Source organism: Arthrobacter sp. D2-10 (genome assembly GCF_054161285.1).
Genome location: NZ_CP096431.1, coordinates 2,120,884 through 2,178,554, shown reverse-complemented (window position 1 = coordinate 2,178,554; position 57,671 = coordinate 2,120,884). Strand labels below are relative to the sequence as shown.

Genomic DNA, 57,671 nt, shown 5'->3' with positions numbered 1-57,671 from the left:
ACGGCTGGCCGGGCGCGAGCCGTTGCCATTCTTCCTCGCTGACGGCGGACTGGATCGCGATGCCCGGCGCTCCGGCGCTGAAGGCATGCCGGGTACCGGGCCGCTGCGCGACCGCGGCCCTGGAGTGGCGCGGCTCGACCGTCACCAGGGTTACGCAGTCATGGCGGTCCCAGACTGCGACGAACGCGGTCATGCCGAGCTCGTTCGCCAGCACGGTCAGTTCCGGCAGGGCGGCAGTCTGAAGGTCACGGGACACGCCGCGTGCGAGTGCTGCCAAGCCGGGGCCGGACGACACTTTTCCGGCCTCATCGCGGACAACCAGCGAATGGTCTTCCAGGGTTCGAACTATTCGGTAGGCAATTGATCGGTGTACCCCCAGCTCAGAGGACAGTTCCGCGATGGACAGCGGCTTGGGTGAATCGGCGAGAATCTCGAGGGAGCGGAGCCCTCGTGAAAGGGTCTGCGAATGTTGGGTCGTTGTGTCCGGGCTCACACATCGTTATTATTCTATATCGGAATAGAATGTTCAACTATCGAACAAGCCTTCGTTCCGACAGTACGGGCTCAGCGCGAAGGTGCATCGCCCTCGTGTTAGAGAGTATGATCTGAGACACATTACCGAACGTTCTGTCGGTAATCATTTTCCGTCCACTTGGAGTAACAATGACGTCTTCAACGGCCGCTGCCCGGCAGCGAATGTCTCGGGAGGACCGCAAGGTCGTCGCAGGCACCATGGTTGGCACCACCATCGAATGGTATGACTTCTTCATCTTTGCGCAGGCTGCGGGTCTGGTCTTCGCACAGCTGTATTTCGCACCCCTCAACGAGGACAGCCCGGGACTCGCGCAGCTGGTTTCCTGGGCCACAATCGGCATCAGCTTCTTCTTCCGGCCACTCGGGGCAGTGGTCGCCGGCCACCTCGGTGACCGCATCGGACGCAAGGCGATGCTCGTCTTCACCCTCGTCATGATGGGTTCCGCCACCGCACTCATAGGGCTGCTGCCCACATACGCCCAGATCGGCGTCGCTGCGCCGATCCTGCTGATGCTGCTGCGTATCCTCCAGGGCTTCTCCGCCGGAGGGGAGTGGGGCGGCGCCGCACTCATGGCGGTGGAGCACGCACCGGTCAACAAGCGTGGATTCTGGGGAGCGTACCCGCAAATCGGTGTACCCGTCGGCATGATCCTCGCAACGCTGGTGCTGTTCATGCTGCGTTCGTCCATGTCGGAAGAGGACTTCCTGACCTGGGGATGGCGCGTTCCATTCCTGCTTTCGGTGGTCCTGATCGTCGTCGGCTACTTCATCCGCAAGGCTGTTGCCGAAAGCCCGGTGTTCAGGGAGATGACCGAGCGCAAGTTGGAATCTTCGGTACCGCTGAAGCTGCTCTTCAAGCACAACACCAAGCAGGTCGTGCTGACGGCGGCAATCTTCATTGCGAACAACGCGGCCGGCTACCTCCTCATCGCTTTCTTCTCCGCATACGCACAGCGCACCCTGGGCATGCCCGGTGGGCCGGTGCTGTTCGCGACCCTTCTGGCGTCCTTCGGCTGGCTGATCTTCACCATGTACGGCGGCATTCTGTCCGACCGGATCGGGCGGGTTCGAACCTTCCAGATCGGCTACGCGCTGGTGTTCCTGTGGATGATTCCGCTGTTCATGATGATCGATACCCGCAACATCCTCGCCTACGGTGTGGCGCTGTTCGTATTAACCATCGGTCTTGGCCTGTCCTACGGACCCATGTCCGCGATGTATGCCGAGATGTTCCCGGCCAATGTCCGCTACTCAGGCATTGGAATCGGTTATGCCCTCGGCGCCATCCTGGGCGGTGCTTTCGCCCCGCTGATTGCAGAAGCGCTCCTGACAGGCACCGGATCGTCGATCTCCATCGGCATCTACATCATGGTGTTGTGCGTCATTTCCTTCGTGGGCGTGACCATGGTGAAGGAGACACGCGGCGTGCCGCTGCGTGTGGCCGAGAACCACACAGAGGCGAAGTAGCGACGTCTCGAAAACCGGTGCGGTGGGTAGGGCCATGGGTAGTTCTCCCCATGGCCCCCGCCCGGAGTCCCGCATACACTGATTGCCAAGACGGGCCTTGTACGAGGGGCCTGCCGCCGGACTGACGGGTTCGGTACGAAGAATGGCCGGCTCGCCAAGGGTTCCCCCAGCCCTGGAGAGCCGGCCTTTCCCATGTGCAGAGCCCACTATCCGGTAGCTTCGGCTAGCTCGGGTGTTCCGCAGCCCGCGCCTGAAGACCAAGAATGAGCGCGTCGAGGCCCATCCCAAAAGCGACATCGGCCTGCCGCCGGTCCGCGTTGTCCTTCAGCGCTGACACCGCAGCGGTGAACCGCGGGTAGTGCCCTGCCAGCTGCCCCGACTCGAAGATGGTCTCCGGCGCTGTCGCATCGAACGCGGACCCGAAAATAAAGGATTCCAGCGCGATGATCGCTGGAACAATCAGCGGTTCCGGCCACGCGGCTCGCTCGAACCCACGCGTGACGGCCTCATAGACGGCCAAGGTCTGCGGAGCGCCGCTCACCGGAAGGACAGCGATGACGGGAATCAGGGGCGTGTGGCGGGTAAAGACGTCGCGGTAGGACCACGCGAACCGGCGGATGGCCTGTTCCCATGGTTCTGTTTCGAACCCTGACACGTCCACCTGCGTCATGACGTGGTCCTGCAGCAGAATGAGAACGTCGCCCTTGGACTCCACGTGGTTATATAACGACGACGGCGCTACCTTCAGGGCGCGGGCGAGGGAGGACATGGTGAGGCCCTCATACCCGCGGGTTTCGATAAGCGTAAGAGCCGCCCGGGTGATCGCTTCCTGCGAGAGGATCCTGTTCAGTGGCCTGCCGGCGGACCGACGGGCCGGGCCGGTTACGCTGACCATCACTTGTTCCTGATTCCTTCCCGACGGGGAGCAAACGTCTTGCCTCCCTCCACGGTAATGGAAGACCGGAGCGGCGGGGGCATGGAAAACGAACAGTAGTCGTCGCAGCCCCTTCCGGAGTCTCCGCTGTTACCGTAGTGCCATGCCGGAGATGCCTGAGGTCCAGGGGCTCGCACAGTTCCTGGCCAGCAAACTGACGCCTGTGAAGGGTGCCCCTGCTCGCGTGCGTGACGTTCAGCTCGGATCCTTCGCCGTGCTCAAGACGGCTGAGGTGCCACTGGCGACCGTCTCATCGATGACGTTCACCGACGTGGACAGGCGGGGGAAGTTCCTCATCCTGAGTCTGGAGGGCGTTCACCTCGTGATGCACCTGGCCCGTGCCGGGTGGCTGAGGTGGTCTGACTCCATTCCGGACACCGCCCTGCGTCCGGGCAAGGGTCCCATCGCACTCCGGCTACGATGCGCTGAACCTGAAGGTTACGGTTTCGACCTCACAGAGGCGGGAACGAAGAAGTCAGCGGCCGCGTACCTCGTCCGCGACGTGGCTGAGGTCCCGGGACTCAGCAGGCTTGGTCCTGAAGCGCTCGATGTCGGGCTGGAAACGTTCCTGGAGATGCTGCACGGCCACCGCAGCCAGATCAAAGGGCTCTTGCGGGACCAGTCCTTCATTGCCGGCATAGGCAATGCCTATAGCGATGAAATACTTCATGCCGCCCGGCTCTCACCTTTTGCCCTGGCAACCAACCTCGGCGAGGAACAATTGGCCACATTGCACACGGCAATGCACTCGGTTCTGGGGACAGCAATCACAGCGGCAGCCGGCAAGCCCGCCAAGGAGCTCAAGGATGCCAAGCGGCGCGAGATGAAGGTTCACGGACGAACAGGGCAGGAATGCCCTGTGTGCGGCGACACTGTCCGCGAAGTCTCGTTCGCCGATTCGGCTCTTCAGTACTGTCCCACCTGCCAGACAGGCGGCAAGCCGCTCGCCGACCGACGAACTTCGAAGTTTCTCAAGTGACCGCTCAGAGTGCGCCCCACCTGGACTTATGGGGCAACGAAAGCGACGGCGAGATCGACGCGGTCCTTTTGCAGCTCCAGCGGTGCCCCTAGGATCGAAAGGGTAAGAATCCGGTTCGAACCGAGGAGGTCATCATGACAAGTGATTCAGGCGATCGCGACCAGGACGCGCAGGGCAAGGATTCCAGCAGCACGGAACCGGAGGGAACCATCCCCAACACCGAGGACGGAGTTGGGATCACGACCACTGAGGAACCTAGCAGTTTTGAACCCGAGGAAGATCCCGAGAAGGATTCCGAAAGGGGCGACGGCACGGTCGGCTAGCGGCCCAAACGGTGCCATGACGTCTCAATGAGTTACGGACCTGCAGCACCAAGGTGCTGCGGGTCCGTAACTCATTAACAGCATCGGTAGCTCACTATGAGCAGCTGTTGGGACTCCGGTTACCCGAGTGAGGGAGCCCGTGACGGGGGTTCGGGGATGTGAACATTCCCGGTTGTGACTCCGCCAGTGATTACATCAGGAGTGTCCATCTGCATGCCGTTGCCCGCCGGCAGGTTGAGCGTCAGGGATCCTTCGTCGTCCTTGTCGGACCCCAGCGCACGCAGCGCGACGGCCACCTCATGGGCGTCAGGACGATCCTGCGCATTTCGTGCAGTCATGCGTGTCAGAAGATTGACCCAGTCGGGGCCGAGGGAATCGGGAACCTCGGGGTCGCGCAGTAGGCGGGCGACGGCCGCCTCTACTATGGGGCCGGGGAACGCCTTCTCTCCGGTCAGACATTCCAGGAGGACGAGACCGAGCGAGTAGATGTCGCTACGCGGTTCCACGGTCGTGCCCTCGGCTTGCTCCGGACTGAGGTAGTTGGCCGTGCCGATCGTGGCGCCGTGAGCCGTGGAATGAGTTGCTTCCACCATGCGGGCAATACCGAAGTCCGTGAGCTTCGGGTAGAGGCGCGTTTCGTGCTCTCCCGAGTGGTACATGAGAATGTTTGCAGGTTTTACATCGCGGTGGATCACACCCTGGGCGTGGATGTACGCGAGCGCGTCAGCAAGGTCTGCCCCCAGCTGAGCAACGTGTTCAGAAGGCAGCGGGCCCGCCTTCAGCAACTTACGCAGATCAAGGCCGTCAACCAGTTCCATTACGAGAAAGCTGGTGGTCTTGCCTGTGCCGTCCTCCTGGAGGCCGGCGTCATGAAGGGTGACCAGTCCGGGGTGGTTCAGGGTGGACAGAAGCATCGTTTCCGTGTGCTGCCGCCGGTAATCGTCGTCATCTGAAGTAGTGGGGTTGAAGACCTTGATTGCCACGTCCCGGCCGAGGTTCCGGTCCAGTGCCCGAAACACCGATGCTGCGCCGCCGGTACCAATCAACTCGATGGGCTGGTACCGCTCGGCCAGGAGTTCATCCACGTGAGACCTCCGGGGAAGAAAGAAAGAATGAGGGTGAAGAGCAGGTGATAAGCATGCTGATCACCTCGATTATTCTACCCTGTTCCGGGCAGTGCGAAAGACCGCGCACTATGCCAGAGATCAAAAGTTTGGCAATTGTTACGCTTTGAGGAAGTCGATGGCGGCGCTCTTGAAAGCCCTGGCCGTGACAGCGTTGGTGTGAGTGCGGCCGGGCAGCCACAGGATCTCCGCTTGACCGCTCAGCTCCGCCAACTCAGGCAGCGTGCTTGCGCGCTCGTCCTGGTCTCCGGCTACCAGGAGTAGGGGCATGTGCGGAACGGCGTCAGCCGGCACGAAGGGCTCGCGCTTGATGGCTTCCACCATGGTGAGTAATGCGAAGACGTCGTTTGTGGGAACAAGGCGCGCCATCCGCAACAGGCCGTCGGTGGACTCGTCCTGGATCGGAGTTCCATCCGTCAGGAAGCGCTGCGCAGCCGCGAGGTCGAAGGCAGCCAGCGGGTCCCCGCTTCCCGGTCCGCCGAGCACCATCCGGTGCACCAGTTCCGGCTGCGTTGCGCCGAATTCCCAGGCGAGGCGTGAACCGAGCGAGTATCCGATGATGTCCACGCCGCTTCCCGGCCGGTTGCTATCAAGCGGCTGAACGTGCGCATCAAGCAGAATTTGCAGCAGATCTGCCCGAATGCGGCTGGGGGAGTACGAGTCCATGTCCTCCGGCGCGGTGCTCGACCCGTGCCCGGGCAGATCCACGGTGATGACCCTGCGGCCCGCGTCGGTCAGCGCGCGGACCCATCCCGAATCTTCCCAGTTGAGCCTGGCGGAGGAGGCAAATCCGTGGAGGAGCAGGACCGGCCTTGACGCGGGTGTGGAGGGCGCCTCGTGAACAACGACGCTCAGTCCCGGATTCGTTCCCTCGACCAGATGATCGCTGTGACGTCCCATGTGCCCTCCTGGTTTTCCTTGCTGCCGCCCTGCCAAAACTTTAGCGTCCTGCGAACGGACCGTTCCGGAAAAGAAAAATGCGGCAGAGAACTGTGCTCCATTGAACAGATCTCCGCCGCCCGGCCAGCAGTGGCCAACCCGTGTGACTTTAGTCACCGCTCCTGTCCGGATGCAAATCGGGGCGCACGGCTCGCACGTAACGTTCAGGTTTTCCCTGTAAGGGCGACCACCGGTCATGCCGATTCGTCTCATGCCGGACGGCGGTTTAGAATGACTTATAGTCAATGTGACTATAAGTAGCTGCAAAACCACCTGACTGTACGCAGCGGGCGCGTTGCAGCATGTACTGCGCGTACCGCACCGACCGGAGTCCAGCTGAAAGGAGGTGCAGGGTGACCATCGCCTCGGCGAACGTATCCGAACGGAGCCAACAGCCGCCGTCGTTGGCTATTTCTACTGTGATCTTCGGGCTACGCCCCAGCGAGGCTTCCGGCCGCCCGACCCTGTGGCTGCCGCTCGTGCGGCGCATCCGTCAGCCGTACCTTGGCCAGTGGGCGCTCCCGGGCGGACCGCTGGCGCACTCTGAATCGCTCCAGGACGCAGCCTCGCGCAATCTTCTCGAGACCACAGGCCTGGCCCCGAAGTACCTCGAGCAGCTGTACGCATTCGGAGGTCTGCACCGGTCGGTCGGGCAGAGGCTCGTTTCCATCGTCTACTGGGCGCTGGTCCAGCCGGACGAGGCGGCACTGACCCGCGAGTCGGAAAATGTGAGGTGGTTCCGCGCCGACAAGCTGGAGCGGCTTGCCTTCGATCACAACGAGATCGTCGACTATGCGCTGTGGCGGCTGCGCAACAAGATGGAGTACGGCTCCATCGCCTATCACCTTCTGGGCGAGCGCTTCACTCTTGCCCAGGTCCGTGAGGTGTACGAGGCAGTCCTGGACAGGGAACTGGACCCGGCGAATTTTCGACGCCAGCTGCGTGCCACCCCGCAGATCGAGCCCACGGAGGAGTACCTCACGGGCACCCGCCATCGTCCACCGCGGCTCTACCGCTATGCGGGTCCCGTGCCGAACGGCGGACCCGGGCAGCCACAGCCCGCCGACGCACCGTAACTCAATACCAACCCACCGAGTATCACCGGCTCGCTCGAGCCCGTTTCCACCAGGGAGAGTCCCATGACAAGCATCAACACCGCCATCCAGCTTCTGACGCGCGAGGACGCTGAGCGGTCAGCAGCAACCCAGGGCAGCACCTGCAGTCCGGACCTCGCCCGTGGACCATGGGAGTTCGACATGCCGGCTACACCCGACCAGGGCCCCGATTATGGACCGGGAGCCTCCATGCTGGACACCGCTCCGGCGGCGACACCCCGTCAGGGTGCCCTGCCCGAGGAGTACAGGCTTGCCGACGACGCCGAGCTTGAAGCACGTATTCTCGCTGCCAAAGAAACGTTGGGGAATCGCCTGGTCATTCTGGGCCACTTCTACCAGCGCGATGAGGTGGTCAAACACGCCGACTTCGTGGGTGACTCGTTTCAGCTGGCCAACGCCGCGTTGACGCGTCCCGACGCTGAAGCGATCGTGTTCTGCGGTGTTCACTTCATGGCCGAGACAGCTGACATCCTCTCCAAGCCCGAGCAGAGCGTGATCCTGCCCAACCTCGCGGCCGGCTGCTCAATGGCCGACATGGCGGATGCAGACTCGGTGGCGGACTGCTGGGAACAGCTGGAGGAACTTTTCGGAACAGAGCCCGACGACGCCGGCCGCCAGCCCGTCATCCCCGTCACCTACATGAATTCTTCGGCGGCGCTGAAGGCCTTCTGCGGGCGCAACGGCGGCATAGTCTGCACCTCCTCGAACGCGGCGACGGTGCTCCAGTGGGCCTTCGAACGGGGCCAGAGAGTCCTCTTCTTCCCTGACCAGCACCTGGGCCGCAATACGGCGAAGGCTATGGGCGTGTCGCTGAATGAGATGCCCATGTGGAACCCCCGCAAAGTGCTCGGCGGCAACTCGGAACAGGAGCTCGTAAATTCACGCGTGATCCTCTGGCACGGGTTCTGCTCGGTCCACAAGCGGTTCACGGTCAACCAGATCGAGAAGGCGCGGGCGGAGTACCCGGGCGTCAGGGTCATCGTGCACCCGGAGTGCCCGATGCCCGTCGTCGATGCGGCGGATGAGGCCGGCTCCACCGACTACATCCGCAAGGCCATCGCCGCAGCAGCACCGGGCGGCACCTTCGCGGTGGGCACGGAAATCAACATGGTGAATCGGCTCGCGGCTGAGTTCCCGCAACACACCATTTTCTGCCTGGACCCGGTCATCTGCCCGTGCTCAACGATGTACCGGATCCACCCGGGGTATCTAGCCTGGGTGCTTGAGGGCCTTGTGGCCGGGGAAGTGCGGAACCAGATCGTTGTCGAAGCGGACGTTGCGGCCCACGCCCGCGTAGCGCTGGAACGGATGCTGGCGGCCAAGCCATGACCCACGTCCTGGTGGTCGGCAGCGGAATAGCCGGCCTGTATACGGCGCTGGAGTTGCGTCGGCAATCGGACGTGCACGTCACAGTTCTGGCGAAAGGCACCCTTGCAGAGAGCAACACCTGGTACGCGCAGGGCGGGATCGCGGCGGTACTCTCCACCTCCACTCACGGACTTTCCGCAGCTGCGGTCACCGATGTGGACAGCGTCGACCAGCACGCCGCCGACACCCTCGCTGCAGGCGCCGGGCTCTGTGACGAAGCTGCCGTACGCCTGCTGTGTTCAGAGGCGGCGCCGGCGATCGGCAGGCTGGCCGATCTTGGCGCCTCGTTCGACCGTGCTCCCGATGGGAATCTGGCAGTCGGCCGGGAAGCTGCCCACGCCGCTTCCCGCATCCTTCATATCGGCGGAGACGCCACCGGTGCCGGCATCGCGGCCCCGCTGATCCGCGCCGCCCGGCAGGATCCCGGCATCACGTTGCGCGAACACGCCTTCGCCGCAGACCTGGTTACCACGGGCGGTCGGGTGACAGGCGTCGTCGTACTTCACGATGGTGGACTGGAAACGGTGTCAGCTGACGCCGTCGTACTCGCCACCGGCGGTGCAGGAGGACTGTTCCAGCACAGCACCAATCCGTCAGTAGCCACGGGCGACGGCGTTGCTGCTGCCTGGCGCGCGGGTGCCGCGCTCGCCGATCTCGAGTTCTTCCAGTTTCACCCGACCTCCCTGAACGTTGCCGGACATCCGCTGATCTCGGAGGCCGTCCGGGGAGAAGGCGCGGTGCTCAGGGACAGCTCCGGGCGGCGGTTCATGACCGACTATCACCCGGCCGGTGAGCTTGCGCCCCGGGACGTCGTTTCGCGAAGCATCGGGCTGCACCTGGCTCGAACCGGAGGGGTGGAGGTGTATCTCGACGCAACGGGCCTCGGAGCCGATTTTCTTGCCCGCCGATTCCCCACCTTGACCGCGGTGACGCGGCAGGCGGGCTTTGACTGGGCGCGCGGGTGGCTGCCCGTGGTTCCCGCCGCGCATTACTGGATGGGCGGAGTGCTCAGTGACTCCCGTGGGCGAACATCGCTACCCGGTCTGTATGCGGTGGGGGAGGTCGCGAGAACAGGGGTGCACGGTGCAAACCGGCTCGCATCCAACTCGCTGCTGGAGGGACTGGTCTTCGGCGCCCGCGCAGCGGAGGCGATCGCCACCGGACCGGTGACGTGGCCTGCCGTCAAGGCACCTGCTTTGGACCTGGCGCCCGGGCCGCTTCAGGCAGACCGGAACGATGTACGGCGCATCATGTCCGAGCACGTCTCCGTTCTGCGGGACGAGGCCGGCCTCCGCGTTGCCTCCAAGCAGCTGGCGGAATGGCGATCGACGGGCTCGTCGCTTGCGCAGCGGGAAACCGCCAACCTCCTGCTCTGTTCCCGGCTCATCGCGTCGGCAGCGCTCTCACGGGAGGAATCGCGTGGAGCGCACTATCGGTCCGATTTTCCCGGCACATCTGCCGAACCGGGCAATCCCATCATTCTGAGGAGACCCTCGTGAAGTACGCCCCGCCTAAGCCGTCAACGGCCGACGTCGACCGCATTGTTTCCGCTGCGCTCGCTGAAGATGCTCCGTGGGGAGACGTGACCTCGCAGACGCTTATTCCGTCAGACGCGCGTGCCGAGGCCGCCGTTGTGGCGCGCGAGTCCGGCGTGTTCTGCGGAGAACAGGTCGTTGAGGCAGCCATGCGACTCACCGATCCGCAGATTGAGGTGAGGTTTGAGGTCCGGGACGGCGACGTGTTCGACGTCGGCGCTGTGCTGGCCGTCGTGTCCGGGCCGGCTCGCTCGGTACTCACTGCAGAGCGCGTGGCGCTTAACCTCGCCCAGCGGCTGAGCGGCATTGCTACGCTCACGGCACGGTTCGTCGCTGAGGTCGCCGGAACCGGTGCCCGCGTCGTGGATACGCGGAAAACGACGCCGGGACTGCGCGTCCTTGAGCGGCATGCAGTGCGCTGCGGCGGTGCATCAAATCACCGGTTCAGCCTCTCCGACGCGGTCATGGCGAAGGACAATCACCTCGCCGTCCTGACGCAGGGGGGTACCGTCGACCTGACCGACGCTTTGCGCGAAGCCCGACGCAGGCTGCCGCACACGGTCCACTTCGAGGTCGAAGTCGACCGGCTCGACCAGATCGAACCGGTGCTTGCAGCGGGCGTCGACACCATCATGCTAGACAACTTCAGCCTCGATGACCTGGCAGCCGGAGTGAAGCAGATAGCAGGGCGCGCGCTGGTGGAGGCCAGCGGCAATGTGCGGTTGGAGACCGTTGGAGCCATCGCGCGCACCGGCGTCGACATCATCTCGTCCGGAGCGCTGACACACAGTGTGCGGGCGCTTGATCTCGGCCTGGACATCCACATTGACGGGACTGCTGATTCAGGCCGCCGTGGTGGGCGGAGTTCGTCGGAGGGCGTGCGGTGATCTACCTCGACGCTGCAGCGACCACCCCGGTGCGCCGGGAGGTTCTCGAAGCAATGTGGCCCCTGCTCACCAGCGAGTACGGAAACCCGTCCAGCCACCACACGGTAGGAGAGTCGGCTGCGCGGGCACTCGGGTACGCGCGCACTCTGGTGGCCACGGAGCTGAACTGCAAGCCGGCCGACGTCGTCTTCACCTCGGGCGGCACTGAGGCGGACAACCTGGCGATCAAGGGGATTGCCCTGGCACGTCCCAAAGGGCGGCACATCCTTGCGTCGGCGATTGAGCATCCCGCGGTACTCGAAACGCTGGACTACCTGAAGCGGTTGCATGGTTTCCGCGTCACGCTCCTCCCGGTGACGTCCGAGGGTCTGGTCAGAGAAGAGGCACTCCGTGAGGCGCTCGATCCGGAGACCACGCTGTGCACCATCATGTACGCGAACAACGAGGTAGGCACCGTTCAACCTCTTGCCTCCCTGGCAGCAATGTGCCATGAACAGGGAGTGCCCTTCCACACCGATGCGGTGCAGGCGGCCGGTTGGCTGCCGCTGGATACAACCGAACTGGGCGTGGATGCCATGAGCATCTCCGGCCACAAGCTCGGCGCGCCGAAAGGGTGCGGTGTCCTGTATGTCCGCTCGCGACTGCCGCTTGAGCCGCTGGTCCATGGCGGTGGGCAGGAACGGGGACGGCGGTCGGGGACCGAAAATGTTGCCGGCGCAGTGGCCATTGCTACCGCCTTGCGGCTGGCGCATCAGGCGCGGACCGAGCACTCTGCTGCTTCCGTGGCCCGCCGGGACCACCTGGCCCGAACTGTGCTCGAAGGCGTGGATGGGGCGGTGCTGACCGGGCACCCGACACAGCGGTTGCCGAACATCGCCTCGTTCTGCTTCCCCGGTGCCAGCGGTGAGGCGATCCTGCTTGAGCTGGAGCGGGCCGGCGTTGTGTCTTCCAGCGGGTCGGCGTGCGCGGCCGGCGCCAGCGAACCCTCGGCTGTCCTGCTTGCGATGGGCCTGGAGGCTGAGGTCGCCCAGACAGCGCTACGGCTTTCCTGGACCGCTGCGACGAGTGACGCCGAGATCGCGCTGGCTGCTCGTGCTGTTGTCTCGTCCGTCAGAACCGTTCAGGGAATCGGAAGCCGGGCGTAGACGCGACAGCAAACCGGAGACAGCTGCCGGGTCCTCCAGGTGTGCGAAGTGTCCGGCGTCGGCCAGCACCACCGCGTGGGCGTGCGGCAGAAGGGCGGCGAGTGCGTGCAATTCGGCCGGACGGGTGAAGATGTCCTTGCTTCCCCGCGCGAGAACGGTCGGCGTTGCGATCGATCGCCAGATGCCGGCGTCGTACTTCCGCAAGGCGCCCGACGCCGCGATGAATGATGCCGGCCGTGCGTCGATTGCGAGGTCTTCGAACACCTGGCGCCGCAGGCTGAAAGGGCGGGCGAACAGCGGGCTGAGGATCAGACGCAGCAGGCCGAGACGCTCGACGTGTCGAAGCAGCACGGACGATTGACGCCCGAACGCCCGCAGCAGCACCATCAGCACGTACATTCCGACAAGCGGCGCCATTGCGGGATGGCGGAAGGGTTGACTCAGGGCGGTCTGTGCGGTCAACGCGGTGGGGGAGAGGGCGAGGACGGCGTGCGTTTCAGCGGGGCACGACGCCGCGATGTCCAGTGCCAGCACGGCTCCCATGGAATGGCCGAAGAGGTACCAGGACCGGTAGCCGAGGGACGTCAATACTTCGACCACCGCGCGGCTCTGTTGGTGCACGGCGAATGTTCCGGAAACTTCGGAATCTCCCCAACCCGGCAAGTCGAGAAAGACCAGGTCGAACCTCGAGTGAGGTTGGTTCATTTGAGCCCGGAAAGTTCGCCACGAGCCGGAAGCACCGTGCAGGAAAACCCACGGCGGTGCCTTCTGACCCGGTGTGGCGGGTGACATAGCCGGCAGCACACGCACCACCGCCGTGCCGAGGGAGGTGCTGATCGAACGCTTCACACTAGGAATTCTCAGCCGCGCCCCATGCGGATGTCTCCTCGTGATCTTCCTCACTGCATAGAGTGGGAGGCAGGAGAGTATCGGAGAGGATTCGGCATGGCAAGATTCGGCATGGCAACATCCGGCATGGCAAGATCCGGCATGGCAAGACTCGCGATGGCACGAAGTGCGGGGTTTCGTCTTCTGAGCGGCGCGGTGCTCCTGACCGTGGCCGCCGCGTCGATCACCGGCTGTGACGACCTTGTCATCGGCGATCGCCCGCCCGCCAGTCCTTCCGTCGGTGCAACTACTGAAGGTGGGGCTTCCGCGACCCCCAGTGAAACCCCGGTTCCATTGCCCATGCTCCCGGAACGCCCAGCGCCGGGTGATGGCTGGACCGTCTTCACGGATGAGCAGCGGCTGGTCAGCTTTGAGCTGCTGGAAGGCTGGACTGTCGAGACGATCGAAGACCCCGGGGAAGGGTTCGATGAGGGTGGGTTGCACTTTGAGGTGTCGAACGCCGAAGGACAGAGGCTGGCTCAATTGCACACACGCATCACGCCGGTGTCCGAGGAATGCGCCCCTGATGCCGCAAGCCCGTATGTTGTGTTGAGCAGTGAACCCGTTGACATCCCCTCGACCGCCGAAGCAGAGGGGTCCATCGCGCCGCGTTTCGTGGTGCGGCTCGCGCAGGGTTTCAGGTTTTTCAGTTCATATGGGCTGACCGATGTGGTCGGTGGGGCGGACGGTGCAGCGTGCGTGCTCAAGAACACTGTGCAGGGGCCCGAGCACATCGGGCTTTATTCCTTCGGGGACGCAACCGAGTTGCGTGCCTTGGACCCCACCCAGGTCGGCTCACGGACAGAATCATTCGCGACTATCGCCGAAGCGCAGAAACGGTTCGGCCAGAAGGGCTTTGACCAGATTCGCCGGATGATCATGTCGCTACAGGTCGCGAGCTAAACCCGGGCGGGGCTCAATCGGTCCCGGGAGTCTGCTACTTGGAGACGGCTTTGCTGACCTCCGCCGGCGACTCATACTCCTTGTCAGCGATGCCCCTCAGCGCTTCGAGCACGGTGTCGTCCGCGCCGGAGCTCTCCGCGTTGCTGACCAGGTCATCCTTCTTCGCAGGATAGCTGACGCCGCCGAGGGCTTTCTGGATGTCGATCGGGCTCGGAGAATCGGCCATGGTCTTCCCTTTCGCTAGCTCTGCTCGGTATTCCGGATGGCTTCGCTGCTCCCGACTGAGACCGGCACAATGGTCGGCGGTCGCTTGGAATCCAGAACCAACAGTATGGTTACCATTCCGTTCTGTTCAAGGGTTCGATGGCAGATGCCGTCCGGGGTGTCACCCCACCGCCGGAAGCCCGGCGAAGCTCACTCCCGTGAGCTCTTCGCTGACTGACCACAGTCGCGCGGAGACCTCCTCATCGAGTACAGAGGGTGCCGGCGCAACCAGGACAGGCTGTCCACGGGTTTCCCCCGGTCCATCCGGACCGTAATAGTCCCCGCCGTGCACTTGCGGGCCGGTGGCGGCCAGCAGAATGGGTTTCGCGCCCTCAACATCCGACTGGCCCATGACCCGGAAGAAGCCACCCATCAGGTCCAGGACGGCCGCCCCGCGCATCCCGGCGGTCAGGTTCGTCGTCGAAAGCCCGGGATGGGCGGCGACGGCGATGACTGGCCACCCGGCTGCCCGCAGACGGCAGTCCAGTTCCATGGTGAACAGCAGATTGGCGAGCTTGCTCTGGCTGTAGGCCTTCCACGGCCGGTACCTGGAGCGCGCATTCAGGTCGTCGAAGTGAATCCGTCCGCGACGATGAGCAAGCGAAGATACCGTGACCACCCTGGCAGCGTCCGACCGGCGGAGGGCATCCAGGAGCAGGCCGGTCAGGGCGAAATGCCCGAGATGATTGATGCCGAATTGCTGTTCGAAGCCGTCCGCCGTCCGTTTCAACGGCGTCGCCATGACTCCGGCATTGTTCACCAGAAGATCCAGCGGTCCGGTCCAGTCACGGCTGAACGACCGCACAGATTGAAGATTCCCGAGGTCGAGCGGCCTCACTGTGAGGGATGCGCTCCCTGTCGCCTCGCGGGCGATCCGAAGAGCAGCCGCACCCCGCTCCGCGCTGCGGCACGCCAGAACCACCGCTGCACCACGCCGGGCCAGGCCGATTGCGGTCTGCAGCCCCAGCCCGCTGTTGGCCCCGGTAACGACGGCGGTCAGCCCGTCCAGGCGATGTTCTCCGGAACTTTCCGCGGAAGAGCGATTCACAACGTGTACCTTTCTCGTCGTACCGTGTTACAGCCAGTGTTACAGACCGGCACCATTCATCGCTCATCAACAGCCGCGAGGAGCTACCAGGAATGAACCGATTGGTTACGGCCAAGCTGACCGCCCGGACGCGGGCCTCGACCTCCATGGCCTTCTCTGTGGCGGTTGCCCGCAATTCCGGTTATTCCGCAGTCGATGAAGTCCTGGAAGTCACTGCCGACGGCGAACCGGTGGCACTCACCCCCGTCGCTGACGTCCACGGCGGAATCCTCCACACGCTGACGCTCGAGCAACCCGCGAACCTTGAACTGAACTATCGCGCCGAGGTGTCCGGCGTTGCTGACGAGCCCGAGAAGGACGACGCCGACCTCGTCCGTTACGTGCGCCCCAGCCGTTACTGCGAGTCGGACCGGTTGCTGCCGACCTCGTACGCTTTGTTCGGGTCTCTGCAGGGCAGCGAACTGCTGTCCGCAGTGCGGGAATGGGTGAGCGGAAATCTCAGCTATGTTTCCGGCTCCTCGCGCCATACCGACGGCGCGACTGACACGCTGCTGGCGCGGCGCGGAGTCTGCCGCGACTACGCTCATCTGGCGATCGCACTGCTGAGGGCCAAAGATGTTCCCGCCCGGCTTGTGTCGGTTTACGCGCCCGGCCTGACGCCGATGGACTTCCACGCTGTCGTGGAGGCGTGGGTGGACGGCGCCTGGCATGTCATCGATGCAACCGGCCTCGCGCCGAGGACCAACCTGCTGCGCATCGCAACGGGCCGGGACGCCTCGGACACGGCCTTCCTGTCGACGGTCGGCGGGAGCCTCACACTGGACACCCTCAAGGTCACCGCCACGGTGGACACCCTGCACGACGACGACGGCGCTTCCCTCGTCCGTCTCCGCTAGCGCATCTCCGCACGGAGGCCGGAAGAGGCGGTCACCTCGACCCGTGCGCGCCGTCGTCGTTCTCGAGGCCGGCCCTGATTTTCGCCGTCAGGGCCAGCAGCTGCTCCATCTCCGCCTCGTCCAGCAACGGACCGAGCAGGCCGTGAATGGTGCGCACGTGTGCCGCACCGATCTCCCGCTGCAGTCGCCGGCCTTCATCGGTAAGTGCAAGCAGCACGCCCCGCTGATCGTCGGGTGCCTGCTTGCGCTGAATGAGGCCCTTCGATTCCAGCCGTTCCGCCATCCGGCTGAGGCTCGGCTGGCTGATCAGGAGGTGGCTGTTGAGCTCGTTGAGGCGGGTCCAGCCGGTGGGGCAGCGGCTGAGGTTGAACAGCACGTCGTATTCGCCGATCGCGAGGTTCGAAAAAGACGGGTCCCTCCGCAGCCGCCGCATCACCGCGACCTGTGCCCGGAAGAGGGACTCCCAGGCGTCAGCGGTGAGGCGCAGCGGTGTGGCCGGTGTCTCAGGCATTGGCAGGCACCGCAGCCTTCCGGTTCTCGAACGTCGGGGGAGCGGGAACGTTGGCAGGCGTGCGCTCGGCGAATTCCTTGCGCAGCGTGGGCAGGACGTCTGATCCGAACAGGTCAAGCTGCTCCAGCACCGTCTTGAGCGGCAGCCCGGCATGGTCGACGAGGAACAGCTGGCGCTGGTAATCGCCGAAGAACTCGCGGAAGGTCAGAGTCTTGTCGATCAGCTCCTGCGGGCTGCCCACGGTCAGCGGCGTCTGGGACGTGAAGTCCTCGAGGGAGGGCCCGTGGCCGTACACCGGCGCGTTGTCGAAGTAGGGCCGGAACTCGTTGACGGCGTCCTGCGACTTGGGCCGGATGAAGAACTGCCCGCCCAGTCCGACGATCGCCTGCTCGGGCGTGCCGTGGCCGTAGTGCGCGTACCGCTCACGGTAGAGCGAAATGAGCTGCTGGTAGTGCTCCTTGGGCCAGAAGATGTTGTTCGCGAAATAGCCGTCACCGTAGTAGGCGGCGATCTCGGCGACCTGCGGCGTGCGGATGGAACCGTGCCAGACAAAGGGGGCAACGCCGTCGAGCGGGCGGGGAGTGGAGGTGAAGTTATGCAGGGGGGTGCGGTGCTTGCCCTCCCACGTCACGACGTCCTCGTCCCAGAGCCGGCGCAGCAGATGGTAGTTCTCGACCGTGAGGTCAACGCTGTCCTGCGGGTTCTTGCCGAACCAGGGGTAGACCGGCGCGGTGTTTCCACGTCCCAGAATGAGGTCCACCCGGCCGTCAGCAAGATGCTGGAGCATGGCGTAGTCCTCGGCGATCTTGACCGGGTCATTGGTGGTGATCAGCGTGGTGGACGTCGAGAGGATGATCCGCGAGGTCTGCGCCGCGACGTAACCGAGCATGGTGGTGGGGGAGCTGGGTACGAACGGCCGGTTGTGGTGTTCACCGGTTGCAAAGACATCGAGGCCGACGTCCTCGGCATGCTTGGCGATGGTCACCATTGCCTTGATGCGTTCGTGCTCAGTGGGAACAGTGTTGGTGGTGGGGTCAACCGTTACATCGCCGACGCTGAAGATACCGAGTTGCATGGGATTCCTCCTCCTAGAAGTACATGCATTTGCATCTACTGTACTGCCTAACCACGCCCTTTACGCATTTGTTCCCGCTGAACACCGGGGCCGGGCGGGCGTGCATTCCCCGTTGGGCGTCGGCGCCGCAGCTTGGTCAGCACAACCCCGAGAACGACAAGCGCTCCGCCAAGCGGTTGGTTCCAGCTGAAGGTTTCCCCCAGCACCAGAACACCGGCGATCACTCCAACGACAGGAGTGAGGTAGGTGACCGAGGACGCGCTCGTCGCGCCCCAACCGGTGACGATCTCGGTGTTCCAGATGTAGGCGAGCCCCGTACTCAGCGCACCGAGAGCAAGGATGGACAGTACTACGGGTAGCTCCAGAACTACCGGCTGCAGCGCGGTGAAGGGAGCCAGAACAAGCGCGACGACGGCCCCCAGCCCTACCTGGACAAACGCCACTGACGCCGCCGGCAGGCCAAGCGGGCTGATGAAGCGGCGGATCCAGACGAATCCGATGCCATAACACGCCGTGGCACCAAGGCACATCAGCTGCCCGGCCAGTTCCCCGCCGCCGCTCGTTGGCGCGCCGACCGGCAGGCCGACCACCACCAGGACTCCCAGGAATCCGAGCGCCAGTCCGCCCGCTGCACGGCGTGTCAGCCGCTCGCCGGGCAAGGCGAGGATCGCAACCAGTGCGGTGAGCAGCGGCGTCGTTGCGTTGTAAATGCTGGCCAGCCCGGACGAGATCATGGTCTCCGCAGCCGCAAACAGGGTGAAGGGGACTACACAGAGAAACGCCCCGAGGACGAAAAGGTGCCCCCAGACCTTGAGTCCGCGCGGAAGGGGTACTTTGCCGGCCCAGACCACCAGGCCCAGGGTCAGCGCACCGATCAGCAGCCGACCCAGAACCACCTGACTGGGTGAAAGCCCCTCCAACGCCACCTTGATGAACAGGAAGCTGCATCCCCAGGCCAGAGCGAGGAAGGCGAAGCGCAGCACAAGGCCAAGAGTGGACGGTGGATTCATGCACCGACTCTAGCGCTGCAGGGAGAGTTCCGACTCGCGGGTTTCAGCCATCATGGTCGGGGTTTCGCGCCGGCCCTCCACCAGCCGGTACAGCACCGGAACCAGAACCAGGGTCAGCAGGGTCGAGGAGACCAGGCCACCGATGACGACGACGGCGAGCGGCTGCGAGATAAACCCGCCTTCCCCTGTCAGGCCGAGTGCCATCGGGGTCAGGGCGAACACCGTTGCCAGCGCAGTCATCAGGATCGGACGCAACCGTTGCCGGGCTCCACGGGTGATTGCGTCCGCAACGCCGAGCCCGGGCGAACCATCATGCGGGCGTCGATACTGGTTGATAAGGTCGATCAGGACGATTGCGTTTGTCACCACGATGCCCACCAGCATCAGCATGCCGATCAGCGAAGGCAGTCCCAGCGGGATCCCGGTGACCACCAGCAGCGCAATCGCTCCGGTGGCCGCGAACGGAACCGAAACGAGCAGGATCAGCGGCTGGATGAGGCTCTTGAAGGTGGCGACCATGATCACGTAAACGATTGCCACCGCCGCCCAGAGTGCGAGGAAAAGCTGCCCGAACGACTCCGCCTGCTGCTCGGACGCACCGCCCAGTGTGGCCGTCGCACCGGCGGGAAGCGTCACCCCGTCCAGCCGCTCGGTCACCGCAGCGGTGAGCGCACCCAGGTTGTCTTCCGAGGGCGTGATGGAAATCTGTGCCGTACGTTCACCGTTGGAACTGGTGATCGTGAGGGGAACCTGCACTTCCTCGACCGTCGCCACGTCCGTCAGCGGTACCGGTCCGGCAGGAGTCGGAACCGAGAGATTGCGCAGTTGGTCGATGCCGGTGATCTCGGTCCCTTCCCCGATGAGGATGGGATAGTCGGTGGCCTCCAGACGGACCGAGCCACCGGGGATGGCGCTGATGTTGCCTCCCAGCAACGCGCCGATCTGCCCTTCGGTGAGACCGGCGCGTACTGCCGCGGCGCGGTCCACACTCACCTGGATCTGTGGCTGTGCGGATGCCAGGTTGGACGTAATGTCCCGCGCTCCCGGTACCCCCTCCAGAGCGCCGACGACGGCGTCACTGGCCTCGGCCAGAATGTCCGGCTCCGGCGCGGTGATGTCGATGTCCACGGTGCTGGAGGTGCCGAAGCCGCCCTGTTGGCTGGACAGGGAAATGTTTCCCGCGTCTTCGAGTTCATTGAGCGCGGCGCGGACGTCATTCTGGAGTTGTTGCTGGTCCGCGTCTTCCTCGGTGGTCACCGTGAACTGAGCGGTGGAAGCTCCGGCTGAGAATCGTGCGCCGAGCGCTCCCGGAGCGTTGCCCACGGTTACCTGAACGTCGCGGATCTCCTCGAACCGGGACAGGACCTCCTCCACGCGCCCGGCCTCCGCTACGGTGTTCTCCACACTGGATCCCGGTTGCTGGCGCTGGGAAATGCTGAAGCTGTTCTGGCCGGAGTTGCCGAGCAGGTTCGTCTGCATGAAGGGCACCAGTGCCACGGTTCCGGCAAGCACAAGGACACCCGCTACGACGGTCCACACCGGGTGGCGTTGCGTGACACGCAGGACCGGAAGGTATCCGCGCTGCAGCCAGGACCGTTGCTCCTTCTCCTCGGCCAGGTGCCGTTGCCTTGCGGCGGCCGTCTTGGGGTCCATTCCATCAGAGGAGCGGGTGGCGCGCGGCAGGAACCAGTAGGCCAGCACCGGGACGATGGTCAACGACACCGCCAGTGAGGCCAACAGTGCGATGGTGACGGTCAGCGCGAATGGACGGAAAAGCTCGCCAGCGAGGTCGCCGACAAAGGCGATGGGCGCGAAGACCGCCACCGTGGTCAGGGTAGAGGCGGTGATCGCCCCGGCCACCTCGCGGATGGCGGTGAGAATAGCCGTTCGCTTGTCCTCCCCATAGCTCAGGTGCCGCTTGATGTTTTCGATGACGACGATCGAATCGTCAACCACACGGCCGATGGCGATGGTCAGCGCACCCAGCGTCAGGATGTTGAGTGAGTAGCCCGTGGCCGCCAGTCCGATGAACGTGATCAGCAGTGACAACGGGATGGACACCGCCGTGACCAGCGTGGAGCGAGCCGAGAGCAAAAACACCAGAATAACGACGACGGCGAAGCCAAGTCCCAGCAGTCCTTCCGTGGTGAGGTCGGCGATGGACCGCTCAATGAACGGAGCCTGGTCGAAGATGACCGTGATACTCGCTCCGTCGCCCAGTTCAGCTTCAAGCTCGGGAATCAGGGCAGTCACGGCGTTGGAGAGCGTGACGGTGTCGGCGGAAGGGACCTTAGTAACGGTCAGTGCTAGTGTCTCAACGCCGTTGGTCCGGGTGATGGAGGTGGCGTCGTCGTCGGCTATGGCCACTTCCGCAACCTCACCGATGGTTGCGGCCTCCGCCGGTGCAACGCCGTCCACCCGCTCCGAAGTCAGGATGGGAAGGTTCCGGATGTCGTCGAGGGACTCGACCGGACTTCCGGCCTGGATGGTGAGGGAGCGTTCGCCCTCTTCAAGCGTGCCGATGGGGAACAGCTCGCCGTTGTTCTCCAGTGCGTCCACGATGTCACCGACGGCGACTCCGCGCTCGGCAAGATCGCCGTCCCGCGGCAGGATGGAGATGTGCTGTTCCGCGCCGCCGGTGATCTCAGCGCTGCGGACGCCTTCAACCTTCTGCAGCCGCGGCACGGTCAGCCGTGCAAGTTCCTCGCCCAACGTGCTGAGCGGCTGATCCGAGGACACTGCCATGAACACCACGGGCAGGTCATTGATGCTGCCGGCCAGGGACTGGGGCTCGACCTCCTCGGGGAGGACAGGACGGACCGTGGAAATGGCTCGGTCCACCTGGGCGCGTGCCCGGTCAAGGTCGGTGCCGTAGGCGAACATCAGGCTGACCGTTGAAACGCCGTTGCGGGACGTCGCCGATGACGACTCCAGCCCCTCCACACCGCTCAGCGCGCTTTCCAGGGGCTCGCTCACCTGCTTGTCCAGGTACTCAGGGCTGGCGCCGGGCAGGGAGGACACCACGGTGACCTGGGGGAACTCCAGTGAGGGAATGAGCTCCTGCTTGAGGGAGCCCATGGTGATCACCCCGAACACCGCCGCGAAGACGGTGATCAGGGCGATCAGTGCGCGATTCCCCAGGGAAAGCTGCGCCAAACGGAACATTGGTTCTGCCTTCTGCGGGCAACCAGTCCTGGCGGCGCCGCTGTCTACTTGAGTCCCAGGACCTCGTCGGTCATTGACAGGATGTCATCAGCCAGAGACTCATTCTCGTTGAGTTTCGTGCCGTAGCCAGGGATCATTTCCTTCAATTTGGGCTCCCAGGCAGCAAGCTGACCGGGGAAGCATCGGCGGATCAGCTCGATCATGATCGGTGCCGCCGTTGATGCGCCAGGGGAAGCACCCAGGAGGGCGCCGACAGTACCGTCTGCCGAGGTGATGACCTCGGTGCCGAACTGCAGGACGCCGCCCTTGCCGGGCGCCTTCTTGATGACCTGTACACGCTGCCCGGCGGTAATCAGTTCCCACCGGTTACCGTCAGCAGAAGGGACGAACTCGTTGAGGTACTCGTTCTTCGCTTCACGCTTTTTGAGGACCTCGCTGATGAGGTACTTGGTCAGCGGGATATTGTCCTTGCCGACAGCGAGCATCGGCACGAGGTTGGACGGGCGGATGGACGAAGGCAGGTCCAGCAGCGATCCGCGCTTCAGGAACTTGGTGGAGAAGCCTGCATAGGGGCCGAACAACAGGGAACGCTCACCGTTGACATACCGGGTGTCCAGGTGCGGGACCGACATGGGCGGAGCTCCGACCGATGCCTGCCCGTACACCTTCGCGTTGTGCTGGTTGACGGTGTCCGGATTGGTGCAGCGAAGGAACTGTCCCGAAACGGGGAATCCTGCGAAGCCGCGTCCCTCCGGAATACCGCTCTTCTGCAGCAGGTGCAGCGCGCCACCGCCGGCTCCGATGAACACGAAGCGCGTGTTGACGGTGGAGGACTGGCCGGTCGCGCGGTTGCGCACCGTCACGTCCCAGCGGTTCTGAGAGGTCTTGGAGAGGTTGGTGACGTCGTGTCCGTAGCGGAGGTCGACGTCGTTCTCGCCAAGGTAACTCGTGAGACTGCGGGTAAGCGCGCCGAAATCGACATCGGTTCCGCCGGCGACCCGGGAAGCAGCAACCTGCTGCGACGGGCTGCGATCCTTCACGAGCAGCGGCGCCCACTCGGCGATGGCGGAGTGGTCCGTGGCGAACTCGATGGACTTGAAGAGCGGCTGTGCGCGGAGGGCTTCATACCGGCGGCGGAGGTACTCCACATTGCCTTCGCCCCACACAAAGCTCATGTGCGGAACGGCGTTGATGAAGCTGCCGGGGTCACCCAGGTGGCCGTTCGAGACCATGTGCGCCCAGAACTGCCGGGAGATCTGGAACTGCTCGTTGATGGCGATGGCCTTGGCCGGATCCACTGAGCCGTCCCTCGCCGCGGGGGAGTAATTCAGTTCGCAGAGAGCTGCATGGCCGGTTCCGGCGTTGTTCCAGGGGTCGGAGCTTTCCAGCCCTGCACGGTCCAGCCTCTCAAAGAGGCTGATGCTCCAGTCGGGCTGCAGCTGCTTGAGGAACGCACCAAGGGTTGCGCTCATGATTCCGCCGCCAATAAGAACGACGTCAGTGTGGTTCGCGGGCTTTCCCGCCTGGCTGTCAGCAGTCACGATGGGTCTCCAATAGCAAGGGCGCTAGCCCTAGAAGCGTAGCCTCTGGGAGAGGGGTTCCCTAAATTGGAAAGGCCTCCCGGGGCGTGATCCTTGTCCCAGTTCACGCGCCCTGACATTCACGCTGCTTAGTCCCGCGCTTCGGGCGTCGGCTGCTCGACTTCGGCGAGGTCGATCATGTTGAACACCTCGTGCATCACGGGGCTCACCGGATAACTGAGCACTTTGGGGGAGACCACCGCGGCCGAGATAGGAAAGGCCAGAGGGACGGCCGGGATATCGACGGCGATGCTCTCGTTGATGTCCCGGTACGCGGCCGTCCGGTCCTCTCCGTTCGGCAGCGTGACAGCGCGGGCGATCTTGCTGAACAGCTGGCTGTCGCGGAACGCGAACTCCTCGCTGTAATCGCTGAAGAGCTCGCCGACGAATGTGTCCGGATCCTGATAGCTTCCGCTCCACCCGAGCAGGTGGAAGGCGCGGGCGTCGTCATTCTGGACAGTCTCGATATAGCCTTCGGACCACTCGGTGGGCACGGGCTGGATATTGAAGCCGGCTTCGGTGAGCTGCCGGCTCAACTCGGCATAGACCTTCTCCGGGGAGGAAAGGTAGGGGCGCGAGACGTTGCGGGGGTAGTGGAAGGGGAGGGGTTCGCCGTCGTAGCCTGCCTCCGCGAGCAGTTCCTTCGCTCGTTCCGGGTTGTAGTCGTATTCGGTCAGCTCATCGTTGGTGACGCCGAGTTTGGGCGGAGTGAACTGGTTCGCGGGACTTGTGCCGTTGAGGAAGCGGCCCTCGATCAGGGCCTGCTTGTCCACAGCATGGGCGACTGCCTGCCTGAACAGTACGTCGTCGACGCCGGGGAAATCCTGGTTCATACCGAGGTAGAGGACCGAGTAGGGGTCGCGCTGAAGAATCTGCTGTCCCTGACGGGCGAGTTCCGCTGCGTTATCGACCGTGACGAGGTCGTATCCGTCGATCTCCCCCCGGAGCAGGGCCCGCAGCCTCGCGTCGGTGTGGGGGAGGGTGCGGAAAGTCACCGTCTGTATCTCGCCCGGGGTGCCCCAGTACTCCTCGAAAGCGCTGAGGGTCACCTCGCCCTCCGACCACGCCTCGAAGGTGAACGGTCCCGTGCCCACGGGGCTGAGGGCAAATTGGGAGAGCCGCCTGCCGTCCTGTTCCACGGTCAGCTGGTTGGCATTGAGCTCCTCGAGGGCCTTGGGCGAGGCTATTCCGAACGCCGGCAGCGCGAGGGCCGGAATGAAGGATGTCAGCCGCCCGGTCAGCTGGATGAGCACCCGGTGTTCCCCGAGCGGCCGGCAGGAGTCATAGAGTGACTCCTCGGGAGCGTCGGAGAAGGCCTTGAACACGGACTTGAAAGCGATCGATGCGTCGAGTTCCCGCGTTTCCGGCGGCATCGTGTACCAGCGCTCGAAGTTCGCGCAGACAGCCTCCGCGTTGAATGGCTCGCCGTCGTGAAAGACGACGTCCTCCCGCAGCTCAAACGCATAGGCGCGGCCTTCGTCGCGTTCCTCCCACGATGTGGCCAGCAGGGGTGCCGGTTCCGACGTGAGGGGATCAATTCCGACCAAACCCTCCAGCATCTGGCGCGTGATGCGGTAGGACTCGGTGTCGGCGACGAGTGCCGGGTCAAGGCCCGCAGGGTTCGCAGCGGTACCGAAAGTGAACGTGCCGGTGGTGGTGTCTTCCACGGGGACCGGGGCTGCCGACGTGGCCGCCGCCGTCGTCGTCGGTGTGGGCGCCGGGGTGGCAGCGGTGCACGCAGTCAGGCCGAGCACCGTTGCCGCAGCAAGCGGACGCAGCAGGGACGCCGGCACATTACGACGGCGGTGCATGGGGCTCGCTGGCATGGTCTCCTCGGGCGCGCGTGCAGTAGGCAGCTACTGCGGACGGAGTTTCCAGTGTAGGTCACAGGGCTGGCCGCAGCCTGAGAACCAAGTGGCCGGCGGCCAAGGAAAAGGCGGGTATCCGCACCGGAATGCAGATACCCGCCTTCGGTCCCTGAACCTGATTAGAGGAGTCGGATCAGGGAGTCATGAGGGGATTGCTCCCCACCTGTGCACAGCGCTGGCTACTCAGCCGGCGGCATCAGGATGGCATCGATGAGATAGACAGTGGCATTGGCGGTCTGAACGCCACCGCAGATGACCGCTGCGCCCTCTTCGCCGACGGTGATTGCATCGCCTTCACCCTCAACCATCAGCTCGGCGCCGTTGACTGTGGTGTGGGTGCCTGCGACCTCATCGGGAGCGAGCTGGCCCTCGACAACGTGGTAGGTCAGGATGCCCTGCAGCAGATCCGCGTCCGTCTGCAACGACTCGACCGTTGCCGCATCAAGTGCCTCGAAGGCCTCGTCAATCGGTGCAAACACTGTGAACTCGCCGCCGTTCAGAGTGTCAACCAGGTCAACATCAGGATTGAGCTCGCCCGATACAGCAGCCGTCAGCTGGGTCAGCAGGGGGTTGTTGGAAGCTGCGGTGGCGACCGGGTCCTGAGCCATTCCTGCAACCGAACCGTCGCCCTCGGGCACCTGCTCGGCGTATCCTTCACAGCCAGGTCCAACGAGGTTGGCTGCGGGGTCCATCGCCTCGTCGGAGGCCTCGCTTGTCATCTCCTCCGTTGCCTCGGCAGTTGACTCGGTTGTTGTCGACTCCGTCGTTTCCGTATCGCTGCTGGCGGTTCCTTCGCCGCCGCCGCATGCTGCCAGGCCGAACATGGCCACAGCCGCGACACCGAGTACGGAGAGGTTCCTGCTCTTCAGAAGTCCCATTACATTTCTCCTTCATTCATACCGACCCGTTCGGCAAACCCGACGGTCCGAAATACCGGACGAACATCGTGTCGATGTCTCACGTCTAGTTCGGGTGAGGGATGAGAGTGGATGGGTGGTCGATACAGAAACTTCCGGACAGCCTCTGGGCCGGTCGTTAAATGGATCAGCCCTCCACCAGTAGTGGAGGGCTGATCGCCCCGGGGTGAGCCGGACGAGCATTTCGCTGTGCGCAAGGGGGGACTCGAACCCCCACGTCCGAAGACACTGGAACCTAAATCCAGCGCGTCTGCCAATTTCGCCACTCGCGCGGGCTGCCGGCCGGCCGAAGCCGTCCAACGCACGATCCATTGTACTCAGGTCGAACGTCGTTCAGTCCTTCGGTTACGGCCGTAGCCGAAGTCAGCTGATTCCGAGGTCACGCCGCAGTTTGGCGACATGACCGGTGGCCCTTACGTTGTACTGGGCCAGCGCGACCTGACCGGATCCGTCGACGACGACCGTTGACCGGATGAGGCCCTCGTAGGTCTTGCCGTAATTCTTCTTCTCGCCCCAGGCTCCCCAGGCTTCCGCCACGGCATGGTCGGGATCTGACAGTAGGGGAAAGGTGAGCTCCTCTTTCTCGCTGAAGGAGCGCAGTTTGGTTTCCCCGTCCGGTGAAATGCCGATCACCCTGTAACCTGCGGAAGCGAGCGATGCGAGACTGTCGCGGAAATCGCAGGCCTGCGTCGTGCACCCGGGTGTAGCCGCTGCAGGGTAGAAATAGACAACGACGTTCTCGCCGGCGAAGTCGCCTAGCGATACGGTGGAACCGTCCGCCGATGTGAGCGTGAAGTCGGGAGCGCGGTCCCCGGTCTGAAGTCGTTCTGCCATGTGAGTCTCTCTCTTCGGTCTCAATTGTGCATCAGCCGTGTGGCTCTCCGGATTTGCGGCCAAGCCCCCGCTATCATATGTGGGTGGATTTGAAGGTCCCCCAAGAGAACCGCACAGGGCGGCGTGGGGCGGAAGGAAGTTTTCAGCTGATGCCGGATCTCGAGCAATGGCCTACAGGTCGACTACTGACGACGGCCGCTCGGTTGGTGGAGCATGCATGGAATGAGCGTCTGGTTTCCATCGGCGTCACGCACGCCGGTGTGATAGCCCTCGGCGTATTGGAGTCGCAGGGTGCCATGACTCAGGCCAACCTCGCCCAAATGGTGCGTGTGCAGGCCCAGACCATGGGCAAAACATTGTCACGTCTGGAATCACGCGGACACATCGCGCGGGTTCGCAGCGAGGTTGATCGTCGCAGCCACGCGGTCTCGATCACACCAGCCGGCCGCCGTGCCCTGGCCGAAGCGCAGGACGTCGAGCGCACGCTTATCGCCGGCGAAGGACTTGTGTCGAACGAACTCCGATCCCATCTTCAGGGAGTCATCCGGGATCTCGGCGCACCGCGCTGGAGCTGGGAGACTGCTGCACCCGGTGCAGGTGTACCAGAGGTGGTCGTAACAGGATCCACCACCGGTTCCGGCGTCTGATTCGTCGCGCCGACGGGGGACGTGACAGTCCGCACCCCGTGCACGCTCATCTCCTGGAGGCGGCCGGTTGATCCGGCTGCCTCTTTCATTTCCGGCGGTGGGGCACTCTTTCATTTCCGGCGGTGGGGCAGGGCGGTGGGGAACATCGCCGGACAACAAAAAATCCTCCCGTCGGACCATGTCCGACGAGAGGATTCTTTCCCTGTGCACCCCCCGGGACTCGAACCCGGAACCCATTGATTAAGAGTCAATTGCTCTGCCAGTTGAGCTAGAGGTGCCTGCGAAATTCGGTTCAACCGCCCTCCGCAACAGCACTAAACTCTACCAGCACTTTGGCGAAATGTTTAAATCGCGGCACTGAATGTGAGCTACTGCATCTCGACCTGCAGAATCCGGGATCCGTTGCCCTCATTAGTGGCGATCAGCAAGCCGCCGTCTGGACCGGCGATGGTGTCCCGCAGCCGTCCATAGGCGCTGTCAAAGAAGCTGACCGGTTCCTCGGCGAAACCGTCGGGCAACGGAACCTTCCATAGCCGTTCGCCCCGCAGCCCCCCGACGTAGGCAATGTCCCCGACAATGGCCAGACCGCTGGGGGAGGACGTCGCTGTGGACGGCCAGACCACCTGGGCGTCAATGAAGTTGTTGTTGCCGGGCGCTCCTGTGACGGTCGGCCACCCATAGTTGCCGCCGGGCACGATGAGATTCAGTTCGTCATCGCGATCGGGTCCGAACTCGCTCGCCCACAGCCGATCCTCGGAGTCCCAGGCGAGCCCCTGCACGTTGCGGTGACCGAGCGAGTACACGGCAGTGCCGAAGGGGTTGCCGGGCGCGGGCTCCCCCTGGGCGGTCACCCGGAGAATTTTCCCACCCAGGCTTGCCTGGTCCTGTGCGTTTCCGGCCTCGGCGGCGTCGCCTGTGCCGATATACAGGTAACCGTCGGGCCCGAACTTGATTCGACCCCCGTTATGGATGTTCGCCTTGGGGATCCCGGTCAGCACCTCCTCAAGGCCACTGAGACCACCCTTCTCCTCATAGGCCATGCTCACTACTCGGTTATCGGCTGCGCTGGTGTAGTAAAGGAACACCCGCTGCTCTTCGGCAAAGCCGGGAGCGACAGCGATTCCCAACAAGCCGCCCTCGCCACCTGCAGTGATGGCGTCCTCAACGACCCCGACTACCTCGACCCTGCCGTCCCGGATGCGTTTCACTTCCGCGCTGTCCCGCTCTGTGACGAGCAGGCCCCCGTCCGGCAGGAGCGCCATTCCCCACGGAAGTGCGAGCCCGCTCGCGACGTTGCCCGTGACCGTCGGTTCGACCGGTGGCGGATCCGGTTCGGGGACGGGCGCTTGTGAAGCGGACGAGGGAGGCCCGGACTGCTGCACGATCGGAGCGGGCTCGGCTCCGCCGTCGCATGCAGTTAATCCGGTGAGAAGAACGGCTACTACGGCCATACCTGTGCAGTGTCGGCAGGACAAGACCGGGCGGCGCATTGGTCAGTACTTCCGGTGCGGGTTGGGAACGACCGTCTCCCCGGAGGTCATGCTCCACTCATCCGCGCGACCGGCGGTATGAGCAGGCACCGGTGATGGAGCATCCGCAGACGTGAGCGCGCCTGAGGTGGATCGGGCCGCGGGATCGGTTCCGGAGCGGCTCAGATGCCGGAGAACCGTTAGTGCCACAGCGAGAAGAAGCAGGGCCCAGAGTGCCGGGTCCAGCCGGTCGTCCCGCTTGTCCTGCCGCGCGGCCCGCATGACTAGAACGTTACGACCACCGAAAACCGCTGTCCATACCGGCGCGTTTAGGCTGATCCCATGACACCTCCTGCCATTCGTACTGTTTCCGTGCCCGACCGCGATCTTCTGGACGCACTGCAGCCGGCGCCCGGCGGTCTGGACCTTGTCGTGTGGGACTTCAAGGATGCGCCGGTGGGTGCGGATCTGGAAGACATCGACGTCGCGATACTGCCCTATATGCAGCGGGGGGATCTTAGTGACCAGCTGCAGTCCGCTCCGGCGCTCAAGTTGGTCCAGACGCAGTCCACCGGGTACGAGGGCGTGGCGGAGATGGCCGGGGACGGCGTCGCGGTGTGCAGCGCCGCTGGAGTCCACGCAGCGGCTACGGCGGAGATGGCCGTTGGACTGGCCATCGCATCGCTTCGCGGCATCGATGTGGCGGTGCGCAACCAGCGGGAGGGCCAGTGGAAGCCGGCTCGTTATCCGGGGCTGGCTGACCGCAGCGTCCTGCTGCTCGGAGTCGGCGGGATCGGAGAGGAGATCGCCAAGCGCCTCGACCCGTTCGAGGTCGAGCTCACAAGGGTGGGCAGCACTGCACGTTCTGATGAACGGGGACAGGTCCACGGCAGCGACGAACTTCTTGAACTGGCCGCCCGTCACGACGTGCTGATCGTTATCACACCGCTGTCTGACTCGACGCGCGGCCTGGTGGGGCGCGAGGTCCTGGCCGCGTTGCCGGACGGCGCACTCGTAGTGAATGTGGCACGGGGCCCCGTGGTGGATTCGGAGGCCCTGACGGCAGAAGTCGTCAGCGGAAGGCTCCGCGCCGCGGTCGACGTATTCGATCCCGAGCCGATTCCCGCAGGGCACCCGCTGTGGAGCGCCGAGAACGCGATCATCACCCCCCATAACGGCGGAAATACGGGCGCATTCTGGCCGCGGATCGTTCGGCTGCTGCGGCGGCAGCTCGAAGCACTGGCTGCGGGGCAGGAGCCCGCGAACCTCGTGGTTCGAGGCCCTTGGGGCTGAAGCCGCGGTCCCGGTTCGGGAGACGTCTGAGCGCTACGCCATCCCGATGAATGCCTGCATGAACAGTTCGAAATCAGCGCAGTCGTCTGCCTGCTCAAGCCGGAACTGCCTGTCGGAAGAGGTCCTGAGGGCCGCTTCCGCGGTAACGCCGAAACGGAACGTTCTTCCGGTGTTCGTACCTACCTCGTAATCCCCGTCCGTCAACCGGATCGCATGGGACAGGTTGGTCATGTTCAGTTCCACCGGAACGCCTCCGCCCGTGAGGGTCTGGCCGTTGACGGGCGCCACCATGAGCTCGGCGGGTTGCCAGCGGTAACCGATGACGTAGTATCTGGGCCGATTGATGCGGGCACCGTGCGCATCCCTGCCCTCGCGCCGCTCATTCGCGGCGAAGACCAGGTTGTAATCGCCATAGTTCGGGATCTGGGAATCGAAAATTCCCCGCAGTATGGTCTTCAGGGCGTCGCTTCCGGACTCGTCGTGGAGATCGTGCGGCAGCTGGGGGGTCATGTGGGAAGCCTGGGTAGGGAAAGTGCCGGCGGGATGGCTGGTCAGAATGCGGCAGCCGACGGCGGCCGCATGAAGTCCGCGCGACCACCCTACCCGAAGAACCCAGTAGCGTCTGGTTCGCTTCCTGAAGTGCGGATGTTCGACGCTGCCGAACGCTGATTGTGGTGCGTAACACGCGCGCGGGCACCTGTAACAGGTGGGTCACACGCGCGAGCCGGTGCCGGGCCGGGCCTAGACTTTGATGCATGAGCGTGGAAAGCGAAGCGAAGGTAACACCAGACATCAAGCCAAGAAGCCGTGCGGTCACCGACGGTATGGAACGCGCACCTGCCCGCGGCATGTTGCGCGCCGTGGGAATGGGCGATGATGACTTCGCCAAACCGCAGATCGGCGTAGCGAGCTCCTGGAACGAGATTACGCCCTGCAACCTTTCGCTGAACCGGTTGGCGCAGGGGGCGAAGGAGGGCGTGCACGCTGCCGGGGGCTTCCCCATGCAGTTCGGCACCATCTCGGTCTCCGACGGTATCTCCATGGGCCACGAAGGAATGCACTTTTCCCTCGTCTCGCGGGAGGTCATCGCCGACTCCGTCGAGACTGTGATGGAAGCGGAACGGATCGACGGCTCTGTCCTGCTCGCAGGCTGCGACAAGTCGCTGCCCGGCATGCTCATGGCTGCCGCCCGCCTCAACCTCTCGAGTGTTTTCCTCTACGCAGGTTCGATCATGCCCGGCTGGGTGAAGCTGGAGGACGGCACGGAGAAGGAAGTCACCCTGATTGACGCCTTTGAAGCGGTGGGTGCCTGTGCCGCCGGAAAGATGTCCAAGGGCGATCTGGACCGTATTGAACGTGCCATCTGCCCGGGCGAGGGAGCTTGCGGCGGCATGTACACCGCGAACACCATGGCCTGCATCGGCGAGGCTCTCGGCATGTCCCTCCCAGGTTCCGCCGCACCGCCGTCGGCCGATCGCCGCCGCGACGAATTCGCCCGGAAGTCCGGCGAGGCCGTGGTCAACCTGCTGCGCCGCGGCATCACGGCCCGCGACATCATGACCAAGGAGGCATTCGAGAACGCCATCGCGGTCACCATGGCGTTCGGTGGCTCCACCAACGCGGTGCTTCACCTGCTGGCCATCGCCTGGGAGGCGGAGGTGGACCTCACGCTCGATGACTTCAACCGCATCGGCGACCGGATCCCCCACCTCGGGGACCTGAAGCCCTTCGGTCGGTACGTCATGACCGATGTCGACAAGATCGGCGGTGTGCCCGTCATCATGCGTGCGCTCCTGGACGCCGGCCTCCTGCACGGTGATGTGCTCACCGTGACCGGCAAGACCCTCGCCGAGAACCTCGAGTCCATCAATCCGCCGGACCTTGACGGCAAGATCCTGCGCGCAATGGATAACCCGATCCACAAGACGGGCGGCATCACCATCCTCCACGGCTCCATGGCTCCGGAAGGTGCGGTCGTGAAGAGTGCCGGCTTCGATGCGGACGTCTTCGAAGGCACCGCGCGTGTCTTCGAGCGGGAGCAGGGCGCGCTCCAGGCACTGGCAGCAGGCACCGTCAAAGCGGGCGACGTCGTCGTTATCCGCTACGAGGGGCCCAAGGGTGGACCGGGGATGCGGGAGATGCTTGCCATCACCGGCGCCATCAAGGGTGCAGGCCTCGGCAAGGACGTGCTCTTGCTGACCGACGGCAGGTTCTCCGGCGGCACCACCGGGCTGTGCATCGGGCACGTGGCGCCGGAGGCTGTCGACGGCGGGCCGATTGCCTTCGTCAAGGACGGTGACAGGATCCGGGTGGACATCCCTAACAGGACCTTCGACCTGCTGGTCGAACCGGAGGAACTCGAGAACCGGAAGGTCGGCTGGGAGCCGTTGCCCGCGCGTTACACCCGGGGAGTGCTTGCGAAGTACTCGAAGCTGGTGCACTCGGCATCCGAGGGCGCGTACTGCGGTTAGTTCGGCGCCGGTTATCGCTTTGCAGGAGGATGACGACGGCGGCTGCGTGCCGCCGTCGTCGCCGTCGGTTAGTGTCCAATAACTGGAACGGATGTCCACATGGTGAGACACCGGGAGGCTCTGTTGACACTGTCGGCGGGGGAGTGAAAACTACAGGTATGCAGCACGTATCCGTAGTCCTAGTTACCAAGCGCGTGGCCTAAAGCCCCGACTGGTACTCCTACGTCACGCGCAAACCCCTCGCAGAGCCCACCAGGCTGAGGGGTTTTTTTGTTCCCACCGAACACGAAGCGCAGCACATTTGCGCAGCGATCACGCTGCGCTGGATACAAAGGAAGTTCAAGGATGTCCAAGGGATCGCCCATCAGCCCAGCGCTGATGGCAGCCAAACAGCCCGCTCCGGCGGGCCCCGTCCAGCAACCGGGTAGGGACGCAGCAACGGGCACCGCTCAGGTCAGTCCCGTCCTGGGGCCCAACCGGGTGGTGCCGCCCACTCAGATGTCCGGGTCCCAGGCGATCGTACGCGCCCTCGAAGAACTCGGCGTGGATGACATCTTCGGCCTTCCGGGCGGTGCGATCCTTCCGACCTACGACCCGCTGATGGCCTCCAGCAAGCTGCGCCATATCCTCGTTCGCCATGAGCAGGGTGCCGGGCACGCGGCTCAGGGGTATGCAATGGTCACCGGCCGGCCGGGCGTATGCATTGCCACCTCCGGTCCCGGCGCCACCAACCTGGTCACCGCAATCGCCGATGCACACATGGACTCCGTGCCCATGGTTGCCATCACCGGCCAGGTATCCAGCGCCGTGATCGGATCCGATGCGTTCCAGGAAGCGGACATCGTCGGCATTACCATGCCGATCACAAAGCATTCCTACCTGGTGACGAAGGCACAGGACATCCCCAGGGTCCTGGCCGAGGCATTCCACATTGCGAGCACCGGCCGTCCCGGGCCCGTGCTGGTGGACATCGCCAAGGATGCGCAAGTCGGGCCAATGACTTTCTCGTGGCCGCCGAAGGTGGATATCCCCGGTTACCGCACCGTTGTCCGCGGACACTCCAAGCAGGTCCGTGAGGCCGCGCGCCTCATCATGGCTTCGGAACGTCCTGTGTTCTACGTGGGCGGCGGCGTCATCAAGGCACACGCCGCTGCGGAACTGCTGGAACTTGCGGAGCTCCTCGGTGCACCGGTGGTCACCACCCTCATGGCCCGCGGAGTTTTTCCGGACTCCCACCCGCAGCACGTCGGGATGCCCGGCATGCACGGCTCGGTATCCGCGGTGACGGCGCTGCAGCAGTCCGACCTGCTGATCACGCTCGGCGCGCGCTTCGATGACCGCGTAACCGGTGTACTCGCGAGCTTCGCGCCCGGAGCCAAGGTCATCCACGCAGACATCGATCCGGCCGAAATCTCCAAGAACCGGACGGCCGACGTGCCGATCGTCGGCTCGGTCAAGGAGATCATTCCGGAGTTCACGGCCGCCCTGCGCGAGCAGTTCGCCTCCGCCGGCGCACCGGATTTCAGCGCCTGGTGGACCGTGTTGAACCGCCTGCGGGACAGCTATCCGATCGGGTTCACGCAGCCCGAGGACGGTCTCTCCGCTCCGCAGCACGTGATCCAGCGCATCGGCGAGCTGACCGGCCCCGAAGCTGTCTACGCAGCCGGCGTCGGGCAGCACCAGATGTGGGCAGCCCAGTTCATCAAGTACGAGCGTCCTCACGCCTGGCTGAACTCGGGCGGTCTGGGCACCATGGGCTACGCAGTACCCGCGGCCATGGGAGCGAAAGTGGGCAACCCGGACCGCGTGGTGTGGGCAATCGACGGTGACGGTTGTTTCCAGATGACCAACCAGGAACTCGCGACCTGCGTCATCAACAACATCCCAATCAAGGTCGCGGTCATCAACAACTCGTCTCTGGGCATGGTGCGTCAGTGGCAGACCCTCTTCTACGAGGGCCGCTACTCGAACACTGACCTGAACACCGGCCACAACACCGTCCGCGTGCCTGACTTTGTGAAGCTCGCCGATGCCTACGGCTGCGCCGGGCTCCGCTGCGAGCGGGATGAGGATATCGACGCCACCATCCAGCAGGCGCTCGAGATCAACGACCGCCCCGTCGTCGTCGACTTTGTTGTCAGCCGTGACTCAATGGTCTGGCCCATGGTGCCCGCGGGTGTCAGCAACGACCTCATCCAGATCGCCCGTAACTTGACCCCGGACTGGGAGCAGGAGGACTAACAATGGCCCGTCATACCCTTTCCGTTCTGGTCGAGGACGTTCCCGGCGTCCTCACTCGCGTTGCCAGCCTTTTCGCGCGGCGCGCCTTCAATATCAACTCCCTGGCTGTCGGCCCCACGGAGGTGGCCGGGATGTCCCGGATCACCGTGGTGGTCGAAGCCGAGGGTGACCTGCTGGAGCAGGTCACCAAACAGCTGAACAAGCTCATCAACGTCATCAAAATTGTTGAGTTGGTTCCCGAATCTTCCGTGCAACGCGACCACATCCTGGTCAAGGTCCGTGCGGATGCCGCAACACGGCTGCAGGTAACCCAGGCAGCAGATCTGTTCCGTGCTTCAGTGGTTGACGTGTCCACCGACTCGTTGATCATCGAAGCCACCGGCACCGCCGAAAAGCTCTCCGCACTGCTCTCGGTGCTGGAGCCGTTCGGCATCCGCGAAATAGTGCAGTCCGGGACGCTGGCGATCAGCCGCGGCGCCAAGTCCATGAGCGACAGGGCGCTGAGAAGCGCCTAGCGGACGCGCCTCACCAGCTTTCAAGTACCCGAATCCCCGCTTGCCCACGATCGGTGGGCAGCAGAATCACATCACAGGAGAAATACAAGTGACCGAGTTGTTTTACGACGACGATGCAGACCTTTCGATCATCCAGGGCCGCACCGTGGCTGTTATCGGGTACGGCAGCCAGGGCCACGCTCACGCGCTGAGCCTCCGCGACTCCGGCGTCGACGTCCGCGTCGGTCTGAAGGAGGGCTCGAAGTCCCGCGCCAAGGCTGAAGCTGAGGGCCTCCGCGTTCTCAACGTTGCCGATGCCGTCGCAGAGGCCGACCTCATCATGGTGCTTACCCCGGACCAGGTTCAGCGCCACGTCTACGCAGACGACATTGCTCCCAATCTGCAGGCCGGCGATGCCCTCTTCTTCGGCCACGGATTCAACATCCGCTACGGCTACATCCAGCCTCCAGCCGACGTTGACGTCGCCCTCGTGGCGCCCAAGGGCCCCGGCCACATCGTGCGCCGTGAGTTTGAAGCCGGCCGCGGCGTCCCCGACCTGATTGCTGTGGAGCAGAACCCTTCGGGCAAGGCCCGTGAACTGGCGCTGTCCTACGCCAAGGCGATCGGCGGCACCCGTGCGGGCGTCATCGAGACCACTTTCACCGAAGAGACCGAAACGGACCTCTTTGGTGAGCAGGCTGTTCTGTGCGGTGGTGCATCCCAGCTCATCCAGTACGGTTTCGAGACGCTGACCGAGGCAGGTTACAAGCCTGAGGTCGCGTACTTCGAGGTACTGCACGAGCTGAAGCTCATCGTCGATCTGATGGTGGAGGGCGGCATTGCCAAGCAGCGCTGGAGCGTCTCCGACACTGCAGAGTACGGCGACTACGTCTCCGGTCCCCGCGTCATCGATCCGTCGGTGAAGGAGAACATGAAGGAGGTCCTCGCGGACATCCAGAACGGCGCCTTCGCCAAGCGGTTCATCGACGACCAGGACGCCGGTGCTCCTGAGTTCGCCAAGCTGCGCAAGCAGGGTGAGGATCACCCGATCGAGGCAACCGGCCGTGAGCTGCGCAAGCTCTTCTCCTGGATCAAGACCAACGACGACTACACCGAAGGTTCAGTCGCCCGCTGATTCATGCAGGATTGCAGGTGACGGCCGGACCGGCGGAGCTTTCCGCCGGTCCGGCCGTTCCTCTGTGTGGCGGTTGTCTCATCTGGCCTCGGGAACGGGTAATAAAGCGGGCCCGCCAGCGCTGCGACCTACACTTAACGAAACTCTCAGCACGACACTTCGAACATCTCTGCCCAACGCACTGCGAAGGATCTCCCGTGGAAAAACCAGTAGTTCTCCTTGCTGAAGAACTCTCGCCGGCAACCGTGGACGCCCTCGGACCGGATTTCGAAATCCGCCAGACCGACGGAGCCGACCGGACCAAGCTGCTCGCCGCCATCGCCGACGTGGACGCGATCCTCGTTCGTTCCGCCACCCAGGTGGACGCTGAGGCAATCGCTGCGGCTCCCAAGCTGAAGGTCATCGCCCGTGCAGGCGTGGGGCTGGACAACGTTGACATCAAGGCAGCCACACAGGCCGGCGTGATGGTGGTCAACGCACCGACCTCCAACATCATTTCGGCAGCCGAACTCACCGTCGGCCACGTGCTGAGCCTCGCCCGGCACATCCCGCAGGCCAGCGCAGCCCTTAAGGGCGGGGAATGGAAGCGCTCGAAGTACTCGGGTATTGAGCTGTATGAGAAGAAGGTCGGCATCATCGGCCTCGGACGCATCGGTGCCCTCGTTGCAGCGCGGTTGCAGGGATTCGGTACCGAGATCCTCGCCTATGACCCCTACATCACCTCCGCCCGGGCGGCACAGTTGGGTGTCCAGCTTGTCACATTGGACGAGCTCCTGGCTGAATCCGACTTCGTCACAATTCATATGCCGAAGACCCCGGAGACCGTCGGCATGCTCGGAGCCACTGCGTTCCAGAAGATGAAGAACACCGCCTATGTGGTGAATGTTGCCCGCGGGGGACTGGTGGACGAGGACGCGCTCTACACCGCACTCAAGGAAGGCCAAATCGCGGGCGCGGGCGTGGATGTGTTCGTGAAGGAGCCCAGCACCGACCTGCCGTTCTTCGAGATGGACAATGTGGTGGTGACGCCCCACCTCGGTGCGTCCACCGAGGAAGCCCAGGAGAAGGCGGGAATCTCCGTAGCGAAGTCGGTCCGTCTTGCGCTGGCCGGCGAGCTCGTGCCCGACGCCGTCAATGTCGCCGGCGGCGTCATTGCACCGGAGGTGCGTCCCGGCATCCCGCTGATCGAGAAGCTCGGCCGTATCTTCACCGCGCTGACCCACGATTCCCTTACCCAGATCGAGGTCGAGGTGGCAGGCGAGATCGCGTCACTTGATGTGAAGGCGCTCGAACTGGCGGCACTCAAGGGTGTATTCACCGACGTCGTGTCCGAACAGGTCTCCTATGTCAACGCGCCGGTCCTTGCTGAGCAGCGGGGAATCAACACCCGACTGGTGACATCAGAACAGTCCGACGAGTACCGCAACGTACTGACCATCCGCGGCGCACTCTCGGACGGGTCCCAGATCTCGGTCGCCGGCACCCTCACCGGACCGAAGCAGATCCAGAAACTCGTCGGTGTCAACGGCTATGACCTCGAAATCCCGATCAGCGAGCATCTCCTGGTGATCCTGTACCAGGACCGGCCGGGAGTTATCGGTACGCTCGGTCAGGTCCTCGGGGAACGCGGGATCAACATCGCCGGCATGCAGGTCGCCCGCAACAAGGAGGGTGGCCAGGCGCTGTCGCTTCTCACCGTGGACAGCTCCGTGCCCCAGGACGTGCTGGAAAGCCTCAAGGAAGCCATCGGTGCATCCGTCGCCCGCGAGGTGGACCTGCAGGACTAATCCCGCCCGACCGTTCACAAAGGCGGCGCCCGCACGAATTTCGTGCGGGCGCCGTCGTATTTTAAGCCGATGTCGTGCAAGCAGAGCTGATGCGGAGCCGGGTGCCGAAGATCACGGCATGGGCGGCCACGCCAACGTCGCCTCCACCGCTTCGCGCGGGAGGGGGCCGAACTCGCGCGAGTCGATGGACTCCGCGCGGTTGTCACCCAGGACAAAAACGTGACCGTCGGGGACAGTAACCGGGCCGAAGTACGTGCCGTCGATCCTCGAATGGTCAACGAAAGGCTCCGGCACCGCCTTCCCGTCTATATAGAGCCGCGCGTCCTCGATGGCGACGGTCTGGCCGCCCACGGCCACCACCCGCTTCAGCACTGTGTCGGTCCCGGCTGGATTGTGGAATGCCACCAGGGATCCCTGAACCGGGTCACCATGGCGATAGAGCAGAACGATGCTTCCCTCGCGGACGGTCGGTTCCATGCTCGACGACGAGACCCAGAGCGGCTCGATCACCCAGATCCGCAGTGCAAGGAGCAGGAACGCCGCGCCGATAAATACCGCAAGCGAGCGGTGCCCGAAGCCGTGCGCCGGCGGCTTGCGTGCCGAGATCACCACGTGGCTACCCATGCTGTTGCGCTCCCAGGCTCGGTTCATTCGTCTACCTTCGAATCGTGCCCCGGGCTGCTTGGGGAAACCCTGATGCCTCCAAGAAATTCATAACGCTCGTGCGGGATTCTTGCGACACCGGCGGGACTCCGTCGGCATCGGTCTTGGGAGGCATTATGGGAACCGCACACAATCCACCGGCGGAGCACTCGCTTGCACAGAAGCGGGCAGTGTTTCCATTCCGGCGCACACTGGCCGCGCTCACCTCACTGGTGATGCTCACGGGCATCGGCCTGCCTTTGGTCGCAGGTCCCGCGCAGGCGGCGCCGGTGGGCCAGGGATTCAAGGTAACGACCTCGGACCTGGCGTTCATTCTGCGCCAGATCAAAATCGCTGAAGCTCACGTCCGCAACACCACGTCCGAGACGGGCCCCTGCGGCGCCCTGCTTGGCACCGCACCGGATCAGGTGCCCGGCCCCCTGGTCTCCTACGGTCTGCGGACCGTGGACGGATCCTGCAACAACTTGCAGGAAGGACGCGATGATTTCGCGGGGTCGAACCGTCTCTTCCCCCGCCTCACTACACCGGAATACCTGGACGCTGACGACGGCGCCATCATCCGCCAGCCCGGTCCCACCACCTACAACGGCGTAGGTAACGTGGTTGACTCCGACCCGCGCGTGATCAGTAACCTCATTGTCGACCAGACCTCCGGCAACCCCGCGGCAATCTCGGCCGCGCAGTATCCCACCCGCACGCAGAGCGGCGCCGACAGCGTGGTGCCGTGCAAGGAAGACGGCACTCCCGCCGGTTGCGTGCCCGCCGGTGAAACCCTCTTCATCCCGAACATCACCACCGACGTCGGCCTTTCGCCTCCCTACAACGGACTGTTCACCATCTTCGGGCAATTCTTTGACCACGGCCTTGACCTTCTCAACAAGTCCGGCAGTTCGGTGTTCATCCCGCTGCAGGCTGATGACCCCCTGATCCCCGGACCGAACGGCAAGCTTGGCGATGCAGACGACCTTCCTCCCCGCCAGCGCTTCATGGTCCTCACCCGGGCCACCAACCAGCCCGGCGAGGACGGCAAACTCGGTACCGCCGACGACATCCGCGAAGCAACTAACCGCACCGGCCCACTGGTGGACCAGTCACAGACCTACAGTTCCGATCCCTCCCACCAGGTCTTCCTGAGGGAGTATGCCAACAACGCCGAGGGCCGGCCGGTCACCACCGGAGCACTGCTGTCATCGGCTGACGACGGCATGGGAACGTGGGCGCTGCTCAAGGCACAGGCGGCTGAGAAGCTGGGCCTGCAGCTCTCGGACATGGACGTGCACAGCGTGCCGATGATCGCCGTCGACCCTTATGGAAAGTTCCTTCCCGGACCTGCCCGGGGGCTCCCGCAGTACGTCACCCCGGACGGCATGGTCGAGGGCAACACCGCCGCTCCCGTACCGGTGCCGGCAAATGCACTCCGCGTCAACGAAGCGTTCCTCGACGACATCGCTCACCTGGCCGTTCCGGCGGCAGGCAAGACGGCCGACGCCGACACCGTGATCAACGCACCCGGTGCACCGACTCCCACCACCTATGACAACGAGATGCTCGATACCCACGCGGTCGCCGGTGACGGCCGCGTCAACGAGAACGTCGCGCTGACCATGGTTCACCAGGTGTTCCACTCGGAACACAATCGCCTGCTCGAGGACATCAAAGCCACGCTGACGGCTGACACCTCCGCCCGCGGCGTTGCTGCTCTGGCCGAGTGGAAGAGCACCGCAGGTGCCGACGGCTGGAACGGTGAGCGCCTCTTCCAGGCCGCCCGCTTCGTCAATGAAATGGAATACCAGCACCTCGCATTCGAGGAGTTCGCCCGCAAGGTGCAGCCGCTGATCGAGCCTTTCGCGAACTACCACGACGACGTCGACCCGGCCATCACCGCTGAGTTCGCCCACGCCGTCTACCGCTTCGGCCACTCGATGCTCACCGACACGGTTTCGAGGACCAACGCTGCCGGATCCACCAGTGATGTTCCGTTGCTGGACGTCTTCCTGAATCCGCCCGCCTATTACGACGGCGGCGGCGGCACCAGGCTGTCCCCGAAGGAAGCAGCCGGTTCGATTGCGATGGGCATGTCAGACCAGGTCGGCAACGAGCTCGATGAGTTCGTGACCGATACCCTGCGGAACAACCTTCTGGGATTGCCCCTGGACCTCGCTGCGATCAATATCGCCCGGGCCCGTGAGACCGGCATTCCGTCGCTGAATAACCTGCGCAGCCAGATCTACAACAAGACCAATGACGGACAGCTGAAGCCCTACACGAACTGGATCGACTTCGGTCTGAACATCAAGCACCCCGCATCGCTGGTCAACTTTGTCGCGGCCTACGGCCAGCACCCTACGATCACCGCTGCAACCACACTGCAGGGCAAGCGGGACGCGGCTACCCTTCTCGTCAATCCTCCGATCGACGCTGCTGAGGGAACGGTTCCCGCCGATGCCGCGGACTTCATGGGCGGCGTCGGAGCCTGGGCAGGCAAGGAAACCGGCCTCAACCAGATCGATCTCTGGGTGGGCGGTCTCGCCGAAAGGACCAACCTCTTCGGAGGCCTGCTCGGCTCAACCTTCAACTACGTCTTCGAGCAGCAGATGCTCGACCTTCAGAACGGTGACCGGTTCTACTACCTGGCACGCACGCCCGGCATGAACCTGCTGGGCCAGCTCGAAGGTAACTCCTTCGCGGAAATCATCATGCGCAATACAAGTGCCACGTCCCTCAAGGCGGACGTCTTCGGTACCTCCGACTGCAAGTTCGACCTGAACCGGCTGCAATTCAGCGGAACCACCGTTCTGGACGATCCGCTGTCGGAGTGCGATGAGGCGGCCCTGCTCATCCGGATGCCTGACGGCACCATCCGTTACCGCACCACCAATTCGGTGGATCCGGCCGGCATCAACGGCCAAAGCGTCTTCAACGGCACGCCCGGGAATGACCGTATCTGGGGCGGCGTCGACAACGACACTTTCCTCGGCAACGACGGCAACGACGTGATCGAGGGAAACGACGGCGGTGACACAGCGCTTGGAGGTGATGGTGACGACATCATCACTGACTCCGCCGGTGACGACGTCCTGAAGGGCGGTCCCGGTCACGACGCACTGGACGCCGGACCCGGCCTGGACCTGATCCTCGGCGGAGACGGCAGCGACTTCATCAACGGCGGAGCCAACACCAACGACTCCTTCGGCGGGGAGGGTAACGACTTCCTGATCGCAGGCGGCGGCAACGACCTGTCCCGCGGCGACGCCGGCGATGACTGGCTCCAGGGCGGCGACGGCGCCGACCTGCTGATGGGCGACAGCGGGGCACCGTTCTTCGATGACCCGAACACACCGGGCAACGACGTCCTCATGGGACAGAACGGTGACGATGACTACGACGCCGAGGGCGGAGACGACATCATGCTCGCCGACCCCGGAATCGAGCGGAACGCCGGTGCCGCCGGGTTCGACTGGTCGTCCCACCAGGTTGACTCGCTCCCCGCCGATGCGGACCTCACCCGCAACCTGCTGGGCGTCCCGCTCCCTGTGAACGTCCTCCGCGACCGCTACGCAGAGGTTGAGGGGCTCTCCGGCGCAGGCAAGAATGACGTCCTGCGCGGCGACAACGTGGTTCCCCGCCTGGTGGAGGGCGAAGGCACCTCGGGCAACAACTGGCTCGACGCCGAAGGCGTGAGCCGGATCAGCGGTCTTGCGGACCTCCTCCCGCCCGGCGCGACAGCGAACGGTGCTATCTGGGGAGAAGGCAACATCATCCTCGGAGGCGGCGGAAGCGACATCCTTGAAGGCCGCGCCGGCAACGACATCCTCGATGGTGATAAGGAGTTGCGCGTACGTCTGAGCGTGCGCACCAACCCTGCTGATCCGGCAACGGAAATCGGCAGCACCGACGGCATGGAGAAGCCTTACCTTCCGGGCAGCTCCCGGACGCTCCAGGCGGCTGTCTTCGCGGGCGAAGTGAATCCCGGAAACATCGTCATAGTCCGTGAGATCGTCGACGCCGGGAAGCCCGGCGACGCGGACTCGGCAGTTTTCTCCGACCTTGAGCAGAACTACACGGTGACTACAGTTCCTTCCGGAGCCAACCCCGGAGACCCGGGAAGCGTCACCACGGTGACTCATCTCGGCGACGATCCCGATGCCCTTCCGGCACTCGGCGTCGGTGACGGCGTTGACACCCTGCGGAACATCGAAAAGCTCCTGTTCGCCGACTCGCTGGCACCCGGAGTGCCCGAGATGTCCGGTGCTGTCGCCGGCGACCGGTCGGCAACCGTGACCTGGAATGCTCCGGTCGCTCCGACCACGGGCTACGAGGTTCGGACGGTGGACGCCAACGGTGCCCCCGTTGGAGCGCTTCGGCAGGTACCCGGCAACCAGACCGAGACTGTTGTCACCGGGCTGGTCAACGGCCAGTCGTACCGGTTCCAGGTGCGGGCATCCAACGAACTCGGCACCAGCGGCTTCTCCGCACTGTCGACAGCGGTTGTTCCGAACGTTGTACCGGCCGCGCCCACGAACGTGACAGGTGTCGCCGGCGATGGCGTCGTCACTCTGTCCTGGACAGCCCCGGCGGCCAATGGCGGCACGGCGGTCACCGGATACAAGGTCCAGGTGCTGGCGGGAGATGCCCTGATCCAGACCGTGTCGTTGACGGGTTCGGCCACAACCACCGATATTACCGGGCTGGCCAACGGCACCGCTTACACCTTCAGGGTGCTCGCGACCAATGCTCTGGGCGACGGTGCGCTGTCCCCAGCATCCGCGGCGGTCAGCCCACGATCCGTCCCGGGAGTTCCGGTACTCGGTGGCGTAACCGCTGCTAACGGATCTGCCACGGTTTCCTGGACCGCCCCCGTATCCGACGGCGGTTCTGCCATCACCGGTTACGCCGTGCAGGTTGTAGGGCCGGACGGACAGCCTGTGGGAGCACTTCGGCCCGCGGGCGCGACCGCGACGAGTCTGCTCGTCACCGGCCTCACCAACGGGACGGAATACCGCTTCCAGGTACGCGCTGTGAACGCACTCGGAGCCGGAGCATTCACGGCCCTGTCACCTGCGGTCAGGCCCACCCAGCCCCAGCTAAAGGAGGACTTCAATGGTGACGGCATCGCGGATCTGGTTGCCCGTGACAGCGGTGGACGCCTGTGGATGTATCCCGGAAGCGGGACGGGCCGCCTACAGACCCGTTCCCTGATCGGGACCGGCTGGCAGGGAATGAGCAGCATCGTTGCTACTCCCGACTTCAGCGGAGACGGGCGTGCGGACATCCTCGCCTATGACTCTTCCGGACGGTTGTGGCTGTACCGCGGCAACGCGGCCGGTGGCGTCCAGACCCGGATTCAAATTGGCAGCGGATGGCTTTCATATACGGTTCTGGCTCCTGGTGACTTTGACGGTGACGCCCGTTCCGACTTGATGGCGCGGGATTCCTCGGGCAGGCTGTGGCTCTATCCAGGAAACGGTACGGGTGGGTTCCAGACACGTCGACAAATCGGTAGCGGATGGAATGACTATCACGTCGCAAGTGCCGGAGATTTCAATGGGGACAGCCGTTCTGACATTATCGCGTACGACCGATTGGGTCGGCTCTGGCTGTACCCAGGAAATGGAGCTGGTGGCTTCATCGCCCGGACGCAGTTCGGTACGGGATGGAACGGCTACACCCTGGTCGGCATCGGAGACCAGACGAGTGACTCCCGCGCGGACCTCGTGGCACGGGATGCCGCGGGCAACCTATGGGTCTATCCGGGCACAGGTACCGGGCGGGTCGGCACCCGTACCGCGATGGGCAGCGGCTGGGGTGCGTTCCTCATCTCCTGATTCGGGTCTTCCCCGATTCGGGTAGTCCAGGCAGAAGGGCCATGGCGGGTAGTTCACCCGCCATGGCCCTTCTGCCTGTGGCGGCCGGGCTACGCGCCCAACGCCAGCCGAGCAGGCACGCGCACGCCCTTCCGGTGCAGCCAAAGGCGGTCTACACGTCCTCGATCCATGCACACAAAACAGCGAGGGTTCCCGCCCATAGGCAGGAACCCTAGCTGTGTCCCGTCTGTGCCTTCCCGCCCCATTGCGGAAAGCACAGCCGGCGGGAGCCCTACGCTGCGGACATCGCCCGCACGAGGAAAGAGTTGAGGACGTGGGACGCCTCGCGGAGGGACTGTCGCACGAGCTGCGGTGATGCCGAAGCGGCTACCGGAGCGACGTTCCGGCTGAGCTGACCATGAAGGACGAGCAGCGCGGAGAGGACGTCGGAGAGTTCGCCTTCGTTTTCTGCCGTCGCCTGAAGGAGTCGGGCGTGAGCAGCTTTGAGGCCCGGGCCGGGCGCGCAGCCCAGTTCCTTGACCATCGCCCGGCGGCACTTCTCGTAGTTCTGCAGGCCCTCGGCGTACCGGCCGGTCCGCTCGAGACCGTCGATCCGGGCCAGCCAGGCGCGTTCGTTCAGGGGATCCATGGCGAGGGCTTCCTGCGCCCACTCGATGGACTCGGACACGGCTCCAAGTGCTGCAGCCGTTTCCGCGGCCAGAACAGTGGCTTCCAGGACGCGGGAGCTGTGAAGTTCCCGCTCGTCCTCGGCCCATGCCGGCAGCAGTTCGTCACCGAGCAGGGGAGCGGTGGCCAGCGCCAGAGCCTCATGGAGCAGGCTCAGCGCTGTCTCCGGAGCACTCTGCTGCGCCTGGCGAAGGAGCTGGTCGAAGCGGAAGACGTCCAGGTCGACCATGGTGGCGTCCATCACGTAGCCGCCCGTGGTGGTGCGCAGGGGTCCCTGCTTGCCGCTGCCCGGCTGAATGTTCCGGCGCAGGACGCTGACGTAGCTCTCGAGCGTTGGGAGGGCTTCCGCGGGCGCGTGCCCTTCCCACAGGACCTCGATGAGGCGGTCCTTCGAAACGGGGTTGCCGAGGCTCAGGAGAAGGATCTCCAGGATCTGGCGTGGCTTCGGTCCGCCGAGGCTCCGTGCGTTCAGGACGGTATCACCACGGCGGATGCGAAGGGAGCCGATGAGCTGAACGCTCAGGAAGGCCGGCACGCCGGGTGCGTCCGCGGGAGTGCCTGAGTGTGACGGTGAGAATGTGTCTGACTGCAACATGAGCGAGACCCTGTCTTTCGTGCTTGTGATGACAGGATCAAAGTTATGGATTCGTGATTGCCCGATCACGAGTAGGGTCTACCCGAAAATATGCCCCCGGTCCTGAAGGATTCGGGGGCGCTACTCGAAATCGTTCGAGTATCGGTCGGGTAGCTACCTGAGTAGCGACCAGGGCTACTCAGATACCACTTAGCGACCGCCTGTGTGGTGTTCAGTTCCGAGCGAGAGGCGGGTTTCACCGTCGTCGCTGAGTACCAGCGCAAGGGCTTTGTTCGGGATCTCGAATACCAGGGTGGCGTCGATTGTCTCGCCCTGCTCCGCCTTGTACTCGGATGGGGACGCCCAAATGACGCGCGGTTCACCGGTCCCCAGCCCGTCAACGAAGTAGTCGGAGGCCTGAAACGAGATCCCGTCGGCTTCCAGCGCTGTCAGTTCGAGTAGCACCCGGACCCGGTGGGCACCGTCGGTCACGGGAGCGTCGAGTGCCTCGCCATTGGTCGGGGGTTCCCAACCGTCCGATTCGAGGGGCAGGATCCCGTTGATCCGGGCGAGTCCGCCGACGACAGTGTCCGATGCGCCCAGCATGGTGGGCGGTTCTTCCTCGACATTGTTGCTGAGCAGCCACGCCGTGCCGCCCAGAACGCCGATCAGGAGCGCGGCGGGAACGAGTACCCGGTGCCGGGAACCGGTCGGGCGGGAGGAGACGCGGCGGTCGTCGAGTTGCTGTGCCATGCAAGTAGTGTTGGCGTCGCACCATGGGAAAACCATGATCGGGGGTGCCCTCGACGCAATGATGCGACAACGAAACGTCGGCAGGGTAACTTTCTATGGTGAGTTCCGCGAAGAAACCCCCGTTCTACATCACCACGGCCATCACGTACCCCAACGGCGTTCCGCACATCGGGCACGCCTACGAGTATGTCGCCACCGATGCCATTGCACGCTTCAAGCGGTTGGACGGGCATGACGTCATGTTCCTGACGGGAACCGACGAGCACGGCATGAAGATCGCCCAGACTGCGGAGAAGGAGGGCATCACGCCCAAGGAACTCGTGGACCGGAACGCCGAGGTGTACAAGGCGGCCCACGCGGACCTCGCCATCACCTACGACCGCTTTATCCGCACCACGGATAAGGATCACTACGCCGCTTCCCAGGACATCTGGCGCCGGATGGAAGCAAACGGCGATATCTATCTCGACAAGTACGCCGGCTGGTACTCGGTCCGGGATGAGGCCTACTACACCGAGGAAGAGACCGAAGTCCGCGAGGACGGCGGCCGCTACTCGAAGGAAACGGACACAGAGGTCACCTGGACGGAGGAGGAGAGCTATTTCTTCCGCCTTTCCAACTACCAGGACCGGCTGCTGGCGCTGTACGCGGACCAGCCCGAATTCGGTGCGCCGCAGTCACGGTTCAACGAGGTCATCAGCTTCGTCAAGCGCGGGCTTGAGGACCTGTCCATCAGCCGCACCACCTTCGACTGGGGTGTGCCCGTTCCCGGCAATCCCAAGCACGTCATGTACGTCTGGGTTGACGCGCTGACCAACTACCTCACGGGAGTCGGCTACCCGGATACCGGGTCGGAGCAGTTCCGGAAGTACTGGCCGGCAGATGTGCACGTCATCGGAAAGGACATTTCCCGTTTCCACGCAATCTACTGGCCGGCATTTCTGATGTCGGCGGGCATCGAGCTGCCCAAGCGGGTCATGATCCACGGTTTCCTGCACAACAAGGGCGTGAAGATGTCGAAGTCCCTCGGCAACGTCATTGCTCCGAAGGACTGGATAGAGCAGTACGGCCGGGACCAGATCCGCTTCTTCCTGCTCCGCGAGGTGCCCTTTGGTGCGGACGGCTCGTACAGCCACGAGGCGATCGTCAGCCGGATGAACTCGGACCTTGCCAACAATCTCGGAAACCTGGCCCAGCGATCCCTATCGATGGTCGCGAAGAACTGCGACGGACTCGTGCCCGCGGCGTCGTCGTTGTCCGATGCCGACCAGCAGATTCTGGCAGCCGCGAACACCCTGCTGGAATCCTGCCGCGCCGCGTACGACAAGCAGGAGATTTCACGCGCGCTCGAAGCGGTCTGGACCGTCCTTGGCGACACCAACGCGTACTTCGCCGAGCAGCAGCCGTGGGTCCTGCGCAAGACGGACCTCGACCGCATGAACACAGTCCTCTACGTGACGCTGGAGATCCTCCGTATTGTGTCCGTCCTGGTGCAGCCCGTCATGCCCGATGGTGCCGGGAAACTTCTAACGGCGCTGGGACAGGGCACTGAGGACGACGACCCCGCACGCCGCTTCGAAGCCATCGCCACACCGCTCGTCACGGGCGTCGCCCTGCCTGCGCCCACACCGATCTTCCCGAAGTACGAGGAGCCTGCCGACGCCTGATCCATGAAGCAGGACTCCCCTTCGAAGCGCGTTCGAAGGGGAGTCCTGCCACGTGAAAGGGAGCGTCAGGAGCGGAAGCGGTCCGCCGCCGTCGTCACCATGATCGCGGCAACCTCCCGCTGCTGGCCGCGGGCACGCTCGGCGAGCTGGGTGAGGCGTTCATGGCTGTACCCGGGGAAGGACCATCCTGCATCGAGCAGCGCGAGCATCGTCTCCCAAAGCGCCTGCTTGCCGCGCACCAGTGACTGCAGGGCCTCCAGTTCAAGCTGGGCGCCTGGTCCCTTGGCCGTATTGCGCGCGTTCAGCGGGTTCACCCGCGCAGCCGCGGCTGCCACATGCGCGAACGCCATCTTCGCGGGGTTAGGGCGATGCCCCTGGGCCTTCAGAGAGGACAGCAGCTCTGCCCGCTCGCCGGTGATTTCGTCGTGAAGGCGCGCCAGGGTGCGTCCGTGTGGGGTGCCCTTCCAAGTCTGCGCGGCGGCCTCAAACAGGCGGACACCTCCCGTCGCTCCGAGAAGATGATCCTCGAGATAGCGAAACAACCATTCCGACTCGCCCTGGCGGGGTTTCTGCACCGATCCTCCTGCTTGCGCTTCACGGCCCGCACGCTGCGGACCGTGAAGCAATCCTTGCAGGTCAGCCCTCTACGGCCAATCCCTGGACGGGGGAGAGCCGGGCGGCCCGGCGGGCCGGCATCACGGAGGCGACCAGACCGGCAAGGATGGCGACCAGAAGTACGCCTGCCAGCTGCAGCCACGGGAACGACGGCGTCACAACGGCCACCAGGCCGAGTGCCGACTGCGCGCCCAACCAGCCATAGATTATCCCGAGCGCGATCCCGATCAGCGCCGCGACGCCTGCGATCAGCACTGCCTCCACCGCCAGCATTCCGCGCAACTGGCCCCGGGTCAGGCCCAGCGCCCGGAGCAACGCCGATTCCCGCGTCCGCTCGAGTACCGAGAGCGACAGTGTGTTGGCCACACCGATCAGGGCGATCAGCACGGCAACGGCAAGGAGGGCGGTGACCACGAGCAGGAGTACGTCGATGATCTGGTGGAATGTTGCGCGTTCCAGGGCCGCTCCCGAGACGAGGTATTCGGACAGGCCGAGGGTGTCGACGATCTCGGTGCGCAGCTGTGTGATTTCGCCGGACGTGAGCGAATCATCGAGTTTGAGCCAGAGTATGCTGCCCGCACCGCTCACATCCGGTACAGGGCCCAATGCAGCCGCCGTCTCCTCGGTGATCAGGGGAACCAGTGTACGGCTTTCAGCTTCGACCACAGGCAGGGAGCGCTCCGCAAATGACCCCTCAACAATGATTTCATTCAGATCAGTGCCGTCCGGCATGATGACCGCGTTATTCCGGGGGTAAGCGGTCTCTGATCGCAGGACCGCCTCTGCGTCGGGCGCCGGGAGCACGTAGACCGTCTGCGCACCGGACTCCTCGCTGGTGGTTGCAACGGGTGTCGGTTCAACAACCGCCTCAACCCCCTCCAGGGCAAGGAGCGTACCTGTGGCCTCCGCAGATTCCTTGTCCTCAAGCATCACTGCCAGGTCCACGGGGTAGTTTTGCGCCAGCGCGTCATCGAATGCCGTTCGGGAAGTCTGCGCGCCGGCCATCATCATGCTGACGAGGGTGACGCCGACAATGAGCGCGGTCGCCGTCGCGGTGGTTCGTGCGGGATTGCGGACGGCGTTGATGGCGGCCAGCGTCCCCGGAACTCCAAGCGGCTTGGCCAGCGCGCCGACCCGCGTGACCAGGGCAGGAACGAACAGTCCCGCGCAGAGCAGGAACCCGAGGAAGGACATCGCGCCGCCGGGCAGCGCGATCAAAAGGTTGGATGAGGCGGCTCCCAGAGCGAGGAGCAGCGCCCCGCCAACGAGCAGCGCCACACCGCTTCCGAGACGGACCCGCCGCCGGCGGGTACGGATGCCTGCGTAATCAGCCGGGCGGAGGGCAGCCAGGGGTGCGACGGCGGTCGCCGCACGCGCGGGCACCAGCGCAGCGGCAATGGTCATCGCGATTCCCACCACCATCCCGGAGACCACAGCGGATACCGGCACGGCCAGCGTCGCGAACTCGCTGCCAGGGATCGTCTGGGCGATCGTCACGAGAGTCCACATGACGGCTGCGGCGAGCAGCACTCCGAGGGCTGACGCGACAGTGCCCACCACCGCAGCCTCGATCAGCACAGAACGCCGGATCTGGCCGCGGCCCGCTCCGATGCAGCGCAGCAGCGCCAGTTCGCGGGTCCGTTGGGCGACGAGAACCGAGAAGGTGTTCGAGATGACAAGCGCTGTCACGATGACCGCAACCACGGCAAATGCCAGGAGGACAATCGTCAACTGGTCCTGGCCACCGGATAACGCGGCAACGCCCTCGGTAGTCTGTTCAGCGGACGTCAGTACCGAAGCGTTGACGCCGCCGTCGTTCAACACGGCGCGCACGGCTTCGCGCACGTTCACCGCGTCAGCACCATCGTCAAGAGCAACCTGCAGCCGGAAAGCGGCAGCGTCAACTGTCAGAGCGGTGAGCTGTGTCTCGACCGCGTGCACCTGAATCATCCCGGCGTCGAACGGGTGGGAGGACGGTTCGCTTAGTCCGACGATCGTCAATGCTATGCCGGAGGACGCAATGCTCTCCTCGAGAGAGCCTTCGCCCAACGTGGCACCCTGAGCTGTGTCACCGATCGCCAGGCCAAGGTGCTCGGCAGACTCACCGTCGATGATGATTTCGCCGTCTGTCTGCGGAAAGCGTCCCTGCTCCAGCGTCAGGTTGTCCAGCTCGGGCGACGCGAAGCTTGCGATGGAGGCAACATCTGTCCGGGAGGACGCACCGAGGACAAACACGCCCTGGACGTCGGCGTGCACCTCCTTGACACCCGGGAGACCTGACACCCGGTCGGCTGCATCCACGGGTAAGGCTGCGCCGTTGGCATCGGAGACCACGAGGTCCGCCTTCGCGTACTCGGTACCGATGCTGTTCTGCAGTGTGGCGGTCGTGGTGCCGCCGACCATGAGGGTGGCTGCGAGGAAACCGACGCCGAGCATCACGGCAAGCGCGACGGCGATGTACCGGCGGGCGTGCCGGGAAACCTGGGAAAGGGCAACGGTGAGCACTGTTACGCCCCCAGCTGCGAAAGCGCGGCGAGGATGGCGTCGGGAGTGCTGCGTTCCAGCTCGCCGACCAGGGCGCCGTCCTGCATCAGGATCACACGATCGGCATAGGACGCGGCCACAGGGTCGTGTGTCACCATGATGATGGTCTGGCCCATCTCCTGGCTGCTGCGCCTGAGGAGAGCCAGTACCTCCGCTCCCGAGCGGGAGTCCAGGTTGCCGGTCGGTTCGTCACCGAAAATCACGTCCGGGCGTGTCAGCAGCGCCCTGGCCACAGCTACGCGCTGCTGCTGGCCGCCGGACAGTTCGTGCGGGCGGTGCGTGAGCCGGGCGCCCAGACCGAGGATGGCGCAGATCTGCTGCAGCCACTGGCGGTCCACCTGCCCTCCGGCCAGCGCAACAGGCAGAGTGATGTTTTGTTCCGCCGTGAGGGTCGGAATGAGGTTGAAGGACTGGAAGACGAAACCGACGCGGTCCCGGCGCAGACGGGTCAGTTCGGCGTCGTTCAGTGCAGTGATATCTGTTCCGCCCAGAAGGATCCGTCCGGAATCGGCGGTGTCCAGTCCGGCGAGGCAGTGCATCAGGGTGGACTTGCCGGAGCCGGACGGGCCCATGATCGCGGTGAAGCGGCCACTGGGAAAACCGACTGTCACGTCACGCAATGCGTGCACTGTGGTGTTGTCCCGGCCGTAGGACTTGTTGAGTGATTCGGCGGCAACTGCTGCAGCAGATACGGACGACGGCTCGATAGCCGTTGAAAGGTTCGGTGTCATGCTTCCACGCTAGAAAATGCGCGGGGTGCTGCGGATCGGGCGGTGGGAGGTTCTTCCTGGCCGATCCCTCCTACCGCGGGATGAGAGCCACCTGCAACCGGGATGAGGAGTTCAGGGTTGAACAACACCGGCTTCATACGCGAGCACCACGACCTGAACGCGGTCCCTGGCACCCAGCTTCGCGAGGATGTGCCCCACATGGGTCTTGACTGTGGCCTCCGACAGGAACAAATCGGCGGCGATCTCGGTGTTGGACCGGCCCTGGGCAATCAGCGTGAACACCTCGCGCTCGCGGGCGGTCAGCGTGGCGACGAGGGTTTTTGCCCGATCATTCGACGCGGACGGCGCCCGGAGCAGGGGAGCAACGTGCGCGAGGAGCCGGCGAGTGGTCGAGGGCGCGATGACAGCATCGCCGCGGTGGACCGTACGTACCGCTTCGAGGAGTTCCTCGGGAGGCGCATCTTTCAACAGGAAACCGCTCGCCCCCGCCTGAATTGCGGCGAGCGCGTATTCGTCCAGGTCGAACGTTGTCAGTACGATGATCCGCGGTCCGGCCCCCTGGGTTTGCTCAAGGATCCGCCTGGTCGCTTCGATTCCGTCCATGCCCGGCATGCGCACGTCCATGAGCACGACGTCGGCTGCCGTGGAACTGAGCACCGACACCGCTTCCATGCCGTTGCCCGCCTGGCAGACGACATCCAGGTCGGGCTGTGAGTTGATCAGCATGGAGAAGCCGCTCCGGACCAGTTGCTGGTCATCAACGAGGGCCACACGGATGGTTGCGGTGGTGGAGGACGGGGTACTCATTCAGGCCTCTGTGTAGGGGATCAGCGCTCGGACACGGAAACCGCCGCCGGCGAGGGGCCCGGTTTCCACCGTCCCATCGTAGAGTTTCAGCCGCTCGGCCATACCCCGGATGCCCTGGCCGCTGCCGCCGCCTTCAACCGCAGCGCTGTCCGATGCGGCTCCCCGGCCGTCGTCGTCGACTGTCACCTCGAGTCCTTTGGCTGTCCAGGCCAGGGAAACATGCGCCGAGGCGCGGGGGCCTGCATGCTTGAGGACGTTCGTCAGGGATTCCTGGACAACCCGGTAGACGGTGAGCTCGGCACCGGTGGGCAGCGGACGCCGCGGCGTACCGGAGTGCGTCAACGCAACTTCCAGGCCGGCCCGGCGCACGGTCTCGATGAGCGCGGGTACCTCCGCCAGCGTTGGCAGAGGACGCACCGGAGCGTTGTCGTCGTTCCTTAACACTCCCAGCAGGCGGCGCATCTCCCGGAGTGACCCTCGACCGGTTTCCGCGATGGTGCCCAGGGTGGACGCGGCGACGGCGGGATCCGCGGCGCTCGCATAACGGGCGCCGTCGGCCTGGGCGATCATGACCGACAGGGAGTGCGCGACGATATCGTGCATCTCCCGGGCGATGTGGCTGCGTTCATCAGCTGCGGCGAGATCGCGTTCCTGCTGGCGCTCGATTTCGAGTCGGTGGGCGCGGTCCTGGAGCGCCTGCAGCGTAAGGCGGCGGTTCCGCGCGAGGTCGCCGAAAGCCCAGCACAGCAGCACCACCGCCACCGCGAAGAAAATGTACAGCGCGTACAGGGGCAGGGCCGCCAACCCGGTCTGGTACTCGTTCAACCCGAACTGCGCTACACCGGCCACCATGCCGAAGCCCGCAACGCCGAGTCCGCCCAGGCTGGCCCAGCGCGGCGCGTACGCTGCCAGGGCGTACACCATTGCGAGGACGCTTACCTGGGCCGGGACCGGCGGTTGGTTGATCAGGAGCTGCCCGACGGAGACCACAGCCACCGTGGAGGCGGCCGCGACCGTCCGGCTGCGCCTCCAGGCCAGGGGGATGGTCAGGGCCGCTGACACGATAAATTCCATGGGCCTGTCCGTGAAGGCCCACGGCAACGCCAGGAGAACGAATGCCGCTGCCGCCACAACGAGGTCTACTGTGCCGTGGTTTTCCCGTAGCCAATGGGCCGACCGGTGGTGCGCATCCATAGGTACCAACTCTAGGGCCGGGAGAAACCGCTAACATCGACCCCTGGGTGGAGTTTGCTACCGGACTCTGGCCGTGGGCGCCGACGTCCTGGCGACAGCGGCATAGCCGGCCTTGGTACCCGTGACTGCGACTGTCAGGGAGGACTGCCGGTCAGCCTTCAGAACGGTGTAGGTTTTCCCGGTTGCACCGGGGATGGGAGTGCCGGCGCGGTACCACTGGTAGGCAAGCGTCGCTCCGGAGGTCCAGGTTCCGGGCACGGCGGTCAGGCGCTGGCCTGCCTTCGGGGTGCCGGTGATCGTGGGGGTAGGCGCGTCGGGAAGTGGGGGAAGCGACGGTGCCGAGGCCCTCGGTGTGAAGGAGAAGTCCCGCACCGTAACCTGCTCCGGCCGGACAGAATCGGGGTACCCGCCCCCGCCACCGGTCACCCACAGGTTGAAGTGGACTGCCTCCCGGGCGGGAACCGGCACTGTGGGTCCCTCCAAAACGGTACGCTTCAGCAGCGCACCGGCGGACCCCTCGCCCGCGAACGTCTCGTAGGTCAGCCTGCCCGGCTCCCATACCAGCCGGTGCGTGAGCACGGGATCAGGGGTGACGTCGAAGTTCACCACTGTGCTGCCGGTTCCGGCCGGCTTTGTCGCGTCGAACCAGTAGCCGTGTCCCTGCCGCACCGGACGGGACTGACCCCAGACTGCACCGCCGCCCCACGCCGATGCCTCGCATACGTCAATCTCGTTATGGCCCGGGAAAGCGTCCGGGTCATAGGTGAACATGCAACCCCAGACCACTTCCTTCTGGAGGGTCTGCAGGTTACGTTCGACCACCGCGGTGTAGGTGCCGTAGCCGAAGCCGCGGCGCGTTGACTGAAACTCCGCCGCCACCGGCGCGGACCCGGTGGGGTTCGTGAGGGCAAGGGTTACCCGCCCGTTGGCGTCGGGCCCGCTGACATTCGCTGGATCGAAGATCCCGTTGTAGTGCGGTCCGCCGGTCCAGGACCGCTTCGCCCAGTTGAAACCCTTCCAGGAGAAATCTCCGGTGGGTCCTGGGTCTGTAGTCATGGTCATAGTGTCCGCCGCCGCAGCACCGGGTAGTGCGCTCGCGGTCAGAACGACGACGACGGCCGCCGCCGCTGTCAGGGGGCGGACGCGGGGAAGGGACACTTTCATGGGACTCCTGAGGCGTGTGGAACGGTGGCGCAGCGTCGGCGCCAGCATCGATTATCCGGACGAACCTGCCGGATAAGCGCAGAGAGAGGTCCTGTGAGAGCGCAAAGTTGGCGCAGGTTTTGCAGCCGAAGAGAGCCGTCTCAATATACGAACCCGAATTGTCCGTGATAAGGGAAGGTTGCCTAGGCTGATTGCATGACTTCAACCAGCATCGACGTGGCAGTGATCCCAGGAGACGGCATCGGACCGGAGGTCATCGCCGAGGCAGTCAAAGTGCTTCGTTCGGCGACGGCCTCAGCAGCCACCGAACTGACCCTCACGGAGTACAAGCTTGGTGCGGAACACTGGTTGGCCACAGGGGAAACCCTGCCCCAGGAGACTCTGGACCGCCTGCGTGGCCATGATGCGATCCTTTTCGGAGCTGTGGGCGCTGCCCCCGGCGATACCCGCATCCCGTCGGGCCTCATCGAGCGGGAAATGCTGCTCAAGCTCCGCTTCAGCCTTGACCACTTCGTGAACCTGCGTCCCTCCCGGCTGTACCCCGGCGTTCCGAGTCCGCTCGCTGAGCCGGGTGAGATCGACTTCGTGGTTGTCCGCGAAGGCACGGAGGGGCCCTACGTGGGCAATGGTGGAGCCTTGCGCACGGGAACCGCGTACGAGATCGCCACCGAAGTGTCGGTCAACACTGCCCATGGCGTCGAACGGGTTGTTCGCGACGCCTTCCGCAGGGCAAGCGAGCGTCCCCGCAGGCACGTCACCCTGGTGCACAAGCACAACGTCCTGGTGCACGCAGGGCATTTGTGGAAGCGTACCGTCGAAGCCGTTGCTGCTGAGTTCCCGCAGGTCAGCCATGACTACCTCCACGTGGATGCGGCCATGATCTTCCTGGTCACGGACCCTGCACGCTTCGACGTGATCGTGACGGACAACCTCTTCGGCGACATCATCACCGATCTCGCCGCCGCCGTCACCGGCGGTATCGGGCTGGCAGCGTCGGGCAACATCAATATGGACCGGACCGCGCCCTCGATGTTCGAGCCGGTCCATGGCTCGGCCCCGGACATTGCCGGACAGCAGAAGGCAGACCCCACCGCGGCGATCCTTTCCGCGGCGCTGCTCCTTCACCACCTGGGCTTCAGTGAGCAGGCAACCCGGATCGAGCAGGCCGTGGAGAACGACGTCGCCACGCGGTCCGGCACGCCACGCACCACCGCGGAAATCGGCGATGCGATTGCCGCTGCAGTGTCCTAAGCTGGTTAGGAACTGTTAACTCAAACTCACCTAACTCGAACTCACCAACTCGAAGTCACCGATAGTGTGGTCCCATGAGGGACCGCCGGTCAGCACCCTCGTGTCCGCCCGCCTTGCATTCGGGGGACAGGTAACCGTGGAGGAATCATGACAGCTACGCAGCTGGAATTCGCGCAGTACCCATCCGCCAGCCCGAAGTCGCAGGCGGACCGGGAGGCAATTCTCGCCAACCCCGGGTTCGGCAATCACTTCACGGACCACACAGTCGTCGTTGACTATTCGGTGGACGCCTCCGGTGGAGGCGGCTGGGGCAATGCGCGCCTCGAAGCGTACGGTCCCATCGCCATGGATCCGGCTGCTGCCGTGCTGCA

The 57,671-nt window shown here is 64.4% G+C and carries 48 protein-coding genes and 2 tRNA genes (2 of these 50 only partly in view); 21 read left to right on the top strand and 29 right to left on the bottom strand.

From position 1 onward, the window contains the following. Window positions 1-493, bottom strand: the 5' portion of a protein-coding gene (locus M1D74_RS10140; protein WP_458115243.1) for an IclR family transcriptional regulator. The gene continues 215 nt to the left of window position 1, outside the view; only the first 493 of its 708 coding nucleotides appear in the window; its start codon is at window positions 491-493; its stop codon lies off the left edge, out of view. Window positions 494-663: 170 nt separating this feature from the next. Here M1D74_RS10140 and M1D74_RS10135 point away from each other — a divergent pair, with 170 nt between their 5' ends. Then, on the top strand, window positions 664-2,001 hold the full coding sequence (locus M1D74_RS10135) for an MFS transporter (protein WP_458115242.1): 1,338 nt from the start codon (window positions 664-666) through the stop codon (window positions 1,999-2,001). Between the two features lie 223 nt (window positions 2,002-2,224). Here M1D74_RS10135 and M1D74_RS10130 read toward each other — a convergent pair whose 3' ends face one another. After that, the gene (locus M1D74_RS10130; protein ID WP_309071098.1) at window positions 2,225-2,896 is read right to left on the bottom strand and encodes a TetR/AcrR family transcriptional regulator; all 672 of its coding nucleotides are present in this window, start codon (window positions 2,894-2,896) and stop codon (window positions 2,225-2,227) included. Between the two features lie 142 nt (window positions 2,897-3,038). On the opposite strand from M1D74_RS10130, the gene M1D74_RS10125 reads away from it, so the two are divergent. Further along, window positions 3,039-3,914, top strand: coding sequence for a DNA-formamidopyrimidine glycosylase family protein (locus M1D74_RS10125; RefSeq protein ID WP_458115241.1), 876 nt, complete (start codon window positions 3,039-3,041; stop codon window positions 3,912-3,914). Between the two features lie 134 nt (window positions 3,915-4,048). Further along, on the top strand, window positions 4,049-4,237 hold the full coding sequence (locus M1D74_RS10120) for a hypothetical protein (protein ID WP_309071100.1): 189 nt from the start codon (window positions 4,049-4,051) through the stop codon (window positions 4,235-4,237). Between the two features lie 119 nt (window positions 4,238-4,356). On the opposite strand, the gene M1D74_RS10115 is transcribed toward M1D74_RS10120, so the two are convergent. Together M1D74_RS10115 and M1D74_RS10110 are read right to left on the bottom strand one after the other, a co-directional pair. Next, window positions 4,357-5,322 carry a serine/threonine-protein kinase gene (locus M1D74_RS10115; protein WP_309123903.1) on the bottom strand — a complete coding sequence of 322 codons (966 nt, stop codon included), beginning with the start codon at window positions 5,320-5,322 and terminating at the stop codon, window positions 4,357-4,359. 138 nt (window positions 5,323-5,460) lie between these two features. Then, window positions 5,461-6,261, bottom strand: coding sequence for an alpha/beta fold hydrolase (locus tag M1D74_RS10110; RefSeq protein ID WP_309071102.1), 801 nt, complete (start codon window positions 6,259-6,261; stop codon window positions 5,461-5,463). 392 nt (window positions 6,262-6,653) lie between these two features. Between M1D74_RS10110 and M1D74_RS10105 the strand changes: the two genes are divergently transcribed. From M1D74_RS10105 to M1D74_RS10085, 5 genes are all read left to right on the top strand, one after another. After that, window positions 6,654-7,376, top strand: coding sequence for an NUDIX hydrolase (locus M1D74_RS10105; protein ID WP_458115240.1), 723 nt, complete (start codon window positions 6,654-6,656; stop codon window positions 7,374-7,376). A 63-nt stretch (window positions 7,377-7,439) separates the two neighbouring features. Next, window positions 7,440-8,744 carry a quinolinate synthase NadA gene (nadA, locus tag M1D74_RS10100; protein ID WP_458115239.1) on the top strand — a complete coding sequence of 435 codons (1,305 nt, stop codon included), beginning with the start codon at window positions 7,440-7,442 and terminating at the stop codon, window positions 8,742-8,744. Continuing rightward, complete coding sequence (gene nadB / locus M1D74_RS10095; protein ID WP_458115238.1) at window positions 8,741-10,282, top strand: L-aspartate oxidase; 1,542 nt, start codon at window positions 8,741-8,743, stop codon at window positions 10,280-10,282. The genes nadA and nadB overlap by 4 nt, the downstream gene beginning before the upstream one ends. Next, a complete protein-coding gene (gene nadC / locus M1D74_RS10090) occupies window positions 10,279-11,205 on the top strand; it encodes a carboxylating nicotinate-nucleotide diphosphorylase (protein WP_458115237.1) in 927 nt (308 codons plus the stop codon). Before nadB ends, nadC begins: the two co-directional genes overlap by 4 nt. Then, entirely contained in the window at window positions 11,202-12,350 is a 1,149-nt protein-coding gene (locus tag M1D74_RS10085; protein ID WP_458115236.1) for a cysteine desulfurase family protein, read from the top strand. Before nadC ends, M1D74_RS10085 begins: the two co-directional genes overlap by 4 nt. Here M1D74_RS10085 and M1D74_RS10080 read toward each other — a convergent pair. After that, the gene (locus tag M1D74_RS10080; RefSeq protein WP_458115235.1) at window positions 12,243-13,199 is read right to left on the bottom strand and encodes an alpha/beta fold hydrolase; all 957 of its coding nucleotides are present in this window, start codon (window positions 13,197-13,199) and stop codon (window positions 12,243-12,245) included. The two genes, M1D74_RS10085 and M1D74_RS10080, sit on opposite strands and share 108 nt — an antisense overlap. A 96-nt stretch (window positions 13,200-13,295) precedes the next feature. On the opposite strand from M1D74_RS10080, the gene M1D74_RS10075 reads away from it, so the two are divergent. Then, window positions 13,296-14,141, top strand: coding sequence for a hypothetical protein (locus tag M1D74_RS10075; RefSeq protein ID WP_458115234.1), 846 nt, complete (start codon window positions 13,296-13,298; stop codon window positions 14,139-14,141). Window positions 14,142-14,175: 34 nt separating this feature from the next. Here M1D74_RS10075 and M1D74_RS10070 read toward each other — a convergent pair whose 3' ends face one another. Both M1D74_RS10070 and M1D74_RS10065 read right to left on the bottom strand, forming a co-directional pair. Next, on the bottom strand, window positions 14,176-14,367 hold the full coding sequence (locus M1D74_RS10070; RefSeq protein ID WP_309071575.1) for a DUF2795 domain-containing protein: 192 nt from the start codon (window positions 14,365-14,367) through the stop codon (window positions 14,176-14,178). A 159-nt stretch (window positions 14,368-14,526) separates the two neighbouring features. Then, on the bottom strand, window positions 14,527-15,453 hold the full coding sequence (locus M1D74_RS10065; protein ID WP_458115233.1) for an oxidoreductase: 927 nt from the start codon (window positions 15,451-15,453) through the stop codon (window positions 14,527-14,529). A gap of 92 nt (window positions 15,454-15,545) precedes the next feature. Here M1D74_RS10065 and M1D74_RS10060 point away from each other — a divergent pair, with 92 nt between their 5' ends. Beyond that, entirely contained in the window at window positions 15,546-16,349 is an 804-nt protein-coding gene (locus tag M1D74_RS10060) for a transglutaminase-like domain-containing protein (RefSeq protein ID WP_458115232.1), read from the top strand. Window positions 16,350-16,380: 31 nt separating this feature from the next. Here M1D74_RS10060 and M1D74_RS10055 read toward each other — a convergent pair whose 3' ends face one another. The 9 genes from M1D74_RS10055 to bcp form a co-directional block, all read right to left on the bottom strand. Continuing rightward, window positions 16,381-16,860, bottom strand: coding sequence for a MarR family winged helix-turn-helix transcriptional regulator (locus M1D74_RS10055; RefSeq protein ID WP_309071578.1), 480 nt, complete (start codon window positions 16,858-16,860; stop codon window positions 16,381-16,383). Next, on the bottom strand, window positions 16,853-17,935 hold the full coding sequence (locus tag M1D74_RS10050; RefSeq protein WP_458115231.1) for an LLM class flavin-dependent oxidoreductase: 1,083 nt from the start codon (window positions 17,933-17,935) through the stop codon (window positions 16,853-16,855). Before M1D74_RS10050 ends, M1D74_RS10055 begins: the two co-directional genes overlap by 8 nt. Window positions 17,936-17,982: 47 nt before the next feature. After that, entirely contained in the window at window positions 17,983-18,945 is a 963-nt protein-coding gene (locus M1D74_RS10045; RefSeq protein WP_458115230.1) for a DMT family transporter, read from the bottom strand. Window positions 18,946-18,954: 9 nt separating this feature from the next. Beyond that, window positions 18,955-22,110 carry an efflux RND transporter permease subunit gene (locus M1D74_RS10040; protein ID WP_309071581.1) on the bottom strand — a complete coding sequence of 1,052 codons (3,156 nt, stop codon included), beginning with the start codon at window positions 22,108-22,110 and terminating at the stop codon, window positions 18,955-18,957. A gap of 44 nt (window positions 22,111-22,154) precedes the next feature. Then, window positions 22,155-23,651, bottom strand: coding sequence for a malate:quinone oxidoreductase (locus M1D74_RS10035; RefSeq protein WP_309071582.1), 1,497 nt, complete (start codon window positions 23,649-23,651; stop codon window positions 22,155-22,157). Window positions 23,652-23,779: 128 nt separating this feature from the next. Beyond that, window positions 23,780-25,516, bottom strand: a complete 1,737-nt coding sequence (locus M1D74_RS10030; protein WP_458115229.1) for an ABC transporter substrate-binding protein — start codon at window positions 25,514-25,516, stop codon at window positions 23,780-23,782. Between the two features lie 221 nt (window positions 25,517-25,737). Beyond that, entirely contained in the window at window positions 25,738-26,436 is a 699-nt protein-coding gene (locus M1D74_RS10025; protein WP_458115228.1) for a fasciclin domain-containing protein, read from the bottom strand. 229 nt (window positions 26,437-26,665) lie between these two features. Then, a tRNA-Leu gene (locus M1D74_RS10020) sits at window positions 26,666-26,747 on the bottom strand. A gap of 91 nt (window positions 26,748-26,838) precedes the next feature. Then, the gene (gene bcp / locus M1D74_RS10015; RefSeq protein WP_309071585.1) at window positions 26,839-27,309 is read right to left on the bottom strand and encodes a thioredoxin-dependent thiol peroxidase; all 471 of its coding nucleotides are present in this window, start codon (window positions 27,307-27,309) and stop codon (window positions 26,839-26,841) included. A gap of 149 nt (window positions 27,310-27,458) precedes the next feature. Here bcp and M1D74_RS10010 point away from each other — a divergent pair, with 149 nt between their 5' ends. After that, window positions 27,459-27,956 carry a MarR family winged helix-turn-helix transcriptional regulator gene (locus M1D74_RS10010; protein WP_309071586.1) on the top strand — a complete coding sequence of 166 codons (498 nt, stop codon included), beginning with the start codon at window positions 27,459-27,461 and terminating at the stop codon, window positions 27,954-27,956. A gap of 205 nt (window positions 27,957-28,161) precedes the next feature. Here the strand turns inward: M1D74_RS10010 and M1D74_RS10005 are convergent. The 3 genes from M1D74_RS10005 to M1D74_RS09995 all read right to left on the bottom strand — a co-directional run bounded on the left by M1D74_RS10005 (window position 28,162) and on the right by M1D74_RS09995 (window position 29,707). Further along, window positions 28,162-28,234, bottom strand: a tRNA-Lys gene (locus tag M1D74_RS10005). 90 nt (window positions 28,235-28,324) lie between these two features. After that, on the bottom strand, window positions 28,325-29,338 hold the full coding sequence (locus tag M1D74_RS10000) for a PQQ-dependent sugar dehydrogenase (protein WP_458115227.1): 1,014 nt from the start codon (window positions 29,336-29,338) through the stop codon (window positions 28,325-28,327). 111 nt (window positions 29,339-29,449) lie between these two features. After that, window positions 29,450-29,707 (bottom strand): hypothetical protein, encoded by a 258-nt coding sequence (locus tag M1D74_RS09995; protein ID WP_458115226.1) that lies wholly within the window; start codon window positions 29,705-29,707, stop codon window positions 29,450-29,452. 60 nt (window positions 29,708-29,767) lie between these two features. Between M1D74_RS09995 and M1D74_RS09990 the strand changes: the two genes are divergently transcribed. After that, complete coding sequence (locus tag M1D74_RS09990) at window positions 29,768-30,718, top strand: 2-hydroxyacid dehydrogenase (protein WP_458115225.1); 951 nt, start codon at window positions 29,768-29,770, stop codon at window positions 30,716-30,718. A gap of 33 nt (window positions 30,719-30,751) precedes the next feature. Here the strand turns inward: M1D74_RS09990 and M1D74_RS09985 are convergent, their stop codons facing one another. After that, complete coding sequence (locus M1D74_RS09985) at window positions 30,752-31,228, bottom strand: hypothetical protein (protein ID WP_458115224.1); 477 nt, start codon at window positions 31,226-31,228, stop codon at window positions 30,752-30,754. Between the two features lie 245 nt (window positions 31,229-31,473). On the opposite strand from M1D74_RS09985, the gene ilvD reads away from it, so the two are divergent. The 5 genes from ilvD (at window position 31,474) to serA (ending at window position 38,846) form a co-directional block, all read left to right on the top strand. Beyond that, window positions 31,474-33,189: a dihydroxy-acid dehydratase gene (gene ilvD, locus M1D74_RS09980; RefSeq protein ID WP_458115223.1), complete on the top strand. Its 1,716-nt coding sequence runs from the start codon at window positions 31,474-31,476 to the stop codon at window positions 33,187-33,189. 345 nt (window positions 33,190-33,534) lie between these two features. Next, window positions 33,535-35,430, top strand: a complete 1,896-nt coding sequence (locus M1D74_RS09975) for an acetolactate synthase large subunit (protein WP_458115222.1) — start codon at window positions 33,535-33,537, stop codon at window positions 35,428-35,430. Window positions 35,431-35,432: 2 nt separating this feature from the next. After that, window positions 35,433-35,945, top strand: coding sequence for an acetolactate synthase small subunit (gene ilvN, locus M1D74_RS09970; RefSeq protein ID WP_309071800.1), 513 nt, complete (start codon window positions 35,433-35,435; stop codon window positions 35,943-35,945). An 88-nt stretch (window positions 35,946-36,033) separates the two neighbouring features. Beyond that, entirely contained in the window at window positions 36,034-37,059 is a 1,026-nt protein-coding gene (gene ilvC, locus M1D74_RS09965; protein WP_309071801.1) for a ketol-acid reductoisomerase, read from the top strand. A gap of 197 nt (window positions 37,060-37,256) precedes the next feature. Next, window positions 37,257-38,846, top strand: a complete 1,590-nt coding sequence (gene serA, locus M1D74_RS09960) for a phosphoglycerate dehydrogenase (RefSeq protein ID WP_309071802.1) — start codon at window positions 37,257-37,259, stop codon at window positions 38,844-38,846. A 111-nt stretch (window positions 38,847-38,957) separates the two neighbouring features. On the opposite strand, the gene lepB is transcribed toward serA, so the two are convergent. After that, complete coding sequence (lepB, locus tag M1D74_RS09955) at window positions 38,958-39,497, bottom strand: signal peptidase I (RefSeq protein WP_458115221.1); 540 nt, start codon at window positions 39,495-39,497, stop codon at window positions 38,958-38,960. Window positions 39,498-39,625: 128 nt separating this feature from the next. Between lepB and M1D74_RS09950 the strand changes: the two genes are divergently transcribed. Then, a complete protein-coding gene (locus tag M1D74_RS09950; protein ID WP_458115220.1) occupies window positions 39,626-45,334 on the top strand; it encodes a peroxidase family protein in 5,709 nt (1,902 codons plus the stop codon). A gap of 271 nt (window positions 45,335-45,605) precedes the next feature. Here the strand turns inward: M1D74_RS09950 and M1D74_RS09945 are convergent, their stop codons facing one another. Both M1D74_RS09945 and M1D74_RS09940 read right to left on the bottom strand, forming a co-directional pair. Beyond that, window positions 45,606-46,595 (bottom strand): AfsR/SARP family transcriptional regulator, encoded by a 990-nt coding sequence (locus M1D74_RS09945; protein ID WP_458115219.1) that lies wholly within the window; start codon window positions 46,593-46,595, stop codon window positions 45,606-45,608. A gap of 189 nt (window positions 46,596-46,784) precedes the next feature. Next, window positions 46,785-47,327, bottom strand: a complete 543-nt coding sequence (locus M1D74_RS09940; protein ID WP_309071510.1) for a hypothetical protein — start codon at window positions 47,325-47,327, stop codon at window positions 46,785-46,787. 95 nt (window positions 47,328-47,422) lie between these two features. Between M1D74_RS09940 and metG the strand changes: the two genes are divergently transcribed. After that, window positions 47,423-48,994: a methionine--tRNA ligase gene (gene metG, locus M1D74_RS09935; protein WP_458115218.1), complete on the top strand. Its 1,572-nt coding sequence runs from the start codon at window positions 47,423-47,425 to the stop codon at window positions 48,992-48,994. A gap of 65 nt (window positions 48,995-49,059) precedes the next feature. Here the strand turns inward: metG and M1D74_RS09930 are convergent, their stop codons facing one another. The 6 genes from M1D74_RS09930 to M1D74_RS09905 all read right to left on the bottom strand — a co-directional run bounded on the left by M1D74_RS09930 (window position 49,060) and on the right by M1D74_RS09905 (window position 56,049). Then, complete coding sequence (locus M1D74_RS09930) at window positions 49,060-49,569, bottom strand: hypothetical protein (protein ID WP_309071509.1); 510 nt, start codon at window positions 49,567-49,569, stop codon at window positions 49,060-49,062. A 61-nt stretch (window positions 49,570-49,630) separates the two neighbouring features. Then, window positions 49,631-52,114, bottom strand: coding sequence for an FtsX-like permease family protein (locus M1D74_RS09925; protein WP_458115217.1), 2,484 nt, complete (start codon window positions 52,112-52,114; stop codon window positions 49,631-49,633). A gap of 2 nt (window positions 52,115-52,116) precedes the next feature. Further along, complete coding sequence (locus tag M1D74_RS09920; RefSeq protein ID WP_309071507.1) at window positions 52,117-52,884, bottom strand: ABC transporter ATP-binding protein; 768 nt, start codon at window positions 52,882-52,884, stop codon at window positions 52,117-52,119. A 111-nt stretch (window positions 52,885-52,995) separates the two neighbouring features. After that, entirely contained in the window at window positions 52,996-53,691 is a 696-nt protein-coding gene (locus M1D74_RS09915) for a response regulator (RefSeq protein ID WP_458115216.1), read from the bottom strand. Then, the gene (locus M1D74_RS09910; RefSeq protein ID WP_458115215.1) at window positions 53,692-54,885 is read right to left on the bottom strand and encodes a sensor histidine kinase; all 1,194 of its coding nucleotides are present in this window, start codon (window positions 54,883-54,885) and stop codon (window positions 53,692-53,694) included. Window positions 54,886-54,942: 57 nt separating this feature from the next. After that, on the bottom strand, window positions 54,943-56,049 hold the full coding sequence (locus tag M1D74_RS09905) for a hypothetical protein (RefSeq protein WP_458115214.1): 1,107 nt from the start codon (window positions 56,047-56,049) through the stop codon (window positions 54,943-54,945). A gap of 195 nt (window positions 56,050-56,244) precedes the next feature. Between M1D74_RS09905 and M1D74_RS09900 the strand changes: the two genes are divergently transcribed. Next, the gene (locus tag M1D74_RS09900; RefSeq protein WP_458115213.1) at window positions 56,245-57,300 is read left to right on the top strand and encodes a 3-isopropylmalate dehydrogenase; all 1,056 of its coding nucleotides are present in this window, start codon (window positions 56,245-56,247) and stop codon (window positions 57,298-57,300) included. A gap of 147 nt (window positions 57,301-57,447) precedes the next feature. Then, window positions 57,448-57,671, top strand: partial view of a branched-chain amino acid aminotransferase gene (locus tag M1D74_RS09895; RefSeq protein WP_458115212.1) — the 5' end (the start) only. The gene runs 883 nt beyond the window's last position; only the first 224 of its 1,107 coding nucleotides appear in the window; it begins with the start codon at window positions 57,448-57,450; its stop codon lies off the right edge, out of view.

Excerpts from the sequence above, each read along its gene's own strand:
- nadA (WP_458115239.1), top strand. The coding sequence starts at position 7,440 with ATGACAAGCATCAACACCGCCATCCAGCTTCTGACGCGCGAGGACGCT.
- M1D74_RS09940 (WP_309071510.1), bottom strand. The coding sequence starts at position 47,327 with ATGGCACAGCAACTCGACGACCGCCGCGTCTCCTCCCGCCCGACCGGT.
- M1D74_RS10070 (WP_309071575.1), bottom strand. The coding sequence starts at position 14,367 with ATGGCCGATTCTCCGAGCCCGATCGACATCCAGAAAGCCCTCGGCGGC.
- M1D74_RS10050 (WP_458115231.1), bottom strand. The coding sequence starts at position 17,935 with ATGCAACTCGGTATCTTCAGCGTCGGCGATGTAACGGTTGACCCCACC.
- M1D74_RS10030 (WP_458115229.1), bottom strand. The coding sequence starts at position 25,516 with ATGCCAGCGAGCCCCATGCACCGCCGTCGTAATGTGCCGGCGTCCCTG.
- M1D74_RS09990 (WP_458115225.1), top strand. The coding sequence starts at position 29,768 with ATGACACCTCCTGCCATTCGTACTGTTTCCGTGCCCGACCGCGATCTT.
- M1D74_RS09915 (WP_458115216.1), bottom strand. The coding sequence starts at position 53,691 with ATGAGTACCCCGTCCTCCACCACCGCAACCATCCGTGTGGCCCTCGTT.
- M1D74_RS10125 (WP_458115241.1), top strand. The coding sequence starts at position 3,039 with ATGCCGGAGATGCCTGAGGTCCAGGGGCTCGCACAGTTCCTGGCCAGC.
- M1D74_RS09905 (WP_458115214.1), bottom strand. The coding sequence starts at position 56,049 with ATGAAAGTGTCCCTTCCCCGCGTCCGCCCCCTGACAGCGGCGGCGGCC.
- ilvD (WP_458115223.1), top strand. The coding sequence starts at position 31,474 with ATGAGCGTGGAAAGCGAAGCGAAGGTAACACCAGACATCAAGCCAAGA.
- M1D74_RS10055 (WP_309071578.1), bottom strand. The coding sequence starts at position 16,860 with ATGCCTGAGACACCGGCCACACCGCTGCGCCTCACCGCTGACGCCTGG.
- lepB (WP_458115221.1), bottom strand. The coding sequence starts at position 39,497 with ATGAACCGAGCCTGGGAGCGCAACAGCATGGGTAGCCACGTGGTGATC.
- M1D74_RS09985 (WP_458115224.1), bottom strand. The coding sequence starts at position 31,228 with ATGACCCCCCAGCTGCCGCACGATCTCCACGACGAGTCCGGAAGCGAC.
- M1D74_RS09950 (WP_458115220.1), top strand. The coding sequence starts at position 39,626 with ATGGGAACCGCACACAATCCACCGGCGGAGCACTCGCTTGCACAGAAG.
- M1D74_RS10075 (WP_458115234.1), top strand. The coding sequence starts at position 13,296 with ATGGCAAGATTCGGCATGGCAACATCCGGCATGGCAAGATCCGGCATG.
- M1D74_RS10025 (WP_458115228.1), bottom strand. The coding sequence starts at position 26,436 with ATGGGACTTCTGAAGAGCAGGAACCTCTCCGTACTCGGTGTCGCGGCT.
- M1D74_RS09920 (WP_309071507.1), bottom strand. The coding sequence starts at position 52,884 with ATGACACCGAACCTTTCAACGGCTATCGAGCCGTCGTCCGTATCTGCT.
- ilvN (WP_309071800.1), top strand. The coding sequence starts at position 35,433 with ATGGCCCGTCATACCCTTTCCGTTCTGGTCGAGGACGTTCCCGGCGTC.
- M1D74_RS10045 (WP_458115230.1), bottom strand. The coding sequence starts at position 18,945 with ATGAATCCACCGTCCACTCTTGGCCTTGTGCTGCGCTTCGCCTTCCTC.
- M1D74_RS09995 (WP_458115226.1), bottom strand. The coding sequence starts at position 29,707 with ATGCGGGCCGCGCGGCAGGACAAGCGGGACGACCGGCTGGACCCGGCA.
- M1D74_RS09910 (WP_458115215.1), bottom strand. The coding sequence starts at position 54,885 with ATGGATGCGCACCACCGGTCGGCCCATTGGCTACGGGAAAACCACGGC.
- M1D74_RS10060 (WP_458115232.1), top strand. The coding sequence starts at position 15,546 with ATGAACCGATTGGTTACGGCCAAGCTGACCGCCCGGACGCGGGCCTCG.
- bcp (WP_309071585.1), bottom strand. The coding sequence starts at position 27,309 with ATGGCAGAACGACTTCAGACCGGGGACCGCGCTCCCGACTTCACGCTC.
- M1D74_RS09945 (WP_458115219.1), bottom strand. The coding sequence starts at position 46,595 with ATGTTGCAGTCAGACACATTCTCACCGTCACACTCAGGCACTCCCGCG.
- M1D74_RS10135 (WP_458115242.1), top strand. The coding sequence starts at position 664 with ATGACGTCTTCAACGGCCGCTGCCCGGCAGCGAATGTCTCGGGAGGAC.
- M1D74_RS10120 (WP_309071100.1), top strand. The coding sequence starts at position 4,049 with ATGACAAGTGATTCAGGCGATCGCGACCAGGACGCGCAGGGCAAGGAT.
- M1D74_RS10040 (WP_309071581.1), bottom strand. The coding sequence starts at position 22,110 with ATGTTCCGTTTGGCGCAGCTTTCCCTGGGGAATCGCGCACTGATCGCC.
- nadB (WP_458115238.1), top strand. The coding sequence starts at position 8,741 with ATGACCCACGTCCTGGTGGTCGGCAGCGGAATAGCCGGCCTGTATACG.
- M1D74_RS10010 (WP_309071586.1), top strand. The coding sequence starts at position 27,459 with ATGCCGGATCTCGAGCAATGGCCTACAGGTCGACTACTGACGACGGCC.
- M1D74_RS10130 (WP_309071098.1), bottom strand. The coding sequence starts at position 2,896 with ATGGTCAGCGTAACCGGCCCGGCCCGTCGGTCCGCCGGCAGGCCACTG.
- M1D74_RS09900 (WP_458115213.1), top strand. The coding sequence starts at position 56,245 with ATGACTTCAACCAGCATCGACGTGGCAGTGATCCCAGGAGACGGCATC.
- M1D74_RS09975 (WP_458115222.1), top strand. The coding sequence starts at position 33,535 with ATGTCCAAGGGATCGCCCATCAGCCCAGCGCTGATGGCAGCCAAACAG.
- M1D74_RS10110 (WP_309071102.1), bottom strand. The coding sequence starts at position 6,261 with ATGGGACGTCACAGCGATCATCTGGTCGAGGGAACGAATCCGGGACTG.
- metG (WP_458115218.1), top strand. The coding sequence starts at position 47,423 with ATGGTGAGTTCCGCGAAGAAACCCCCGTTCTACATCACCACGGCCATC.